The sequence below is a fragment of the Roseiflexus sp. RS-1 genome (assembly GCF_000016665.1).
Lineage (GTDB): Bacteria > Chloroflexota > Chloroflexia > Chloroflexales > Roseiflexaceae > Roseiflexus.
This window is the reverse complement of sequence record NC_009523.1, coordinates 4,270,242-4,327,912: the sequence shown is the minus strand read 5'-3', so window position 1 is coordinate 4,327,912 and position 57,671 is coordinate 4,270,242. Positions and strand designations below refer to the sequence as shown.

The following is a 57,671-nucleotide window of genomic DNA, read 5'->3' as shown; positions in this document are numbered from 1 at the left end:
ACCCCCGGAAATCGCGTGGGCAAAGATCGCCGGAATGCGCAACCGGTTCATCCACGGCTACGATACGATTCGTTGGGATCTGGTGTGGCGGACTGCAACGGAAGCCGTACCGCAATTGCTGGAGCAGATCGAACCACTGCTTCCGACGGAGGAACCGTAATGTTGCCCTGGTGATCCGCTACGCCCTTTGATGAGCTCCAAAAACGCTACGATAATGGAACGTGGAACAAACAAACATTTGCCCGCAAGCACATTCTGTTTCAGGAATCTCAAAGTCCGCAGTATGATTACGTGAGGATACTGTTCGCAAGCGCCGATGCCTGTGCTTGATATGGTCTTTGAGTAAATAATCCGCTCTAGCCCGCGCAGGCGGGCTTCGCCCTGGCTAGCCGAGGGCTTCAGCCCCACGGCTAGCGCGGTAGAGCGGAATAAATTCTCAATCTCCATATGTGGGTGAAGCGCAAACGGTAGGTGTATGCTGTGGATTCACTGGTTTCGCCGCGATCTGCGCCTGCGCGACAATCCGGCGCTCTCCGGCGCGGCTGCCCGCAGCGGCGGGCGGGTCATTCCGTTGTTCATTCTCGATGACGCCATCCTGCATGCGCCACGCACCGGCATGGCGCGGGTAGCGTTCATGATCGCGGCGCTGCGCGACCTCGACGCCAGCCTGCGCGCGCGGGGCAGTCGCCTGGTGGTGCGACGTGGACGACCATCCGACGTGCTGCGCGATCTGGTGGGTGCGACCGGCGCCGTCGGCGTCTCGTGGAACCGCGATTATACCCCGTTTGCGCGCCAGCGCGATCAGCATATCGAAGCAATGCTGCGCGATCTGAACGTCGCAACGTTCATTGCTGCCGACGCCGTCATTATGGAACCCGACGACGTGCGCACCGATGACGGACGACCATACACGGTCTACACGCCGTACCGGCGGCGCTGGCGCGCGCTGGTGGAACAGCGCCGCGACGATGTGTTGCGCGCATACGAGCCGCCGGTGTTGCAACCGGTTCCTGATGGCGTGGCGGATCTTCCCATCCCTGATAATCCTGATCTCGACGTGTCAGTCATACAGCGGATCCCCGCTGGCGGTGAAACGACTGGAGCTGCGCGCCTGGCGGCGTTCCTCGATCCGCGCGCCACCCATGGAATTGCGGGGTACGCCGATGGACGCAACCTGCTGGCTGAACCGGCGACCTCGCGCTTATCCCCCTATCTGCGATTTGGGTGCGTCGCGCCGCGCGCTGCCCTGCGCGCCGCGCTGAACCTCCTCGACCGGGCGGGTGAAGAACAGGACGCCGAATGCGCCGCGACGCTCACCAGGTCAATCGAAACCTGGATCGGCGAGCTTGCCTGGCGCGACTTCTACTACCAGATTCTCTGGCATCATCCCCATGTGCTGCGCAGCGCGTTCAAACCGCAGTACGACGCGCTCGAATGGGAAAACGATCCCGCGCTGTTCGATGCCTGGAAAGAAGGACGCACCGGCTACCCGGTTGTCGATGCTGCGATGCGTCAGTTGAACCGGGAAGCCTGGATGCACAACCGGGCGCGTATGATTGTCGCTTCCTTTCTGACGAAAGACCTGCTGATCGACTGGCGCTGGGGCGAACGCTATTTCATGCAACAACTGGTCGATGGCGATCACGCGGCCAACAACGGCGGGTGGCAGTGGAGCGCGGGAACCGGCACCGATGCGCAACCCTACTTCCGCATCTTCAACCCTGTCAGTCAGGGGCAAACGTTCGATCCAAAGGGTGCGTATGTGCGGCGTTATCTACCAGAACTGGAAGCGGTTCCAGACCGCTACATTCATGCGCCCTGGACGATGCCGTATGCTGAACAGCAGCGTTGCGGCGTTATCATCGGGCGGGACTATCCGGCGCCGGTTGTGGACCATGCCGAACGGCGGGCGCGCGCGCTTGCGCTCTATCGCGCCGTCTCTTCGCGTTGATTGCGACGCACCTGCCACCAAAGGCGACATGCATACACATGCGCCCTCATCGCGCGGCGCTGCCTGTTGCGCTTTAGTTGCGGCAATGCTATAGTTAGAATATAACGGAGCGTCAGGTGTTGGAAACCAATGCCTGTGCCTGTCTCGAATCTGGTTATCTGTTTGCACGTTGACAAGTGATCGGCTCCTCGAGCGACGCAATGATTTCAAAGTGACTGCGGCAGTTCTTTCTTTTGGTTGGAACGAGCAGTTGTTCAGCGACGACTGCTCAGTCTGGCGGACTATCGATGCCGCAGATCGTTGCCGTGCGTTCGCAGGCTCTGGTTCTCCAACAGCAGATGATGCGCGATGGCGCTGCGAGCGGAAGCGGGACGCTCCGTAGACAGGCGCTTCGCTGGTTGATGTTGTCGCGCGTCTGCGCCTGATGCTATGAAGCGTTTTGGCGCCCTGCTGTGGAAGATGCCTGGCCTGCGGCTGTTTCCCGGAGTTGACGCTTGCCGACCTCACGAATCAGGAGAAGATTAAACGACCCATGGCTACCGACAATCCGCGTCTCGATGTCGCTGTGTTTATCGACTTCGAGAATGTCTACGTCAGCGTTCGCGACAAGCTCGACGTTAATCCGAACTTTGAAATTATCATGGATCGCGTCGCGGACCTGGGCCGGGTGGTGATCGCGCGCGCCTATGCCGACTGGTACCGGTATCCGCGTGTCACCAGCGCGTTGTACGCCAACGGCATCGAGCCGATGTATGTGCCGACGTACTACTACGATCGCGACCTGGGCCGCACGGGACGCGCCATTAAGAACAGCGTCGATATGAACCTCTGTATCGACGCGATGAAGACACTGTATACCAATCCGAATATCGCCAAATTCGTGCTCGCCACTGGTGATCGCGACTTCATTCCGCTGGTGAATGCGATCCGCCAGCACGGGAAGGAAGTCATCATCATCGGCGTAGGCGGCGCCGCTTCCGGGCATCTGGCGCAGAGTGCCGATGAGTTCATCTTCTACGAGCAGTTGCTGGGCAAAAAGCCGCAACCGCTGCAAGCCGACGTTCCGCGCATCCGCACGGTGGAGCGGGGGCGCGATATGTTTGAGGTGGAAGAACCGGCGCCTGCGCCACGCCAGCGTGCTGAACCTCAACCGGCAGAGCGTGCACAATCGCCAGCGCAACCGCCAGCACCCGAACCTGCGCGCGAGGAACCCGATATCTACGATATGCTGGTGCAGGCGGTGCATCTCGCACGCGAACGTGGGTATGTCTGCTCCTTTGGATCGCTCAAACTGGTGATGAAAGAGTTGATGGGCGGCGAGTTCAAAGAGAGCAAGTACCGCGACTCGAACGGCAAACCGTTTGCAAAGTTCAAAGATTTCGCACTCGAAGCGGAACGGCGCGGCAAAGTGCAGGTCTTCACCAGCGGCGCAATCGTCGAAGTGTTCCTGCCAGGTGAAGATCCGTACAAACTCTCGCAATTCGCGCAGGATCTCAAAGAGGAACCGCCAGTCAGCACACCCGAAACGCCGATCAATGTCGATGCGCACATCGACGGTCGTCCGGTCTCGACAAGTCGCCGTCGCCGTCGTCGTCGCGGCAGCGCCACGCGCCCCTCGGCTGCCGAAACGTCTGCTGTCCTGTCGCAGAGTGTCGAGTTGACCGGGGATGTGGAGGACGAACTGATCACCGAAGCGCTGCACGAAGCGGCGAATGGTCAGAATGCGTCATCCGATGAGGTCTTCGAGGAATTGCTCGACCGCCTGGAAGCCGAGCGTGAACGACAGGAGGCGCTCGCTTCGTTCGATATGCTGGCGCCCGATACGTCGCCAACGTTCGATGAACTGCCCGATCTGGAAGAAGAGCCAGAACGCGACCTGCGGTTGGAAGCGCCTGATCTTGCGGATCAGATGATTATCGTTGATACGCCGGTCGAACCGCCAGAGCCGTTCGAGTCAGTCGAGCCGCCGGTTGGCGATACGGTTGCGCGCAGTGCGGAAGTGCGCCCATTTACCGAGGCTGAATGGCAGATGCTGCGCAGTGTGGTGGCAGCAGCCGGTCGTCCGCTGACATTTGCGCAGATCCATGATCTGCTGCGTGAGGCGCGCAACAATGCTGGTATCTTCCGCACCAACGAGGAACTGCGGTCGCTGATCAAGCAGGCGATCAACAGCGGCATGCTCCGCCGTAGCGGGAAAGGCGCCCGTATCGTGTATCACCTCGCGCCCCAGGAACCGCCTGAACATACGGAACAACCATCCGATGCCGCCGCCGCAACCGATCCGCTTTCTGAGGTCTCGGTCGTTGCGTATGCCGTTGAAACCGGGTTCGTTTTTGTGCCGGAAGGAGAGGCGTCCGGGTTCGCGGCAGCGCCAGCAGAGGCGATGGCGGCAACCGGCGCTGAGGAGGAGCGCGCCAGCACGTCGGAAGGAGTGCCGGGCGAGGCGATGGTCGATGCGTCCGGGTTCGCGGCAGCGCCAGCAGAGGCAATGGCGGCAACGGGCGCTGAGGAGGAGCATGCCAGCACGTCGGAAGGAGTGCCGGGCGAGGCGATGGTCGATGCGTCCGGGTTCGCGGCAGCGCCAGCAGAGGCAATGGCGGCAACGGGCGCTGAGGAGGAGGCGCACGCGACAGGTAGTGCTGAAGCGCCGGTGACAACGATAGCAGAGAGTGCAGTAACGGCGCAGGAGACCGAAACCGGTGAAAGCGCTCCGATAGTTGCAACTGTCGAGGAACAACCCAAACCGCGTCGCCGGCGTGCGCCACGTGTGAAGGCGGAAACCGACGAGGTATCAGCGAATGTCCAGACGGATGTGAGTGCAGCAGATGTTGCAACGGAGTCGTCACCCAGGCGTTCGCGGCGGAAAACCGCTACCGAAGCGGCAGATGCAACACCGCGTGCTCCACGCCGTCGAAAAGCGGTCGAGAAACAGGATCGTGAGGTGACCGAAGACACATCAGTGACATGATTCATGCTTTGGGTATGCGATGATCAACGTCAAAATTTGCGGTGTGCGCACACGCGACCATGCACTGACGGCAGTCGATGCTGGCGCTGATATGATCGGACTGGTCTTCGCGCCGTCGCGTCGTCGGATCAACCCTGATGACGCTGCCGTGATTGCAGCAGCGGTGCGCACTGCCGCTGATGATCGTCGCCGTCAGGTTTCCCTGATCGGTGTGTTCGTCAACGACGATGTGACGCGCATTCGTAAGATCGCAACGTTGTGTGGTCTTGATGGCATTCAACTGAGCGGTGATGAGCCGGTTGCATACGCCGCAGATCTCGCGCCATTTCTGGTTATTAAAGCAATTCGCTTCGACAACTCCGCGCACGAGCGCGACTGGTTGAGTGAAGACCAGGCGCATGTGCGCTTGCTGGTCGATGCGCATGTGCCTGGCAGTTACGGCGGCGCTGGCGTGGTTGCCGATTGGGATCGCGCCGCAGACCTGGCGCGGCGGCGACCGCTGTTACTGGCTGGTGGTCTGACGCCTGCGAATGTTGCCGAAGCTATCCGGTACGTTCGTCCGTGGGGAGTCGATGTCAGCAGTGGTGTCGAGAGCAATGGCGTGAAAGACCATCAGAAGATACGTGCATTCGTCGCAGCCGCGCGCGCCGCTGCCCAATAAACGCTATGGTGCAAACCCTTCGCCTGCTGCCGCTGGCGCTTGCCAGCATGATTCTTTTACCGGTTCTACGGCGGCGCCTGCACCCGGTGCGTCTGCACCCAACCACAGAAACGACGCCGCCAATCGAAGTGAACGACATCCAGGTCGGGATGCGCCGACTGGTGCTGAGCGATCTGCACCTCGGCGCGGGCGACCGCCTCGATGATTTCACCGCCGATGCCGAACTTGCGGCGTTGCTGCATCATTACGCCGCCGATCCGGAACCAACCGAGTTGATCCTGGCAGGCGACACTTTCGAGTTCTTGCAGGTCTGTCTGCCGGATGTCCCCGGTCTCGAATGGTCGTCACGGGCAGCGGCGCGTCGTCTCGAAACGATCCTGCGGGCGCATGCGGCGCCAGTCGCTGCACTGCGCACTTTTCTTGCGCGGCGCGACAATCAGGTGACCGTGCTTATCGGCAACCACGATTTCGAGTTACACTACGCCAGCGCCAAACAGGTGCTGCGTCAGGCGCTCGGACTGGCGCCCGATGATCCGCGCCTGAGGTTTGGCGTGCGCTACGAGGGTGACGGTATCTTCCTGGTGCACGGCAATCAGTTCGACCGATGGAATCGATTTGTCCACTTCGACGGCATTTGTGAGCCGTTCGAGGTTGTGTTTGGCACGCGCCTGATCCGCGAGGCGATCAACCTGCTGGAGGATGAACCGGTTGATATTGCCACCCTGATCGACAATATCAAGCCGCTGTCAGCAATTTTCTGGTATGCTCTCTCGCTGCCGACATTGCGCAACCATGCCACACGTCGCCTGGTCACGCGCGGATTGGTATTGCTGATCAACGTTCTGATCCGCAACACCACATATGTTGTCGATCATGGTGACAACGGGCGCGTTTCACCGGGTCTGTCGTGGAAACCAGCATACCATCAGGTGACGCTGGCAGCGACACTTCTGGCGCGTGCGGCAGGCGTTCGTCAGCAATCCGGCGTCTTTTCCGAAGCAGCGTTTCAGCGCGCCGCCGAACAACAGATGCGTCAGTCTGTTCGCGCATTTCGGGACGCCTCGATCCGCGGCATGGCACGTGTCGCGCACGATCCACGCCGTCGATCAGTCAGCCTCTTTATCTGCGGGCATACGCACCTGGCGCAGATTGTACCGTTGAATGAGCGTCAGACGTATATCAACACCGGCGCCTGGACTGATGTGATTGTCGATGTTGCTACGTCACGGCGTCAGCAGCAGCGCTTCCCTTATCTCGAAATAACATACCCGGCGAAGGGAGCGCCGCCTGAATGGCGCTTGCTGGTGTGGCAGGAGGCAGGCAGGCGCCCACATCTCTGGCGCGATGAGCACGCACCGCTGTTGGAAAAGGTCGAAGACCCGGTATAATGGAACGTGGTTCTGAACATTGGAAGCCGGGTGTTCTTGGTGTCAGGAACCAGGCATCTGGAACTGAGGAGGTTATCACCATGAAACTTGTCCTTCGTCTCCTTGGCGTAGCGGCACTGATCGCGTTGGGAGTGATTATCTACCGCGCCGTTCGCCAGTATCGTGAAGACAGCGTGTTCGATCTGGGATCCAGTCCGCAATCACAGCCATCGTCATCATCAAGCAGCGAGCCGCGCAGCATCAGCCCGGAATTGCTGGCGATTCTCGCCGATCCGGGCGATAAGGGACCGGTCGAGTTGATGAAAGACAGTGAAGGAAAGGAGTGGCTGGTCAATCGTCGCAACGGGTATCGCTACCCGATCGAGGATGGCATTCCGATCATGCTGCTCGAAGAGGGAGAAAAGAACCGCGACGAAAGCCTGATTATCAGGCAAGAGTAACACTGCCCAAACGGTTCGGCATTTGTCTGCCAGACGCCGAGAGCGCCGGGAATAGCAGTCTCTCTTCCCGGCGTCTCTACTTTTGTTCTCGGTTCTCAGTTCTCGGTTCTCAGTTCTCAGTTCTCGGTTCTCAGTTCTTAGTTCTCAGCAATGACAACGTTTTTCACCGGCGCTTCGTACCCGCTGCGTGCTCTGGGTGTGCTCAGCCGTCACCCGGCGCTGTGGAAATACATCATCGTTCCGGTTCTGCTGAATGTGCTGATCGGCGCAACCCTGTACGCCGGTTTGCTCTTTGCCGGACTTCGCAGCATCGACGCATTGATCGCCGGTCTGCCCGAATGGGTGACGGTGATCGCCTGGCTGTTGCGCGCGTTGCTGGTCGTCGCGCTCCTGATCGCAACCGGATACCTGCTGGTGCGTTTTGGCGTCGTCATTGGGTCGCCGTTCTACAGCCGTCTATCAGAACGGCTCGAAGAGTACCGCAGCGGTGTCGCTTTCGATGCTCCGCCGCCAACGGTGGGCAATGTGACGCGCGATATTGCCCGCGCGATCCTGTTCGAGCTCAAGAAGTTGATACTGGCGCTGCTCATCGGTGCACCAACCCTGCTCCTGAACCTGATACCGGTCGTTGGGACGGTACTGGCAACGGCAGGCGGCATTGCGCTTGGTGCAACCATTTCGTGCCTCGACTTCTTTGACCCGCCGCTCGAACGGCGGCGGTTGCGGTTTCGCGAGAAACTGGGATTCATCCGGCGGGGCTTGCCTGCCACTGCCGGGTTTGGCTTGATCTGCCTGGGGCTGGTCAGTATTCCTTTCCTCAATCTGTTCGCCGTCCCGCTCTGCATTACGGCTGGCACCCTCTTCTACTGCGACCAGAGCGCCGATCATCGCGGCGCCTGAATTGCGCTGGCGCTTCCTTCTGCAATCAGTGCCGTGGAGTGCAGTGCGATGATGAGAGTTGACACCTTCCTTACCCACAACGGTAAGGATCTCGCTACCATACATTAGGTTAACATACCCTTGACGGATAACCGGGTTGTGTGTAAACTCTTTTCATACTGCTCTCCGTCTCAAAGCTTCTGTTTCAAAGGAGCCAGCGGTGACCTGCTTCGAGGCGCATTTCGGCGCTCGTTGAGCATAGACTGTTATCCTGGACTGCCAGGCTGAAATATACCTTCAGTGGATACTTTCTTACGCCGGTACGCTCATCATTGAGCGCCTCGATGGAAGGGGGACTGATCGTTGTGCGCTCACAGGCGGCTTATGCGTATCTGGCGCCTGATCCATGCTGGCGTTGGTTCACGTTTGTGTATCCGGTTGCAGAAAAAGGAGTACGTGTATGCTCAAACGAACGCTGGTCATCCTCTGGTCGATCATGGCACTGGCGCTGGCGGCATGTGGACAGACGACGCCCGCAGCGCCCACAGCAGCGCCAGGTGCACCTACAGCAGCGCCTGCGCCCACGCCCGCACCAACTGGCGAGAAACTTCGACTGATTATTGGCACCGGCGGTACTGGCGGTGTGTTCTTCCCCTACGGCGGCGGTCTGGCGCGGATTCTTACCGAAAAGATGCCCAATACTGAAGCAACGGCTCAGGAAACCGGCGGCTCAGTCGATAACATGAAACTGCTTCAGAGCAATGAAGCACAGATCGGCTTTACCACCGCCGACTCAGCGTATGACGGGATCAACGGACTGGCGGCATACCAGGCGACAGGTCCGGTTCCAGCAGCGACGATTGCCGTCCTCTACCAGAGTTTCATTCACGTGGTCGCGCGCGCCGACTCGGGCATTACCAGCATTGCCGATATGAAGGGGCGCCCCGTATCGATCGGTTCAGCCGGTAGCAGCACCGAGACAGCCGCCATTCGTCTACTGGAGGCAGCCGGTCTCAAGCCCGAAGATGTCATCCGCGAGAACCTCGGCGTCGCCGACTCGGTGGCAGCCATGAAGGATAAGAAGATCGACGCCTTCTTCTGGATTGGCGGTCTGCCAACCGCAGCAGTCACCGATCTGGTAACGACCGAGTCCGTCGTGTTTATTGATACAAGCGCTCTATTGAAACCGATGGTCGATAAGTATGGTCCCATCTATTCGGCAACTGTGCTGCCGGGCGGGACGTACAAAGGAACCGATCAGGATGTGCCCGGTATTGGCGTGGCAAACCTGCTCGTTGTACGCGAGGATATGCCCGCCGATCAGGTGAAGGGCATCCTGACGACCATCTTCGACAACCTGGAGGAAGTGCATCAGATCCATCCGGCAGCGCGCACGCTGTCGCTGGAGTCGGCGGTTGAGGGCTCGTCGATCCCGTTCCATTCGGCAGCAATCGAGTTCTACAAAGAGCGCGGCGTCTGGAAAGAGTGATGTGATGCTGGAGCAGGTGTGCGGGGCGACGGTTGTATCGTCGCCCCGCGTCTCACAGGCGGAAATCTGTATTGATGACGATTGCCCGTTCAGCGAGCCTGTTAGCCGATAGATGCACCGGTTGAGAATCCCGGTATCACTCACAGAACAAGCGCACAAGGGGGAGCAGCATGAGCATTGCCGCCAACGCTCAGAACAATGAGACGCCTGACACGAACGAGGTTATCAGCCAGGAGAAGGTCGAGCAACTTATCGAGGAGTTCGAGAACGAAGCGGCGACACGTAAACTGAGCGGCGCATGGGCGTGGATTGCCGGAATTGTTGCGGCAGCGCTCTCGATCTACGCGCTGTACTGGACGCAGGCGATCATTACCACGCAGGTCTATCGCGCCACATTTCTGATGCTCGTTCTGGCGTTGACCTTCTTCTACTTTCCGTTGCGCAAAGCGGCGCGCGCGAAGGTTCCCTGGTATGATGTCGTGCTGGCAGCGCTGGGCGCTGCCAGTATGATTTATCTGAGCCTCAATTTTCGTGAGGCATTGCAACGTGTGACGCAACCCACCCCGACCGAACTGGTCATGGGCGCCATTATGTTGCTGCTGGTGCTGGAAGCCACCCGGCGCACAACTGGGATGGCGCTGACGCTGGTGGCGATCTTCTCGATCCTCTATGCCTTGTTCGGGTATGTCTTTCCTGAACCGTTCGACCATCGCGGCATCTCACTGCAACGTCTGATCGGCACCAACTATCTGACGTTGCAGGGCGTGTTTGGCGTTCCGCTCGATGTCGCCGCTACCTTTATCGTGTTGTTTACCATCTATGGCGCAGTGCTGGAGTACAGCGGCGCAGGGAAGTTCTTCATCGACTGGTCGTTCGCAGCGCTGGGCAAATCGAAGAGCGGCGCCGGTCCGGGGCGAACCGTAGCGGCTGCCGGGTTCCTGCTGGGCACTGTGTCGGGCAGCGGTGTGGCGACGACCGTGACGCTGGGGTCGCTTTCGTGGCCTATGCTGCGCAAAGCAGGGTACGACAAAACCGTCGCAGCCGGGATGCTGGCGGCATCAGGGATCGGGGCCACGCTTTCGCCGCCGACGCTTGGTGCGGCAGCGTTCCTGATCGCCGAGTATCTCGATATTTCGTATCTCGATGTGTTGATCATGGCGATTGTGCCGACGCTGCTCTACTATCTATCGATCGTTCTGATGATCGAAGCTGATTCGCGCCGGATGAAGACGCAACCGGTGGAGTTCAAGACCGAGCCGCTCTGGGATCTGACACGCAAGTTTGGCTATCATTTCTCGTCGCTGTTTGCTGTTGCAATCCTGATGGCGTTTGGCTATACGCCGTTCATGGCGGTCTACTGGTCAATTGTCATCGCTTTCTGTCTCAGCTTCCTTCGCCCTGAGACGCGCCTCTCGTCACTGAAAGCGCTGGCTGCTGGCGTTGCGCTGGCGGTCGTGCTGATGGCGCTGGAGAGGATCGGCGTGCTGCAGCGTATGAATGAATCGGTGGCGGTCTTCTGGGGGTTGATGCTGACGGTTGTGATTGCGGCGGGTATGGCGCTCTATAAGCGGGTGCGCGCCATTCCAGGCGAAGACGAAAATATGCGCATTCTCCGCGCGCTTGAATATGGCGGGCGGAGTGTGGTGTCGATTGCTGCGACCACTGCCTGCGCCGGCATCATCGTCTCCGCAGTGACATTGACCGGTCTGGGGTTGAAGATTTCGGGCATGATTGTGAGCCTGGGCGGCGGTTATATCCTGACAACGGTCTTCTTTGCGGCAGTTGCAGTCTGGATTCTGGGGCTGGCAGTGCCGGTCACGGCATCGTACATTCTGGCGGCAGTGATGATTGTGCCGGCGTTGCGGCAGGTGGGGGTGCCGGAGCCTGCTGCGCATATGTTCATCTTCTACTACGCAGTGCTTGCCGATGTGTCGCCGCCGACGGCGCTGGCGCCGATGGCAGCCGCAGCAATTACCGGCGGTCGTCCGTGGCCCTCGATGTTCATGGCATGGAAGTACTGTCTGCCGGGTTTTCTAGTGCCGTTCATGTTTACGATGACGATCGATGGCACGAGTCTGCTCCTGTTGTTGCAGCAGGTCGGTCAGGATGCGGGCAAGGTGGCGCTGGCATTCGAACCTGCCTGGTATGAGGCGTTTGCCGCTGGCGGATGGGTGACAATTACGGTCACGTTTCTGACCAGTTGTGTGGCGGTCGGTGCGCTTGCAGTCACGTTTGGCGGCTGGTTGATCCGTCAGGCGAACCTTGTCGAGCGCATCATTATGGGCATTGGCGGTCTGGCGATGCTGTACGCCGACCTGGGTGCGGATGCTGTCGGGTTTGGGCTGTTTCTGGTCGGGTTGCTGATCCACGTGGTGCGGGTGCGTCAGATGCGTCAAACTGAGCCGGTCGCTGTCGCCGCAACGGAAGCGGAAACGCTGCGCGAACGGTCGGTCGGGTGACGCCTGATATCACATCTTGATCGATAGCACGCATTCCTGTCGGGGCAACCTGGCGTCGTTCTGGAATGGTCCTGGTACGCTGGAATACTGCGCGTCCCTGCACCGCCTGGGAGCGCGGGCGTCTCGCCCGCGAGCCGCACCCCGGCTGGAAGCGCAGGCGTCTCGGCGGTCGATCTCCCGTCCCCCTGTCTCGCCCGCGTGCCGCACCCCGGCTGGAAGCGCAGGCGTCTCGGCGGTCGATCTCCCGTCCCCCTGTCTCGCCCGCGAGCCGCGCACCGCCTGGGGGCGCGGGCGTCTCGGCGGTCGATCTCCCGTCCCCCTGTCTCGCCCGCGTGCCGCGCACCGCCTGGGAGCGCGGGTGGCTCGCCCGCGTGCCGCGCACCGCCTGGGGGCGCGGGCGGCTCGCCGGTCGCTCTCCCCGACCCCTGTCTCGCCCGCGAGCCGCACACTGCCTGGGAGCGCGGGCGTCTCGGCGGTCGCTCTCCCCGACCCCTGTCTCGCCCGCGAGCCGCACACTGCCTGGGAGCGCGGGCGTCTCGCCCGCGAGCCGCACCCCGGCTGGGAGCGCAGGCGTCTCGGCGGTCGATCTCCCGTCCCCCTGTCTCGCCCGCGAGCCGCACACCGCCTGGAAGCGTGGGCGTTTCGCCCGCATGCCGCGATGCGCCCCATCACAGGAGCGAGGGCATCGTGCCCTCGGCTGCCCCGCGAATAAATCGGCATTCGCCCGCTTGCCGTGGGGCTAATCCGGTATGCGCCTTGTGCCGTCGGGCTAGTGGGAGATTAAGAATATAAACAGGTATTCACCCTTTGCCGTCGGGCTGAAGCCCTCGGCTATACGGGGCAAAGCCCGCCTGCGCGGGCGAGAGCGGATTATGTATTCAAAGACCATTATTTCGGCATAGAGGAGTTCTTATAGAGATCGAACACTTTGCTCGAAGCGGCCCCCCCCCACGCGGAAACGAGCGTCCCGTGCGACACGACAGACCTGGATGAGGGTCAATGTATCTGGGAACTGCTGTAATTCTTGGAAAAATATTCACTCAAGCACGCCCCTGGCAACGATGTTGTGGTGGTGCAGGATCTCGCGCAGGAATCGACCGGTGTGCGACTCCTCGATCAGCGCCACTTCTTCGGGTGTGCCGGTCGCCACGACTCTGCCACCCCCGTCGCCGCCTTCCGGTCCCATGTCGATGATCCAGTCTGCGGTTTTGATAACGTCCAGGTTGTGCTCGATGACGAGCACGGTGTTGCCTGCATCGACCAGGCGGTGCAGCACTGTCAACAGGCGTTGTACATCGGCGAAGTGCAGCCCGGTCGTTGGTTCATCCAGAATATACATGGTGCGACCGGTAGCAGTGCGCGCCAGTTCTTTCGCCAGTTTCACCCGCTGCGCCTCGCCGCCGGAAAGGGTCGTCGCCGACTGACCGAGTTTGATGTAGTCCAGACCGACGTCGTGGAGCGTTTGCAGGATGCGCCTGATGCGCGGCACATTGTCGAAGAACTCCAGCGCCGTCTGCACGTCCATGTCGAGCACGTCAGCAATGGACTTGCCCTTGTACCTGACCTGCAATGTTTCACGGTTGTACCGTTTCCCCTTACAGACATCGCAGCGCACCCAGACATCCGCCAGGAACTGCATGTCGATGCGCTTTTCGCCATTCCCCTCGCAGGCTTCGCAACGCCCGCCCTTCAGGTTGAACGAAAAGCGCCCGGCGTTGTAGCCGCGCAGTTTCGCCTCATTGGTCGAAGCGAACAGTTCGCGGATCAGGTCGAACAGTTTGACGTATGTTGCCGGGTTGGAGCGCGGGGTTCGCCCAATCGGTTGCTGGTCGATATCGATCACCTTATCGAGATGTTCCAGCCCACGCAATGTACGGAACGGTCCCGGCTTCAACTGCGCGCGGTTCAGGCGGTTTGCCAGCGCAGGGTAGAGCGTTTCGGTGATCAGCGATGATTTTCCCGACCCGGAGACGCCGGTCACGCAGATGAAGACGCCGAGCGGAAAACGAACGGTCACGTCGCGCAGATTATTCATGGTTGCGCCTTCGAGTTCGAGCCACGGACCATCCGCCTGGTCGGTTGCGTGATCAGTCCGGCGACGACGGCGCGGCGCGTCCTGCGCCGTATCGGCAACCGGGCGCACCCGCGCAGTGCGGCGCTGCTGCGGGATCGGAATGTCCAATCGCCCGGACAGGTATGCGCCGGTCAGGGAGCCAGGGTTTGCGGCGATCAGGTCAGGAGGACCGGCTGCGACCACCTCGCCCCCCTTGACGCCTGCCCCAGGACCGAAGTCGATGATCCAGTCAGCCGCCTGCATGGTTTCCAGGTCGTGCTCGACGACGACGACGGTATTGCCCAGATCGCGCAGTTTCAGCAGCGTATCGAGCAGTTTGCGATTGTCGCGCTGGTGCAGCCCGATGCTCGGTTCATCGAGGATATAGGTGACGCCGACGAGACCGGAGCCGATCTGTGATGCCAGGCGAATACGCTGCGCCTCGCCGCCGGAGAGGGTTGGCGCGGGGCGTTCGAGGGTGAGGTAATGCAGACCGACATTGAGCAGGAACCCCAGGCGCTCGCGGATCTCCTTGAGCACATCGCTGACAATCGCCATCTGGTAGTCGCTCAGTGGTGTCACACTGAGGTGGGGTATGGCGCCATTGCCTGCGACATGCCCGTTCAATGCCGCCAGATGCGACGGGTCTACCGGCATGCCGCTCAGGGCGTGCACCCATGCCATCGCACCGGTAATCGTCAGGCGCGTCACATCGCGCAGCGACCACCCGCCGACCCTGACCGCCAGGCTTTCGGGGCGCAGACGCGCACCGTCGCATGCCGGGCAGGGTTGTTCGCTCATAAAACTCTGGTAATACTCGCGGGTGTAATCACTGCCGGTCTGTTGATAGCGGCGACGAATTTCACTTGCCAGTCCCTCCCAGGGACGCATGAACTCACCACGACTATCACTGGTTTCGTCGCCCCAGCGAAAGCGAATTCGTTCCTTTCCGCTGCCATAGATAATGACGTGGCGTGCCTGCTCGCTGAGTTGTTCCCATGGCGTATCGAGATCGAAGCCGTAGTGATGCGCAATTGCCAGCAACGCCCGGTACCCCCACGAATCGCGTTTCTTGCGCAGTTCGCCCCAGTAGGTCACCGCACCCTCGTGCAGGGTCAATGATGGGTTGGGCACGAGCAGCAGCGGGTCCACCTCCATCCGAACGCCGAGACCGGTGCATTCGGGGCAGGCGCCCTGCGGACTGTTGAACGAAAACATCTGCGGCGACAGTTCAGGAAACGAAATGCCACAGTGGACGCAGGTGTTGGCTTCGCTCATCAACCATTCTTCTGTGCCACCGGATGGATTCTGGATGCTGATAACCAGTTGCCCCTCGCCAACACGCAGCGCCTGTTCGACACTATCGGTCAGGCGAGAGACGAATGCATCCCAATCGCTCTGCGCCCCTGCCTGCGCTTTTCCGATCGGGGCGCTCGGAACATGCGACTGATCGGTTGCACCTTCGCGTGCCAGTATGGTCAAACGATCAACCACAATCTCGATAGTATGCTTGACCTTCTTGTTGAGTTTGATTTCGCTTGCCAGGTCGCGTATTTCGCCATCGACGCGCACCCGCGCGAATCCCTCGGCGCGCGCTTCGGCGAACACGTCCTTGTACTCGCCTTTGCGTTGCGACACGAGCGGCGCCAGCACCATGAAGCGTGTGCCAGCCGGCAACGTCAGCACGCGGTTGACGATCTGCTCGGCGCTTTGCGAACTGACCGGTCGCCCGCACATGTGGCAGTGCTGCGTTCCAACGCGAGCGTACAGCAGGCGCAGATAGTCGTAGATCTCGGTGACGGTGCCGACGGTCGAGCGCGGATTCTTCGACGCGCTCTTCTGCTCGATGGCAATCGCCGGCGAGAGACCGCCGATGTAATCGACTTTCGGCTTCTCCATCTGCCCGAGAAACTGACGGGCGTATGCCGAGAGCGACTCGACGTACCGGCGCTGTCCTTCGGCATACAGCGTATCGAACGCCAGCGACGACTTTCCCGAACCTGAGACGCCGGTCAGCACAACCAGTTTGTCGCGTGGGATTTCGAGGTCGATGCCCTTCAGATTGTGCTCACGCGCACCCTTGATAACGATGGCGTCTTTTGCCATACTCCGGCGACCTTTCGCAAGACACGCAGCGTATCCGACCGAATCGGCGCAAATTCTGCTCAGGAAGATGATACGCTGACAGGTGATATGAACAGACGTGCGACAGTATAGCACTGCCCTGCGCCCGAGTCAATCCGGCGCAGAGCGTCCTGTCAATGAACTACGTTCCCGGATGCGTCCAGGGATGTTCGAGTATGGCGAGATCTGAACTGCCTGCCCGGATGGGGTGCTTATGGTCTTTGAAGAAATAATCCGGTATAGCCCGCGCAGGCGGGCTTTGCCTTGCCTGTCCGAGGGCTTTAGCCCCACGGCTAGTGCGGGATAGCGGATTTATTTCTCAATCTCCATCAGCTACCACTGCCGCAGGCGCTGCTTACGCTGGCGGTTGATGTCGTCTGTTTCTTGCGACTGGTGGTCGTCGAAATCTTCGTAGTATTTCCAATGCGCCTGACAGCGTTCTTGAGAGCCTGTTGCTGGTAATCCCAAAGGATTTTCTTGCAGGAAACAGAGGTCAGGTCAAAGTCCGCCCACGATGCCGGAAGGAGGTATACCTTCTACCAGGCATGCGCCGGAGACGGATTCTCATGGCAGGATATAACCCCCTTGCTGTAGTTTTTTGCGGATGAAATCCCTTATCCGCTCCGCCAGATTCACAGCACGCTGCGTTTCTTCCACGCTGGGGAAGACAACTGTATCGTAGCGAACTTCGACTGCATAGGAGGTCAGGTACGGAGCGCTCCATTCAATGAGCTGCCGGAACTCGGGATCTATCTGGACACAGAGACTGATTAAGAACGCGATATCGTGGGTTCGTGGGATTTCTTTTCCGTGAAAGATGAGAAACGCCTTCAGGTATTTTTCAGCGCACTGCTGCATATGGAAACAAATGGCATCTGTGGCGGGATCCTCAGTCACCAACTCGTCCCTGCCGATTTTGAGATCGCTTTCAGCCCTGCGTATTCAGAGAATGACCGCCTCTTCGTTCATACTGGCACTCCTTCTTTCAGCACATAGTAGGTGAGAAAACCGGTATTGCCTTTACGGGCCTGAACGAGCGCCTCTGACTGGAAGAGAACATCCGCGTAAAAGCCAAGTTCTGCAAATCGGCAGCTGAGCCTCGATGCAATCTCTGCCTTTTCTTGCCGAGAGGGTTCCCGGTCGGTGATGACAAAGAAGTCCCAGTCGCTGTCGGGGCGGGCGTCGCCGCGGGCCCGGCTACCGAAGAGCAGGATGCGAAGCACTCGATACCCTTCCTGCTCCACTTCCCCGGTGATGATTGCCCTGACTTGCGCTAACACATCTTGCATCGCTTCACCACAGAATGATATAGCCGTACTTTACCATGTCTTATTGTAGCACCATCTGCTTCTGGTGCAGCAGCTCGAAGTCGCGCCAGCGTGCGCAGACGACCTTCTCCTCTCCGGCGAAGTGCAGAACGGTTGACTGCGGGATCGCATGCATACGGACGGGATACCCGCGCATCCGGCATGTACCTGGTTCAATACGTCTGCGATCGCCAGTCAAGTCTGCGCCCTACCCGGAAGGCGACTTCGTGCGCGGGCATGCAGCGGCGTTGGGTGTCTTCCCTGACCAAGAGCGCACAGCAGTCAGGCGTATGCTGCGCACATCTCCATACACTCCACAGGAAAATTCCAGCTCAGCAACAGATGCTCATCAAGAAACACGATGGTCGAAGAATCGCCACGTCACCAGAACCGAAAGTGCGTACAGCGCCGCTGTCGCAACGAACAGCGGTCTGAAACCGTACCGTTCCTGAACGAACGTGCTGATCAGGGGTGCAATGAGAAACCCGGCGCTATATGCCGCCCCCAGCAGTCCAATCATGAACGGTCGCGCGCGCTCTTCGGTTTGTTCCATCGCATAGGCATCGTAGAGCGGCGCTGCCATATTGAAGGCAACGACGCGCGCCAGTGCGGCGATGATTGCCAGCCACAGGTCGGAGGCGGCGCCCAACAGAAGCAGGAGCGGAATCCCAACAGCGCGGGTCACGACCACGGTATGGATCTTCCCCAGGCGCGCCGCCAGTGCCGGACCGGTCAATGCCGCCAGTCCGGTCGCCACATCGAACCCGGCGAAAAGCGCACCGAGCGCGCGGTTGTCAAGACCAAACTGCTCGCGGAAGTAGAGGTTGAGATAGGGAATGAGCAGCGCTGCCCCCCATGAGATCAGGAAGGGCGGCAGCAAAAGTTTGACCACCAGCGCCGGTTTGCGCATCAGTGCCTGCAGCGGCGTGGGTAGACGCCTGAACCATGGTCGGGCACGAGCCAGCCAGGGAGGTGCGCTGCTGGAGTGCGCATCTGTTTCCGTCGGAGCGGCGACGCTTTCCGACGACGGTGACGCCAATGGATGCTCTGGTTCACGAAGCAGCAACAACGGCGGGAGCGATGCCAGTGCGCCGATCCCGGCAATGGCAAATACCGCGCGATAGGTCACGCCGCTGTCGGGCGGAACATTGAGCAGATACGCGACTGCATCGGCAAGGAACCCGGCGCCGAGGTTGCCAATGCCATTCAAGCCGATAGCGATCGCAGCGCTGGCGCTGAACAGATAATCGCGGGTTGCATCATTGCTGAGGCGCATCATGAGGGGCGCTGCCGTCACCTGCGCCAGCACCGCAGCCATTCCCATGAATGCGGCAGATACGATCAGCGACGCTGCCTGCGGCAGCGCGGCGAACAGCAGCAGCCCAACAGCGTACAGCACTACCGATGCCGCAAGCGCGCGGCGCAACCCCAGGCGCTGCACGCTTAACCAGAGCGGCAGGCTCAACAGCGCTGCCACACCCTGCGTCACCGTCTGCAAAATGCCAAGAAAACCGCGCGAATACCCCAGCGCCACAACTGCCAGGTTGTAGTACAGCACCACCACCGACAGGCTGAGCGTGAGGATCGCCAGGTGCAGGAGATAGCGACGCGCGCCAGTTTCTAGCGCGCGCCAGCGATGGATACCTGGTGCATTCAATGTCTCTACGTTGCCTGTCTCGCGCCTCTTGCCCGCGCCATGGCCCCGATGCCAGTCCGGGCGCTGCGGCGCTGCGCCTTTACGATGCCACCGGGCGCTGCGGCGCTGCGCCCCTACGATGCCACCGGGCGCTGCGGCGCTGCGCCCCTGCTTACTTACGTGAACCGATGCTCTTCCGGGTCGTTCGTATCGAACCCCACTGCATCGAGGCGCTGCCAGAGTTCGTCGGGGATGGGGATGCGCGCCAGTTCCAGGGTAGCTGCAATTCGCTCCGGCTTGCTGACGCCCACAACGGTTGATGTAATGCGTGGATCGCGCAGTGAGAACTGGAGCGCGGCAGCCGCCAACGGCACGCCGTACTCCTGGCAGATCGCTGCCAGGGCGCGCGTTCGTTCAACCAGCGCCGGCGGCGCATCCTGGTACGCATAGCGCGCATAGGCGTCCGGTCCCTTCGCCAGGATGCCGCTGCCATACGGCGCTGCATTGACCACGGCCACTCCGCGCCTGGATGCAACATCGAGCAGTGGTTCCGCCGACCGGTTCAGCAACGTGTAGCGATTGTGCGTCTCAACCGCCATAAATGCACCGGTTTCGACGTAACGGATGAGCATAGGAATCGGACCACCGGAAATGCCGATGTGTTCGATCACCCCTTCTGCCTGGAAACGCTGCAAGACCTCAAGTGGACCGCCTTTCCCCATCACATTCTCGAACGTCGTGTGCTCCGGGTCGTGGATGTACACGAATTGCAGGCGGTCGAGTCCCAGTAATGCCAGGCTGCGCTCGACCGAGCGCCGGATCTGGTCGCCGCTGAAATCGCCAGTCGTCAGATCGCGGTCGGCTTTGGTCGCCAGCACGAATCCAGGCGGAAGACCACCCAGGTTGCGCAATACGACCCCGATCCGGCGTTCGCTTTCACCATCGCCGTATGCCGCAGCGGTGTCCAGGAAATTGATCGGACTGCGGAACGCTTCGGTCAGGGTTGCAATCGCCTGATCTTCGGCAACACTGTAGGCAAAGGTTTCGGGCATATTTCCGAGTGGTGCGCACCCGATGCAGATCGGCGTTACCTGGAAACCAGTTTGACCGAGCGGGCGGAGCGGCAGGGAGTGTGATGCGTGTGTCATTGCAGAGAACCTGTGGCTGATGAAGGCGAAACCTGCCGACGATTATCGCAAGGGATCGGGCAGGTGTCAAACGGACGGGATGTTGAGCGTTGAACGTTGCAGGGTGCGAATGTTCTGGTAGAGACGATGCAATGCAACGTCGCCACGCCGAACGGTAAAGACGTTGCACTGCACCGTCGCCACACCGCAGCGCAACATCTTCTCACAGGCGTTCATTGTTGGAGCATTCCCCAAAGAAACGCCAGACCAACCAGTATCATCAACACGATCCAGACAGTGCCGAGCGCGATGCCCGACCACGCCAGCAGTTTTCCCTTCTCAGCGCCCTCTTTCCGCCTGATCTCCCTGAGCGCAAGGATGCCTGTCACCACTGCTGCAATCATACAGAAATTGCGCAGCGGTATAATCACCCGGTCAATCAGCGTTATGATCAGATCATGTGCAGTCAATCCGAAGCGGAGCAACCCAAACATCCCGGCCATGCTAAGAAGGGACAGAAATCCGCTCACAAAACTGACAATTGCCAGCCGGTTGGTGGGGGTAGGAGTGTTCATGACAGTTGTCTTTCGCCTTCAAATGGGCAACGGGCAACAGTCAAACGTTCGCCGCCCAACTTCAAATGGGCGCCCTGCAACGTTCACCCTGCAACGTTCAACCACTCCACTACCCCTGCGCTTCTCCCGCGAGCGCCACGAGTTCGCGCGCTGACGGCGCCGCTTCCTGGCGGAAACGTGCTGCGCTGATCCGCGGCAGCAGCATCAGTGATATGACCATGGCGACCGCCTGCAACGAGAAGACCACCACGTATCCGAGCATGCGACTGTCGAGCAGGTTGGTCAATGCGTCACGGGTGACGCCGCTCAGCACCGTACCCAGCAACCGCGCCATTGAGTTGGCGACTCCCCATGCTCCCACGAATGCGCCAATCTGACCGGGGATCGTCATGTCGAGCATCAGTGACAGGTTGGCAGCCGTCGAAACGCCGCTGCCAAACCCAAACATGATCAGGCTGGGAATGAAGATTGCCGGTATGTTCAGAAAGCCGCTGGCAGCAATCAATGCCAGTCCAAGCGCCACCAGCGACCCGCCGATGGCGGCTGCGAATGGTTTCCCTCGCCGCCGCGCTATTGGACTTGTGACCAGCAATCCGATCAGCAATGCCATGCCCCAGATCGACGTGTAGCGCGTCGTTACCTCAACCGGTGCGCCGAATACGTCGGCAGCGAATGGTTCGAGCAGCACGTCCTGCCCCAGAATGGCAATCAGCAGCAGCACCAGATAGACGAAGAACAGGCGCGCCTGCGGCGTTCCGGCGACAGTTGCGATCATCTGGGCAAAACTGCGTCGCTCGGGGGTGCGCGGCGCTCTGTCGCGCTCCTCCAGTCGCCACAGGGCAGCGATGCCGATCAGCAGCGCCACGCCACACACAACGTAAAACGCCGTAAACAGCGCATCCGGCGTATAGTCGCGCAGCATGCGCGAGAGGCTGACGCCTGCAATAATGACCCCGACAATCAGCATGAACCACATCACGCCAACGGTGCGCGCACGATATTCTTCGCCTGAGAGTTCCGTCGCCAGCGCCAGGTACGAGACCGTCGCAAAGTTGAACCCCATGCCCCACGCACCGAATGCCAGGATGCCGAGCGGCAGCCCCAACCAGAAGTTTTCCGCCATGGCAAATGCCGCAGTTGGCGACAGCGCCGACCCGCCAGCGCACAGAAGCAGCCCGATGATGGTGTACGGCGTGCGGCGGAGTCCAAGCAATGGATGTCGATCAGAGAATGAGCCGATCCAAATCTGGATGGGCGAGAAAGCATACGGGAGTGCGATCAGCAATGCCACCAGCGATGCTGGCAGGCGCAGTTCACTGATCATAATCCGGTTCAGTGTGCTTTCGATGGGAACCGCAGTCAGTGCGACCGCAACATTGATCAGCCCCAGGCGAAAGATGGTTGTCCAGCGCATAGCATGTCCTGAAAAACATCAAAGCAAGGTTGATTGCAGTCCAGCAATCAAGTTGTTACCACCTTGATCATGGCGACTGTATCTTCTGCATGCTATTATACCTGTGAACAAGAGAACATAAACGACGGCAATCGCGCCGTCTTCTCGTTAACGGGCTGGAGCGATATTCCTCGCGCTCCCGACACAGGAAACAGGTGATCGTCATGGAACCTCACGACCCGCAGAGCAGTGAAACGAACGAAGCCCCTGTTTACCTCTCAATCATCGGTCTCGCAGCGTTGCTGTGTTTCGCCTTCATGCTCACCGGTAGTTTCTGGTTGACAACCGTTGTGCTGGTACTGGGATGCCTGCATCTGGCGCAGTATTTTCCCGCAGCCGATGAGATCGTGCAGAATGACATTGCGCTCCGCTGGTTGCGCCGCCTGACCCCCCTGATTATCTTTGGCATCTTTGCGTTCCAGGTGATGGTGCAGCGATCAACGTAGGATCGCTGGCGCAGGTGGATCGATTCAGTTTTCACGTGCGCCGGGCGCTGGATGATCCGCTCTGCTGACCGTCCCTGGAAATACAGGCGTCACACCTTCGTCGCCGCGCAGGCGCTGCAAGCCCTGACGCCTGTGCGACTATCGGATGGTCAGGTGGTCTGCCGATCCTTTCCTGGAACCATCCCCGCCTCGCGTTCCAGCGCCAGTTGCATCTTGCGCACCCGATCCGCCAGTTTTTCAGAACTGAGACTTTCCCGCAACCGGTCGACGAGCAGCGGAAATGCGAACGGCGTCGGACGGGGAACATCGACGACGATGATCCGTCCTGCAGCAATGCGCCTCAGCGCCATCGCCAGGCGACTGTGCTCTAACTGGCGTTCCAGCACTTCGCGTCGCGCCTGTTCCAGCAGTCGGTTCTCTGGATCATACTGCGCGAACACATCATACATCAGGCTGCTTGATGCCTGAATTTGCCGTGCGCTCTTCTCGCCGGGGTATCCTTCGTACACCAGTCCGGCAATCCTCGCAATCTCGCGGAACTGGCGCTTTGCCATTTCGGTTGCGTTCATGCTGGCGATGATGTCGTCCGCCAGATGATCGATGCCGAAGAGTGGCATGTGCGCACCGCTTATCTCCCATCGCCGTGCGCTGTGGGTGGTGTCGAGCATGATACCAGGCGCTTCTGACAGCGGCGCCGGTTCCGGCGCGAGCAACTCGAAGCCGTAATCGTTCATCGCCAGGGTGAACGTGATGGGACGCAGGCGACTGAGACGATATGCGATCAGCGCAGCCATGCCTTCATGCACCAGGCGCCCCTCGAACGGGTAGACAAAGAGATGATGCCCCTCGCGGGTCTGCGTCCGCTCGATCAGCAGTTCGTCGGCGGCTGGAAGCAGCGACCACTGCGCCTGCACGTCCAGCAGCGGTCGCACCGCCTCCATCTCGGCATCACGAAAGACGCCGCTGCGCGCCGCTTCGATCCGCGCACGGATCGCGTGAGACAGTTCCGTCGAGAGCGGCATACGTCCCCCCATCCAGCGCGGCGTGACCCCATCACGCCGTTCCGTCTTGCGCACGAATACGGTCATATCGCGCAACTGCACGAACTCCAGCGCCTTGCCGCCGAAGAAAAAGATGTCTCCCGGCTTCAAGCGAGCTGCAAATGACTCTTCGACCACGCCGAGCGTTCCACCCCGAACATACTGCACCTTGAGCGCCGAATCGCTCACGATTGTGCCAATGCTGACCCGATGCCGTCGCGCGACGGCGTCATTGGTGACAACATAGCGCCCATCGCGTTCGATGACACGATGAAATTCTGGATAGGCGCGCAGTGATGCGCCGCCCTGCACCACAAAATCGAGCGCCCACTGCCATTCGGCGTCGCTCAGGTTGCGGAAGGCGCGGGTAGTGCGCACTTCGGCAAGCAGTTCACTGCCGACAAAACCACCGCCCAACGCACAGGTCACCAGGTGTTGCACGAGCACATCGAGCGGCGCTTCGAGTGGATGGCGAGTTTCGATCCAATCGTGTGCGATGGCATCGCGCGCTGCTGCGATTTCGATCAGTTCCAGCGCACTGGCGGGAGCGAACGTGACGATGCTGACAGCGCCAGGTCGATGACCGCTCCGCCCGGCGCGTTGCATCAGACGTGCAATTCCCTTGGGACTGCCAATCTGAATGACCTGATCGACGGGTGAGAAATCGACGCCGAGATCGAGCGTAGAGGTGCATACCACACAGCGCAGGCGCCGGGCGCGCAGCGCCGCTTCGACCCACTCACGCACCTCGCGGTCCAGAGAGCCGTGGTGGAGCGCCAGCGTACCAGCCCAATCCGGGCGCGCATCCAGCAATGCCTGGTACCAGATCTCCGCCTGTGCGCGCGTGTTGGTAAAGACCAGCGTTGTCGCGCTCTGCTCAATCTTCGCCACGACCTGCGGCAGCAATTGCAAGCCCAGGTGTCCCGCCCACGGGAAGCGTTCGATAGTCTCAGGCAGCAAGGTCTCGATCACAATCGGCTTGGGGATCAGACCGCGCACGATCCTGCCGCGCGACGGTTGTTCGGTCGCCGCAGGAAGAAGCGCATCCAGCGCCTGGTCCAGGTTGCCCATTGTCGCCGAAAGTCCCCAGATGCGCACGGAAGGACGCAATCCACGGAGTCGCGCCAGCGCCAGTTCGACCTGAACGCCGCGTTTGGTCGAGAGGAGTTCGTGCCATTCATCAACGACGATCATCCGCAGGTCGGCGAACAGATCGCGCCACTCGGGTTGGGTGAGCAGCAGCGAGAGACTTTCGGGAGTTGTCACCAGCGCAGTCGGCAGGCGCCGACGCTGACGGGCGCGCGTGGCGGCGGGGGTGTCGCCGGTGCGCGCTTCGACCTGCCAGGGAACGCCGAGGTCATCGAGCGGCGCACGGAGCGCCTCGACCGTATCGGCAGCCAGCGCGCGCAGCGGCGTGATCCACAGAACCTGCAGCGACGGCGCGGCGCGGTCAGACGGTGTGGATGCCAGCCACTCTGCGATCGGACCCATCCAGGCAGCGTATGTTTTGCCTGCGCCGGTGGTGGCGTGGATCAGGCCACTTTCGCCTGCCAGATACGCCTGCCAGACCTCACGCTGGAAGGGAAATGGTTCCCACCCCCGACGCGCAAACCATTGTTCGATGGTCATCAATGCACGGTTCATGATTTCGCCAGCATGCCCTTGCCCAGGGGGATCGTCGCACACGTCGCAACGGTATGGCAACCCTTCAGTTTGATGCAGCAAGATGGTATCATATTCCCGATGATGCGCCAGATGACCGACATCACTATTCGCTCCGCAGCAACGTCCGACGAACTGGACGCTTTTTTCCTGCTTGCGGCGCAAACATTCGCACCAGACTCATATCCCCCGGTTGCCGCATCACGCTGGCGGCAGCGTGTCGAGGGAACGCCTGGTTATGTACCCGGACAGGTGCGTTGTGCGTTGGTTGGAACGACGCTGATCGGCGGCTATATTCTGTACGAACGGATGATGCGTCTTGGATCGGTCGTGGTTCCGACCGGTTGTTTCGCCAGTCTGGTTGTTCATCCCGACTGGCGCGGTCACGGGATTGCCACAGCGTTGATGCACGATGTCACGATGCGCGCACATGAGCGACATCTTGGGTTGATTCTGCTTGATGGCATTGCTGGCTTCTATAGTCGATTCGGGTATGTTGATGTTTTTGACACCACTCGCCATACAGTCAGTCGGGCGAGTCTTGCGGCTTGGTCCCGCAGTCCGTATCAGGTGCGCCCGGCAACGCTGGACGATGCACCGGTTCTGTTGGAGTTGTACGAGCGCCACTACGCCGGGTACAGTGGGAGTTTTGTGCGCAGCCTTGCCTGGCAACGACACGATCTCGCATGGCGTCTGGCAGACCATCCGCCGCTGCTTGCCTGTGATGAAACCGGTCAGGTGCGCGGGTATCTGTTGCTGCCGTTGTATGCACCCAGACACCATGCTGTCGAAGCAGCCGCCGATGACTGGAACGCGGCGCTTGCCCTGCTCCAGTATCACGCCAGCGCCGTGGCGGATGCAACGGATATCGACTGGTCCCTGCCCCCTGACTCGCCCACGTTCTACGCCCTTGCCGACCGTCTGAACCTCACCAGTCGCACCTATCGTCATCCAGACGAGGGGTGGATGGCGCTTCCGGCGCACCTGCCGACCCTGTTTGCCGCTCTTGCGCCATTGTTTGAGGAGCGATGGCGGGTGGTTGGAGGTGAAGCATTTCGGCTTCAGATCGGCGATGCGGCGCTGATGCTGGCAGTGGGGCAGGGATCAGGCGCACCGGAGCGACTGACGGTTGTGCTGACGCCGCAGGGATTCGTGCAACTGCTGTTCGGTTTTCGACCCGCCCACTGGATCGCCCATCAACCGGGGGTCTCCATCCCTGCTGCGATCCTGCCAACACTCGATGCGCTCTTTCCGACGGGGCATGCCTGGATCGCCGGATCCGACGCATTCTAGCGAGACATACGTGTTCACATTTCTCCTGGGAGCGAGGGCATCTTGCCCTCGTAGGCGCGACGAGGGCGGGACGCCCTCGCTCCCAGGCGCGTGTGTTATCCCATGGGTGAACAGTTCCACATGCCCCTATTCAGCTTACACCGGCAGTTTCTTGAACGCTTCGGCAGCGGCAAAACCGTGATCTTTGCCAGCCTCCGCCATCCGCTGGCGCACCCGCTCTTCCCAACCCTGCACCTCGTCCAGTTGCGTGTGATGCTCACGCAGCGCCGCAATCTTCAGGTCTACATAATCTGAGACATCTTCGAAGTGATCCGGCTGTTCCGCTCCCCACAGATAGAGCGCCTCCGGTCGCCAGACCCCGATTCCAATCTGACCTAACCCCGGCAGAAACAGATGGTCGCGCGCGCTGACCACCGCCTCGATCACGGCGAAACCGACGGCGCGATGGTCGGGGTGGAGCATATAATGCTTCCATGGATCGTGGGTAAAGATGGCGTGCGGTTTGAAATGGCGGATGTAGAGCGCAAATTCCGCACGCAGCGCAGGCGAGGGTTCAAGTTCGCCGTCATTGTTGCGCAGAAAGATGACACGGCGCACTCCGAGCACTTCGGCGGCGGCTCGTTGCTCCTGTTCACGAATTTCGGACAGGCGAAACGACGACATGGATGGGTCATGGCTGCCCTTGTTGCCGTTGGTGGCAATGATGAAGGTGATGTCCCATCCCTGATCGGCAAGTTTGGCGATGGTTCCGCCAGCGCCGAACTCATTGTCGTCGGGATGGGCGCCGATCACAAGCGCGCGTTTTGGTTCGTCGGTCATGGTGGGTTCTCTTCAGCAACAGGTGTCGAATTGCCGTATATTATACCAATCGCCTGGAGTGAAGATGACGGCTGTCAATGTGCAGCGGATGGGTGTGCGACTCGACGAAGACACCCGCACCTCAACCGTTCTGACAGGAGCTCCTGACGCCGGCGATCGCCTTATGAAAACCGGGCAAACGAGGCATCCAGTGAACCGGCATCCACGTTTGAAGACGGTGACCCGTGCGCTCATCGCTCTCGGTCGCGGGATTGCGACAGTGCTGACGAGCGCTCTCCTGCTGCTGGGGCTGACGGCAGCAATGGTTGTCGTGCAGAGCGGACGTGATGAAGCGCGCCCGGCTGGCGCTGCGGTCGTGCCAGGCGAGGCGGTTGACGGCGCGCTCACATCTGAACAAAAAGCGCAGTGTGATCATGCCGCCAATCTCTACCGTCGTGGGATGGTCAGTCGCATTATTCTGACCGGCGTCACGGTCGCGCCGCGTGCGCGCCAGTATCTGATCGATCAAGGGGCGCCGCCGCAGGTGTTGCTCATCGAAGAAGAGAGCGCGTCGCTGGTCGAGGGCTTGCGCGCTGCGGCGAATATGGCGCGTGCGCAAGGGATCTCATCGGTTGTCATCGTCGTCGATCCTCCAGCGATGCTCACCGCCCTCAAGGTCGCGCGCGACGAAGGATTGACTGCGTATGGATCACCGGCTGGCGATGCTTCACGCGCTGATGACCCCAATGCCGTGGTGGGCGAGACCTGGCGCTATTTGAGGTACGTATTTGCAGGAAGGTAAGCGGGTGCTGGAGATCTGTCCGGGTTGCGGCGTCGCATCGCCGCAGATCGAGGGACTATCTCGTCGATAGACACCCCAATCGTTGATCAGCTTGATTGCCATAGGAGAATGCGAACGATGAAACGCTCGTTCGTTGTGTTCTTGCTGGTCAACCTGATGTTGAGATTAGAGCCTATCGGAACAACTGGAACCTTTTCGCCTACGGCGTGATCGCCGTGCGCGCCGCCGGATTCTTCGGATAGGCTCTAAGACGTGGAAGTCCGACGGGCTTGTCTACGGGCGAGCGGGATGCGCTCCCTCACGCCCGCGCAGGCGGGCTTCCCGCCTGCCAGCCGCGACTTCAGTCGCCAGGCGGCGAGCGGAACCACCCTGTCGCACAAGGTTCGTCGTTCCGCCACGCGAAACCGTCATGCGACCTGGTGTGCTAAGCGCCTATCCGAACAACTGGAACCTTTTCGCCTGTGGCGTGATCGCCGTGCGTGCCGCCGGGTTCTTCGGATAGGCTCTTATGCCACTTTGAGGAGCGCTTCCCGGACCTCTTTTGGTAAATCAACCAGCACAAAATAGGCCGCTGGGTACAGGTAATCCTCGCCCGATTCATCAATAATCCGGAGATACTGATGCTGGGCAGCATCGGCATCCGGCAGGACTTGATAGATTTTCCGCACTTCCAAGGCGGCGGGATAGTCCGTATTCGCGATGCAGATCGCAAAGCGCGGCTCAGTTGCAGTTAGCGGTATCATAGGCTAGTCCAGGAATCGCTCAATCTTGTACTCCTTCGGTCCAATTCCAGCAGCTTCGTACCAGTGGAGTTCAGCCGTGCGCGTTGTTCCATCGGCAAGCAGCACTGTGGCGACCCCTTTGCGCTTCCGCCACCGTCCACGTCCATACTGTTTCCGCAAACGCGCGACCTCGCGAATGCCACGATTGAGCGCAATCGTCTCGACCTCAGTGATGTCGCTGAGAATAGTAAAGCGCATATGCCCGCAACGTTCCAGCGCATCATCGGGCGGGAGATTGGCCCAGTGTCACGACATTCATTGTACCACTTCTGCGGCAGAGGAAGTGAATAAGCGTTGGGCTGCGGGACGAGGGTTGACCGTGGTCAGGAACTGGACATCAAATGGAGACGAGCGATGATGGTGCTGCCCAACGATCTGCGGCTGAGCCGCGCTACCAAAGGCGGACGTCGGCTGGAGCGAGTGGTTGGGCAAACCTATGCCGTCAAAGTCAAGCGCCGCCCTCATGACTCGGATTGCAGTCTCGCGGTCGTAGCGCCCCATCTCCATGCTTGATGAATAGAGCGACGCCAGGATGTATTCTCGCATATTGCCTTGCTGACAGGGCCACAAGCATACGTTGTGGGATCACCTTCATAAACGAGATCGCCATCCAGGTTTGTACACGTTCCCACGCGAGCTCTGGGTGCTGAAAGCCGTCTCTGCCAGGACAAGTCTGGCTACTCGCTCGGGGCGAGAAGCGGCCAATTGCTGTGCAACCATCCCGCCAAGGGAGTGCCCGCACACATGGGTTCGTTCGACCTTCAAGAAATCAAGCAGGTCAATGATCGCGTTGGCAAGACACGCTGTAGTGTACGGTCCGATGGCTTCGGGTGAGTCGCCGTGCGCTGGGAGATCGGGGGCAACTACCTGATAGGTCTTGCTGAATTCGGCGATCTGAATCACGCCACATTCTCCTGCTGACAAGGGCGCCGTGTATCAGCAGGAGCGGGTGTCCTGTTCCGGCCGTCTCGTAGGATAACAAGGCATTCCTCGTCCTGTTTGGATACAGCCGCCCAACGCTATGCTTCACATGCTGCGACAGCCCAGGCGAGTCAGATGCACGCGATGCTGGGCGGCGGGGCTTGCCATCTCTCGCTTACAGCGAATGCTCAGTAGGGTTTGATGGCCTGGCAAGTATATCGAGATGCATAGCATCTCTGCTGTCAAACTGCAGGTTTAGATTGCGCCAATGGGTCATAATCTCAGATGGATCGATAAAGTCGATTACCTTGCCGGTCGGTTCCACCACCGAAAGGCTATACCCCATGCTAACAAGTGCTTCCAGGTAGTCTTGAGGTTCCTGCCTGGAATACTCCCTTATAGCTTTGGGATGAAACTCAGAGACGATAATCGGCCTATATCTGGCGATCGTTCGTCTCATACCCTGAAGCGCTACAGGTTCATGGCCTTCAATATCCATTTTGATAACGTCCAGTCTGCTCTCATCACGCACTAATTCATCGATCGCAATGCCTTGTACATATGTAAAACCAGCATCCTTGAAGATGGAATGGACATATGCGTAAGGGCCATATCCGCTCATTTGAAGTATCCTTGACCTGTCAGTCGCTGCATATGGGTAGATGACCATGTTATCAAACTGGTTCTCGATCATGCTTCGGTAAAGGAGTTGAAGATTGTTTTGATTGGGCTCAACTCCAATCACTTTGCCTTTTTTTAGAATCGAAGCCGCGATCAAAGAAAACCAGCCAACGTTGCATCCAATATCTAAGAATACATGCTCAGGCTTTAGTAAGCTTTGGAGAAGGTCTGTAATGTGTGGTTCGTAAACTTTACTTTGGGAGATTGACTCTGCATAGGCGCCATCATTCATATCAACGAACAACACAAACCTTTCAGTTTCCACTCGCTCTATGGCTGCTAGTCTATTTTTACTTTGATACTCTGGTGAACCTAAGAACATCCTGAGAAGCTGATGTCTGGTCATCCCGGAAGCGACCTGACGTGACCAATTATGCCATCCTTCGGCATCCGGCATTCGGCCCAGAATAAGTCGATAACAAAAATAGACATCACTCATATCTGCTTTCTCGCTTTGGGATTGAAACAAAATACTGATAGCAATCTTGAGACGCTGGAAGGTATCGCCGAAGTTAAGTGGTGATTTCATACTTTGCCCCATGACATGTGAGCAGGTTAACTATGACTCCGCAGACCCCGTCTTCGCAACCTGCAGGCGTATCTTTCTACATATGGATTATCAGCTCAGTTCGACTTATTTCGATATACTCGTTTGTCTCTAATGCTTGTTCAATGTCAGCGATGGATCGAGTAAATAAAAATGAGGTCATCATTTGAGTGGAAGATGGGCATCAACGAGGAAATTCATGCAGCTATCGCCTGAATACGCTTAATCTGGCTGAGAGCGTGATCACAAACTAACACCTCGGATAAAGCCTATTCAGGAGCATTGCAATAGAACCGAGATAAAGAAAGGCTTCGCTTGATTCTGGGTTGCGGTTGTTGCGGCGAATAATTATTCGCCGCAACAACCGATTGCGTCCCGCCCACGCAATCGAGCGTTCTACCACCCATCGCTTCGGGATGACCGCACATCCCTTTTGTCCAGGCGGTTTTTCGATGACATTCAGGCGTATCGTCGTGTTCTGTTGCATCCATTCATTTAACCCTTGTTTGTAGCCTTCATCCACCCGAATTTCTTGCATCCGAGGAAACGATTGATGATGCGCGGCCAAAAGCCACTCCGCGCCTTCGGTATCAGAAATGTCTGCCGGATGGACGAGCACGCGCAGCAAGAACCCATTTGTATCAACCCAGCATTGCCGTTTGCGCCCGTTGACCTTTTTTTCCCCCATCGTAGCCGCGTTCTCCGCCTGCTTCGGTCGTTTTGACGGATTGGGAGTCCAGGACGCTGATGGACGGCTCCGGGTCGCGATTCAACGCTTGTCGCGCCAGTTTGCGCAAGGTATCATTGATTTTGATGAATGTTCCATCACGATTCCATTTGTCGAAATAGTACCGAACAGAGCTCATTGGCGGAACATCTTTTGGACGCATGCGCCATTGGCAGCCCGTGCGATGTTTGTACAGCAGGGCGTTGACAATCGCGCGGCGATCGATTTCGGTCGGGCGGCCGCCGTTGGGCGACGGGGTGGCGACGAGTGGCGCGATAGCAGCCCATTGCTCATCGGTCAGATCGGTCGCATAATTCGTTGGATAGGATCGAAGTGCACGTCGTGGCATACCAGATTGCTCCTTATCAGAACGGCATGGTCACTATCATGATACCACAAATCCGGTTTTCTGATCGCCCTCTGAGACGCATTGCGTACGCGAGTACTGTCGGCAAGTGCGCCATCCGCATCTCCTTCAAGCATACGGCTATAGGCTCGTCACGCATAGTATACACTATCATCGTGCGTGGGATTGCGCCAGGGCAGGTGTTGCGGGTCCGGCAGCGCACGTTGCACGGTATGGTGCGGGTGCGATTCTTCTGGTTGACACCGCCAGTATTCAATGGCATGCGCACTATCGTCGATATTGCACGTCAGGCTACCCGGTTCCCGGTTCTCAGTTCCTGGTTCTCAGTTCTCGGTTCTCAGTTCCTGGTTCTCAGTTCCTGGTTCTCAGTTCCTGGTTCTCGGTTCCTGGTTCTCGGTTCCTGGTTCTCAGTTCTCACTCTCCAACAACCGCAATTGCTGCGCCTTCAACACTGCCTGTGTTCGGTCGCGCACATCGAGTTTTGCCAGGATGTTCGAGATATGCGTCTTGACCGTCCCCTCGGTGATCACCAGTGCAGCGGCGATCTCTTTGTTCGACATGCCGCGGGCAAGCGCTTTGAGCACGTCCAGTTCACGTTCGGTCAGGGCAGCGGGCAGCTTCAGTGGGCTTCGCTCCGGCGCCGGCGGCGAACCGGCTGCCAGGCGTGAGAACTCAGCCACGACTTTGCGCGCGATACTCGGCTGGATCAGCGCTTCGCCGCGCGCAACCGTTCGCACCGCTTCCGCCATTTCTTCGCTGCTGATGTCTTTCAGCAGATACCCGCGCGCCCCTGCCTTCAACCCCTCGAAAATATACTCGTCGTCATCGAAGGTCGTCAGAATGATCACGCCGACGTCAGGGAAACGGCGGTGCAACTCGCGTGTCGCCGTCACTCCGTCCATTTCCGGCATGCGCACATCCATCAGCACCACATCGGGACGCAGGCGCTCGACCGCCTCAATCGCGGCGCGTCCGTCGCCGACCGCGCCGACGACTTCCAGGTCTGGTTCGAGTTCCAGCAGCATGGCGATCCCCTGACGGATCAGGGTCTGATCATCGACCAGTAACACCCGGATCATACCCCACCTCATTTCTGGCATCTGCGGGTGCGACGATGTCGAGGAGAAAACCGCCGTCGGGATGCGGACCGGCGTGCAGTGAACCACCCAGCCGCTCGATCCGTTCGCGCAACCCGGTCAACCCGAAGCCGCCGCTCTGTCCGACGCCATTTACCGGTTGACCATTGTCGCGGATCGCCAGATGCACCGTTTCCGGCAGGCAGGTCAGGTTGACGACGATCCGTGTGGCGTTGCTGTGTTTGCGCGCATTGGTCAGCCCTTCCTGCACCGCGCGATACAGGGTCATTGCCAGCGTCTGCGGCAACACTGGCAGATCACCCGACTGTTCGAAGTGGATATCGAGCGCAGTCGAGGTTCTGAACTCGTTGATGAGATGTTCAATCGCCGCATCGAGCGATTGACCGTCGAGAGGCGATGGTTGCATCGCAGCGACACTGCGGCGCACCTCTTCGAGCGCCGTCTGCGCCACTTCGCGGCAGGTGGCGATGACAGCCGCCGCGCGCTGCGGGTCGCGTTGCAACAGCCGCGCCGCCGCCTGCAACTGCACATTCAGAATCGTGAGATAGTGACCGAGTCCGTCGTGAATATCGCGCGCCAGGCGCACCCGTTCTTCGATTGCCGCCATCTTCAGTTCGCGTTCGCGCGCGGCGCGCAGTTCAGCGTGACTCGCCTGCAACTGCGCGAGCAGTTCCTCCGCGCGCGCGCGTTGCGCCTCGGCATGCTCCGTCTGCTGTTCGTACCGCTGCGAGAGTTGAATGAACATCATAACAAACACAATGCCAAACCCAAGACTCGCAGCGATTTGCAGCGCCGCCTCCAGGCTCACCTGGAATGCAATAATGGCGCTTACACCGATCATCATGGCAACGGCATAGATGAGCGCCGCTGCCAGCGGCAGCGCCCATGTCGCCTGTCCGACCAGCAGGAAAAGGAGCATCACAATCACGGAACTGGCAGGTCCGCTGCTCATCCCGAACGCAACGAGATAGAGCGGACTGGCGACGGTCAGATAGAGCGCCACGCGCCACAGCGACTCCGGGCGCGAACGGGTATTGGTGAACGGCGGGATCAGGTTCAGCGCCAGCAGCAGGCTCAACGCTCCAACGACGATGCCGCGTCGCCACAACAGCGTTTCCGGTTGTGCGGTCACGGCGGCGATCAGGGCGCCCACGATCATCACCAGGGCGATGATCGTCACACGTCCGGGGAGGATCTCCTGCCGCCATGCACGCGTGACGCGGGTGACCATGCTGCGGATGCCAGACCGGTGCGTTTCGTTGGAAGTATGCAGAGACATTGCGTTTGTATGGTTCACCTGTCATTCATCATCCATCATATGCCAGCGCATCGCGCACCGTCAAGCCGCTCGCTGCGTGCGCCGGCAAGAGGCTTGCGACCATTCCAATCGCGACCGACGCGACCATCCAGAGCGCGGCGCTATCGAGGGCAAAGTGATAATTCAACGGTATGTTCAGAAATGCCAGCCCTACCGCATTGCTGAGCAGGCAACCGAGCGGCATAGCAAGCAGCGTGCCGATCATAGCGCTTGCCACACTGATCGCCACCCCCTCGCTGATGACGATACGGTGCAGCGCCGTATTCGATGCCCCAATTGCGCGCATAACTCCGATCTCACGGGTGCGTTCGATAATGTTCAGGCTCAACGTGCCTGCAAGTCCCAATCCGCCGACGGTTGCCAGCAGGATTGCCATGGTGAGCAGGAACGAAATGATGATATTGACCAGGGTTGCCGCCTGTTCGCGTTCTTCAGTGCGTGTTTGTGCAACTGCAACGCTGACTCCTGCCTGTTCCAGCGCGTCGCGCAGTGTCGTTGCAACGCATTGCTGCGTGGCTGGATCGGAAGCGACGGTAACCACCCGGATCTCGCGTGTCTGACCGACTGTGCTGGTGATCTGCGCCAGATATGGTTGACCGGTGTACATGATTGGAATGCCGGGCAGACTGCGCACGACGCCGACGATCTGCCACTCTGTGGTGCGGTTGCCGATTTTCAGCGCCACGTTTTGTCCGACGCGCAGATCTGGTTCAAAGCGCAGTACGTCGAGGTTGATGATCAGGGCGTGATCCTCGCCGGGGATCAACCAGCGCCCTTCGACAACTTCTGGTGTAAACAGCAGGCTATCGGCTGGCGGCGCTGCAATAATGATTGCCGGTCCTTCACTGCCATCAGGGCGTAAACGATATGCCAGATCGCTGCCCCAACTCTCTACCGCTGCGACGCCGGGCGTCTGTTGCGCAATGCGTTCGACCTGTGCAACCCGATGAGGACGAACGAGCGTCACCTGAATGTCGTGCTGTGATGCTGCCAGGATGACTTCAAGGGTCTCGAAGAGTGAGCGCCGCACACTCAGCACCGAAATGACAATCGCCGTCGCCAGCATGAGGGTTGTGATCGTGAGCGCAAGCCGTGCACGTCGTCGGAGTGAATTGCGCAGTGCAAGGATAATCGGTGAGGGGAGAAGCGCCATGAAGCGGGAAGCTCCAGGTGGCGCAGATGGCTTGCTCTCGTTTGATGAAGCACGGTCTCCCCTGCGACGTCGTTCCGCGCTCCACCCGGCAATCGCCTCACGGACGGTCAACCGTGCTGCGTGGATCACCGGCGCCAGCGCCGCCAGCACCGGCGTCAGCAGCGCCATTCCAATCTGCAGACCGATAACAGCGGCAGGTGTCGTGAAGGTTCCCGTCTTGAAATTGAGGAAGTAGGCGAGGAAATCGACGAATGCCTTCGTTACGGCGCGCGATGCCGGTAGCGCCAGTGGCAACGCCAGCACACCAAAAACCAGCGCATACATGGCGTAGATGACGACGATCTGCCTGGGACGTGCGCCAATCGCTTTCATAACACCAATCTGGCGGGTTTGCTGGATCAGCAGTGCGGCAATCGTATTGGTCACGAGCAATACGCTGAGAAACAATGCCAGGACGCCCAGTGATCCGAGCACGACGGTGATCGCCTGGAAATAGTTCTGAAGCGGCAGTTCTCCCGGTCGTGCTACATCGACACGCGCAACCCGCACGCCAGCGCGTTCCATATGGGAGCGGACCTGGTCGGCAACCTGTCGGACCGAGGCGGCATCAGTGCGGTTGTCGGCGAGGAGATAGAGTTGATTGTAACCGGGCGCACCGCCAAGCCACTCCAGCGTCTCACGATCAACATAGCCATACGCGCGTCCGGTAAAGGTCGCCAGCATCCGGGCAAAATCGTATGCCAGCCCCGACAGGCGCACCTGGCGCAGGCGTCCATCGGCGGTCTCGACGGTGATCTCGTCACCCAGGCGCGCCTGACTCAACCCCAGGTAACCGACCAGGAGCGAGGTGCGTTCGAGGACGATGGTGCGGCGTGGCGGGGGCCAGTCGCCTGGGGGCCAGGATTTCGGATCGGGTTCGAACACCTCTTCAGGGCGCACCTTGCTGATGCGTGTTTCACCATCATCGGGCAGGACGAAGAGTTCGATCACCTGCCACGGGCGGTCAGACCTTGTGCGGAAACGCAGCAGTATGCTGCGACGCCCCTCGGCATCGGCGACTGCGGGGAGCCGGCGTACTGCGCGCACCATCTCATCATCGAAGGAATCGTCGGTATACAACGTTGCGCTTGCCGGGAGCACCGCAGCATAACTCTGTTCGAGGTCGTGCGACATAAGTGTGTACATGTGCGCGACAGTTCCGACGCCGCTCACCCCGGCAGCGATCGAGATCACAACAATGATGGTGCGCACCTTGTAGCGCCACAGGTCGCGGAAGATCTTTCGCCAGCGCGATCCGATCATGGCCTTCCTCATTTCATCTGTGCTGCCATGCCCGCCGGTAGCCACATCGTTAGCGCCGCGCGATCCGAATCCCTGCCAGTCCGCACGCCAGCATAATAACTCCATCGACCACGAATGAGATTGTCTGTTCGCCGCTGAGAGGCGCGTTGAAGAGCAATAGTGCCGTTCCAATCAGTCCGATCAGCGCCAGGATCGCTGCACTCACGACCGGCAGCGTGGCGGATGCGCTGCTATGCGCCAGGCGCATGCCACGCCAGAATGCCACTGCCGCCAGAAGTATCTTCGGCAGCGCCTGATACCAGACTGCGCCGGAGAGACTCATCACGGCGGCATTGATTGCCTCCGGATCGCCACGCGTCTGAAACCCGACGACGACTCCATATCCGACGCTGATGGCAATCGCAGCGCCCAACGGAATGATGATCATTAAGACGCTCGACCAGATTACCGCGCCCCAGGGAAAGGGTTGCTTGTGTTGCGCTATCATGGGAGTGCTCTCCTCGCCTGGTTGCATCGTCAGAAATACAGTAGCGCGCTCTGACCGATTGCAACAGCCCCGAACGACGGAATTGCAGGATGATCCTTGCCGGGTGCGTCCGCCGCACGATGTACGACATTTGGAAGAGGTTCTCCGCCCGTCTTACCTGGCAATCTTCCCCCGATCGGCGTTCAGGTCGGGTTGTTCCGGCAGTTCTTCTGGAAAGAGATCGGAAGCGGGCAGAGTTGTATCTCGCCGCAGAATGGGTTAGAATACCTGTGTTACTCATCCACACAACGGTAAAGAGGGCATCTCGTGTCCAACAAGCGTCCGCTGCTGCTGATCGATGGCAATGCGCTGGCGTACCGCGCGTTCCACGCCCTGGCGGAGGAAGGCGAACCGCGCTGAAACTCCTGCCGCCGCCGCTTTCGGCAACGCCGTTGGCAGACTGCTCAGGTCGCAGGTTTATGGAGGAGATTATGACGACGGTAGCTCAGATGACAAAAGACGAACTGCGGGAAATGATCGAAACAACAGTTGAACAAAAGTTACTGGAGTTGCTCGGAGATCCCGATGAGGGTCTACCTGTTCGAAAGGCAGTTCGCGATCGGCTCTTACGCCAGAAGCAGGCAGTGGCTGGCGGCGAACGCGGTGAGCAGTTTGAGGATGTAGTCCGGCGTCTTGGGTTGGAGTAATGGCAGAGTACCACATTCGCATCTTGGGAATCGCATCTCAAGAGCTGGAGCGATTAGACAGGTCATTGGGACATCGTGTCGTTCAGCGCATCAACTGGCTGGCTACGAACCTGGATGCGATCCGTCTTGAGGCACTAACCGGTGACCTTGCGGGACTCTACAAACTCCGCATAGGTGATTACCGCGTTATTTATGAGGTGCTCTGGGATGAAAAGATCATCGTGATCCACGCGATTGGTCATCGTCGAGAGATTTATCGAAGACGGTGAGCGCGTACAGACATTATTTATTCACCCTGAACAGTAAAGAGAGCGTCTCGTGTCCAACAACCGTCCGCTGCTGCTGCTGATCGATGGCCATGCGCTGGCGTACCGCGCGTTCCACGCCCTGGCGGAGGCTGGTTTACGCTCTTCGACCGGCGAGCCGACGTATGCGGTCTTCGGTTTTACGTCGGCGATGCTCAATGCCATCGAGGAGTATCATCCCGACTATGCAGCAGTGGCATTCGATGTCGGGAAGACCTTCCGCGACGACCTGTACGCCGAATACAAGGCGAACCGCGCTGAAACTCCTGCCGAGTTCGAGCAGCAACTCGAGCGCATTAAGCAAGTGCTGGCGGCGTTCGACATCCCGATCTATACCGCCGATGGGTATGAAGCCGACGACGTGATCGGCACGCTGGCGCGTCAGGCGACGGAGCGCGGCGTTGATGTGCTGATCCTGACCGGCGATACCGATACGCTTCAACTGGTCGATGAGCATGTGACAGTGCTGCTCAATAATCCCTATGTGCGCGGTTCCAAAAACACAACGCGCTATGGGGTCGCCGATGTGTGCGCGCGTTACAAAGGGTTGCGCCCCGATCAACTCGCCGATCTGCGTGGGTTGAAGGGCGATCCGTCCGATAATATCCCCGGCGTCAAAGGGATCGGGGAAGCGGGCGCAATTGCGTTGCTCAATCAGTTTGGCTCAATTGAGAACCTGTACGATCATCTGGACGAAGCGCCGAAACGCTACCAGAAGCACCTGGAAGGTCAGCGTGACGCGGCGTTGTTCAGCAAGAAACTGGCGACAATTGTACGTGATGCGCCGGTGACGCTCGACCTTCCTGCCGCAACTCTTGCCGACTATGATCGCAGTCGGGTGATTGCTGTCTTCCAGGAACTTGAATTCGGTGCGTCACTGGTCAGGCGCCTCCCCCCGTCGCAGACCATCGCAGCGCCGCAGGCGCTGCCGCCGGTCGAGCCGCCTGCGCCGCTTCAGGTCGATATGTTTGCCCCTGCAACACCTGGACCGGATGACGGACCGCAGCAGCTGACCCTGTTCAACGATATGCCGACGCCTGTTGCGCCGGTGGTTGAGCCGCCAGCGCACGATGCGCCTGGTGAGTATCGCGCCGCGTGCAACGATGCTGATCTGGAAGCAATTGTCACAGAACTCAAGCATGCGTCGCTATTTGCATTCGATACCGAGACGCGCGGCACCAATCCCCTGCGCGACGATCTGGTGGGCATCGCCCTGGCGACGATCCCCGGCAGTGGATGGTATGTTCCGCTGGGGCATACCACCGGCGAGGCGCAACTGCCGCGTGAGCGAGTCATTGCTGCGCTGCGTCCGTTTTTCGCCGATCCGGCGCGCTCCAGAATAGCGCACAATGCGAAGTTCGACATCGAGGTGCTGGAACGCGCTGGCATCCCGGTTGCCGGTGTGGCGTTCGACACGATGCTGGCAGCGGCGCTGCTCGACAAACGGCGCAACCTGAAAGACCTGGCGTTCTATGAACTGAACCTCGCCGCTCCGCTCGAATCGATTGAAGCGTTGATCGGGAAGGGCAAAAACCAGGTGACCTTCGCCGATGTGCCGATTGCGCGCGCCACGCCGTATGCCGCTGCCGACGCCGATATGACGCTGCGCCTGAAGCCAGCGCTTGAAGCGAAACTGCGCGCAGCCGGCAGTGTCGCAGATGTGTTCTACCGCCTGGAGATGCCGCTTGTTCCGGTGCTGGTGCGCATGGAACAGGCAGGCATTCTGCTTGATGTTCCGTATATGCGCGCTCTTGGTGAGCGCATGGGGCGGGAACTCGAACAGATTGAGCAGCAAATCTACGCAATTGCCGGGCAGACATTCAACATCAACTCCGGTGATCAGCTGAGCGAGGTGTTGTTCGGTCCCAAGATCAACCTGCCAACTACCGGTCTTGATCGCACCCGAACGGGGCGCTACTCGCTGACCGCGCAGGCGCTCGAAGAACTGCAAGCCAGCGACACCACCGGCATCATCGAGTTGATCCTGCGTCACCGTCGCCTGAGCAAACTCAAATCGACCTACGTCGATGAACTGCCGGCGCTGGTTAACCCGGAGACCGGCAGGGTTCATACCGATTACAACCAGCTTGGCGCCGCGACCGGTCGGTTGAGCAGCAACTCGCCCAACCTGCAAAATATTCCCACGCGCACCGAAGAGGGGCGCGAGGTGCGGCGCGGTTTCATCGCTGCGCCGGGTCACCTGCTGATCGCCGCCGACTATTCGCAGATCGAGTTGCGTGTGCTGGCGCATATGACCGGCGATCCGAACCTGATCCAGACCTTTATCGAGGGGCGGGACATCCACGCGGCAACTGCCGCCCGGCTGTTTGGCGTCGGCTTCAGTGCGGTGGACAAGAATCAGCGACGGATCGCAAAAACTGTGGTTTTTGGCGTCATCTATGGCATCAGCCCGTTTGGGCTGGCGCAGCGGTTGGGTATCTCGCGCGAACAGGCGCGTGGTCTGATCGATAGTCTGTTCGATCAGTTCCCGCGTATCCGCGACTATATCGACCGCACCCTCGACATCGGGCGGAGCGAAGGGTATGTGCAGTCACTCTTCGGTCGTCGCCGCCCCATGTTCGACCTGCGCGTATCCGGTCCACGCCGCCAGGCAGCCGAACGTGAAGCGATCAACCACCCGATCCAGTCCACGGCTGCGGACATTATGAAACTGGCAATGATCGCGGTCGATGCTGAACTCCAGCGTCGACAGATGCGCACCCGGATGCTGCTTCAGGTTCACGACGAACTGATCTTCGAAGCGCCGGAAGCGGAGGTGGACGATGTGGTGGCGCTGGTGCGCGAGCGGATGGAAGGCGTGTTGCACGGGATGGAACCGCCGTTCGCTGTGCCGTTGCGCGTCGAGATCGAAACAGGACCGAACTGGGAAGAATTGACCCCGGCGGGATGACGAACGTCACATCCTGACCATCATCATGTCTCATCCTCACGTCACACCAGTATGCCACAATCGCCACAGGCATATGCTACAATAGTGGAGGCGCGACGATGGGCACAAGCGTATGGAGCACCCGTTCAGGAGAACTTCCACGTATGACAGTCGTTGAACCTGTGACGCAGACGCGTCCGCGCGAACAGCGGATCATCGATGCGGAGCGTCCGACCTTCTCGATTGTGGCGCCGGTGTACAACGAAGAGGCGCTGTTGCCAGAGTTCTACCGTCGCGTCGTGGCTGCCATCGAGCCACTGGGTGAGCCATTCGAGATCATTCTGGTCAACGACGGTTCACGTGACCGGTCGCTCCAGATTATGCTGGAACTCCACGAGCGCGATCCGCGCGTCAAAGTGATCAACTTTTCACGCAACTTCGGTCACCAGATAGCTATTACCGCCGGCACTGACTACGCGCGCGGCAGAGCGGTTGCGGTGATCGACTCGGACCTGCAAGATCCGCCCGAAGTTATCGTGGACATGATCGCTCGCTGGCGCGAAGGGTACCAGCTCATCTATGGCGTGCGCTCCGAACGCGAAGGCGAAACAGCGTTCAAACTCGCAACCGCCTCGCTCTTCTACCGTCTCATCCGCAAAATTACCAGCGTCGATATTCCTGCCGATACGGGCGACTTCCGCCTGATGGATCGCAAGGTTGTCGATGCGCTCAAGTCGATGCGCGAGCATCACCGCTTTATGCGCGGCTTGTCGGTATGGGTCGGTTTCAAGCAGACGGGTGTGACCTACAAGCGCGATGCGCGGAAAGCGGGTGTCACCAAGTACCCTCTGCGCAAGATGCTGAAATTTGCAATGGATGGGATCACTGCATTTTCGTACCTGCCGTTGCAACTGGCAACCTATGTCGGGTTTGGCGTTGCTGCGCTTGGCTTGCTCGGCATTATTGCGGTGATCATTCTGCGGTTGCTCGGCAATGAACTGCTCGGTCAGGCGACAACGCTGGTGGCAGTGCTGTTCATGGGTGGCGTCCAACTGGTGTTTCTCGGCATCCTTGGCGAATATCTGGGACGCATTTACGATGAGGTGAAGCAACGCCCGTTGTACATCGTCGCTGATGCGCTCGGTTTTGATGAATGAACAGGAGAACCGCTGCTGCGGTTCTCCTCTCCTGCAACGTTGCTGCTCCACATCATGGTATGGCACGCAACCACGCCTCTGTGCCGAATTTTGTTTCGACCAGTCGTTCTGCCGCTTCCCATTCGTCTGGTGTGATCGCCGATTCGGTCAGCCCATGCTGAGCGCGGAAGGTCTCGATCATCCGCGCGATGATCGCCTCGCGCGGCAATCCGGTCTGGCGGCGGAGCGGATCGACCCGTTTGGCGGCGCTGGCGATCCCCTTGTCGCTGAGTTTCTCACGCCCGATCCGCAGGATCTCCAGCATCCTGGCGCTGTCGATATCGTATGCCATCGTCACGTGGTGCAGCACCGCGCCATTGCGCCGCGTTTGCGCCGCCCCGCCGATCTTGCCAGCTGCCGAGGTGATGTCGTTGATCGGCTGGTACCACGCCTCCACGCCGAGTGATGCCAGCGCGTCGAGCACCCACCGATCGCAGAAGGCGTATGAGTCGACCATGCTCATACCTGCCACCAGTTCGACCGGGGCGTAGATCGAATAGGTGATCGTATTGCCCGGTTCGATGAACATCGCTCCGCCGCCGGTGATGCGGCGGACAACCTGCACCTGGTAGCGTCGTGCGCTTTCGAGATCGACCTCGTTGCGCAGTGACTGGAAACGCCCGATGACCACGGCGCTTGCCGCCCATTCCCAGATACGCAGCGTCGGCTTGCGCCGCCCGGCAGCCACTTCCTCCAACAACGCCTCGTCGAGCGCCATGTGCATGACCGGATGGATCGGCGCGCTCTGGATCAACTGCCAGTCATATGCGCGCCAGGGCGATGATGATGGAATGCTCATGGTGTTCCTTCCTGAATGGCGCGGCGCACCGCTTCAGCGACGCCTTCCGGCGTAATGCCGATCAATTCGGCATGCGCCGCTGCCGTGCGTACCCGTGTGGCAATGGTTTCGACCGGCGTATTCGCCGGGAGACCTTCAAGCGCCGCAGCCATCCACTCCAACGCTTCCGCCGGTTCGAGAAAAAAGTCGCCGCTCAACACCACATCGCGCAGCGCGCCGTCGATAACATCAAGATCGACGACAATCAGTTTTCCGCCAGGGATTTTGTATTCGCCATGCATTGCGCTTCACTTTCACCCCGATCTGCGCCCTGGTTGCAGAACGCAGCCAGAAGCACAGATACGGTTGTCGACCAGATATGATCAACATACACAAAAATTCGCGGGTGCGCAAGCAAGAAATGCTGCGGCACTGGCGGTCGCACCAAGGGCAGGCGAAGATAGCGCCTGCGCCAACCCGCCATGATTGTGTGTGCTGCCTGCCTGGACTGCTCCTTATGCGCTGTCCTCCATACCGGGCAGCGCCATGTGAACCAGTCCGAATATGTTGCCCGAACCACGCGTCTGGGGCGCGGCGACGCTCGCTGTTCCCGATCTCGTCAGATGCGCAACTTTCTGATATAATTGACATATATCGTGTATCAGCCCTTAATGTGGCGCCGCTCAGAGGCGAGCGGCGCTTTCTGTGGAGATCAGGCAGTATGGCAACAACATCAGATTTGCGCACCAATATGATCATCCGCTACAATGGTCAGTTGCACCGCGTTGTTGAGTTCTACCACCATGCCCCTGGCAACTGGCGCGCGATGGTGATCATGAAACTGAAGAACCTGGAGACCGGCAAAACGATTGAAGAGCGGGTACGCGCCGGTTCCGAAATCGAGATCGTGCGTGTCGAGAAGCGCCCGATGCAGTTCCTCTACCGCGACGGCGACGTCTATCATTTTATGGACACCGAAACATTCGAGCAGATCGAGGTGCCGGAAGAAATGATCGGCGAGCCAGCGAAGTTTCTCAAAGAGAACGAAATGGCGGATATCCTGTTCTACGATGACAATAAGATTCTGGGGGTCGAACCGCCATTGTTTGTGACCTTGCAGGTCACGGAGGCCAGCGTTGCGGTGCGTGGCGATACGGCGACCAATGTGAACAAGCAGGTGACGCTCGAAACCGGCGCGGTTATTTCGGTGCCGGCATTCGTCAATCAGGGCGATTATGTGCGGGTCGACACCCGCACTGGCGAGTATATCGAACGCATCAAGTAGGGACGGGTCGCGCTCGATCGGGTGCGCCCGTGCTCACAGGAGTAGATTTTTGGAAAGCCTCTGCGTACCATCTCCCGTTTCAGGCATCAGAACGCCCAAACTCCCCCTTCTCCCCTTGAAGGGGGTTGGGGGGATGAGGGGCAAAGGCGCATGGGAATACAGAGAATCACCATTTCTCCCAAGAACTCTGCCCTTGAGAGGCGCACCGGTGTTGTTCCACAACGATGAGCAAGATCGTCACTGCTGAACAAATGCGCGCCATCGAAGAAGCGGCGGTCGCCCGTGGCGCTACATGGTCAGGATTGATGGAACAGGCTGGCGCCGGTGTGGCGCGTGTCGCCCTCGAAGTCTCCGGCGATCCTGTGGGTCGTCGCGCGCTGGTGCTGGTCGGTCCGGGCAACAACGGCGGGGATGGGTTGGTGGCAGCGCGTCTGCTGCACGATGCTGGCATGCAGGTAACGCTGTTCGTCTGGCGACGACGTGAGACTGTCGAGGACATCAACTGGCGGTTGTGTCGCGAACGCGCTATCACCGAACTGGCTGCCGCCGATGATCCGCAGGGTGCTGCGCTGCGGGCATCGCTTGCCAGGGTGGATCTGGTGATCGATGCGTTGCTGGGGTATGGCGCCAATCGCCCGGTGGAAGGCGAACTGGCGATGATTATCGCCACGCTGAATGCGGCGAGGGCAACCGATGCGCGCCGGACGAAACCATACGTTCTGGCGATCGATGTGCCTACCGGTGTTCACGCCGATAGCGGCGCCGTGCTCGGCAATGCAGTGCGCGCCGACCTGACCGTTTCGACCGGTCCTGTCAAGCGTGGGTTGTTGTTCTACCCGGCGCGCGCATACGCTGGCGTGCTGCGCAGCGTCGATATCGGGCTTTCGCCCGCCGATCTGGAGAGTGTGATGACCGACATGATCGATATAGAACTGGCGCGCTCGCTCCTTCCACCCCGTCCGCCCGACTCGCACAAGGGTACGTTCGGCAAGGTGCTGGTCGTTGCCGGATCGATAAACTACCCCGGTGCAGCGACGCTTGCGACCGCCGGAGCGGCGCGTGTCGGCGCCGGTCTGGTGACGCTTGCGGTTGGGCGGAGTCAGGTGTACAGTCCAGGGCGCCTCCCCGAAATCACGTTGCACATCCTTCCCGAAGCCGAACCGGGGGTGGTCGGCGATGCCGCTGCCGACGAGGTGCTCTCCATCCTCGAAGGGTATCAGGCGCTGCTTGTCGGTCCTGGTTTGGGGCGCGAGAAGGCGACACGTGCGTTTCTTGAGCGGTTGCTGGGATTGCAATCACCGCGTCATCGTGGACAGATCGGGTTTCGGATCGCCGCAGCTGGCAGCGAAAAACCGGTGGTCAAGCAGCGACCAGAATTGCCGTTTACTGTGATCGACGCCGATGGGTTGAATATTCTGGCAGACCTGATCCATCACCCTGAAGCGACCGATGCCGCGTCTGGCACGATCTGGAACCGTCTGCCGCGCGGCAGGTGCGTGTTGACGCCGCATCCAGGCGAGATGCGGCGTCTGCTTGGCGTCGAGGAATTGACCGGTCATCCGGTCGATGTGGCGAAGGAAGCGGCGATGCACTGGCAGCAGGTAGTCGTGCTCAAAGGCGCCACGACGGTCATTGCCGATCCGGAGGGTCGAGTGCGCGTCAACGATGGAGGAAACCCGGCGCTGGCAACCGCCGGAACCGGCGACGTGCTGGCGGGCGCCATCGCCGGGTTGCTGGCGCAGGGGCTGGCGCCGTTCGATGCAGCGACACTTGGCGTCTATCTCCACAGCGCAGCCGGTCGCCTGGTGCGCGACGAACTCGGCGATATGGGCGCACTTGCGGGTGATCTGCTCCCGCGTCTACCGCTGGCGATCCGCGCACTAAAACAGCCATGAAGGAGGGTGCAGTTATGACGACGCTAGAACGACCCGCGCGCGCCCGGCGCGTCCACTACCCGGAGAGCGACGGCAAGCCGATGGGCGAAACCGACCTGCACCGCGACCTGATGACCGACCTGATCTTTGCGCTGAAGTGGTTTCTGCGTTCGACGCAGGCGTATGTGGCGGGGAACCTGTTCATCTACTATGAGGAAGGCAATCCGCGCGCGGCAGTAGCGCCGGACGTGTTTGTGGTGTTGGGGGTGGAGCAGCGGCGGCGGCGCATCTTTCAGACGTGGCGCGAGGGGGGGCGCGCGCCGGACGTGGTGATCGAGATCACGTCGAAGAAGACGCGCAAAGACGACCGCGAGCGGAAGCCAGCGATCTATGCGGCGCTGGGGGTGCGGGAGTATTTCATCTTCGACCCGCACGGGGAGTATCTTGAGCCGCCGTTGCAGGGGTATCGCCTGGTGCAGGGGGTGTATGAACCGATAGCGACCGACCCGCTGCGGAGCGAGGTGTTGAACCTGGAGTTGCGGCAGGAGGACGGGATGCTGCGGTTGTACCATCCGCAGACCGGCGAGCGCCTGCCGACGTCCGACGAGGAAGCGCAGGCGCGACGTGCTGCGGAGGCGCGCGCAGCGCAACTGGAGGCGGAAGTGGCGCGCCTGCGCGCCGAACTCGCGCGGCTTGCCGGTGCGCAGGCGGCATTAGAATCATCGTCATCGGAGGAAGCGTAGCCGCGTGACCCGCGCCCTGAAACCGACGTGAAGGAGGGTGCAGTTATGACGACGCTGGAACGACCCGCGCGCGCCCGGCGCGTCCACTACCCGGAGAGCGACGGCAAGCCGATGGGCGAAACCGACCTGCACCGCGACCTGATAACCGACCTGATCTTTGCGCTGAAGTGGTTTCTGCGTTCGACGCAGGCGTATGTGGCGGGGAACCTGTTCATCTACTATGAGGAAGGCAATCCGCGCGCGGCAGTAGCGCCGGACGTGTTTGTGGTGTTGGGGGTGGAGCAGCGGCGGCGGCGCATCTTTCAGACGTGGCGCGAGGGGGGGCGCGCGCCGGACGTGGTGATCGAGATCACGTCGAAGAAGACGCGCAAAGACGACCGCGAGCGGAAGCCAGCGATCTATGCGGCGCTGGGGGTGCGGGAGTATTTCATCTTCGACCCGCACGGGGAGTATCTTGAGCCGCCGTTGCAGGGGTATCGCCTGGTGCGGGGGGTGTATGAACCGATAGCGACCGACCCGCTGCGGAGCGAGGTGTTGAACCTGGAGTTGCGGCAGGAGGACGGGATGCTGCGGTTGTACCATCCGCAGACCGGCGAGCGCCTGCCGACGTCCGACGAGGAAGCGCAGGCGCGCCGTGCAGCAGAGGCGGCGCGTCTGGCAGAGGAGGCGGCGCGACGAGCAGCGGAGGCGCGCGCGGCGCAACTGGAGGCGGAGGTTGCGCGTTTGCGCGCGGAACTCGCGCGGCTTGCCGGTGCGCAGGCGGCATTAGAATCATCGTCATCGGAGGAAGCGTAGCCATGCCAATCTACGAATATCTCTGCCCGCAGTGCAACGGGCGCTTCCAGAAACTGGTCTATGGGTTCCGCGATCCGGAGGGGCTGGCGTGCCCGCGTTGCGGTTCGACCGATGTGCGGCGCGCAATCTCGCGGGTGGCAGTGCTCAAATCGGAGGAGTCGCGCATCGAGGCGCTTGCCGATCCCTCAATGCTCGCCGGTCTTGATGAGAACGATCCGCGCTCCATCGCGCGCTGGGCGAAGAAACTGGGGAAGGAACTCGGCGAAGAAGCGGGCGACGATTGGGACGAGATGGTGGACGAGATGCTGGAAGAGGAGTTGCGGCGCGGTGCTGGCAAACAGGAAGGCGAAGATGGTGAGGGCGATGAGACGGAAACTGACGCTTCTACGTCTGCAAAACCCAAACCCGCCGACGATCTCGGATGGGCGTAAGCGGTATGCGGTTTCGTTCCCATCTGCTGGCAGCAGCGGCAGTCGGACTGGCGCTCTACCCACGTGCGCCATGGCGCGCTGCGCTCACAATCCTGAGCGGCGTGGCGCTCGACACCGATCATTTTCTGCTCTACGCGCTCCGCAGCGGCGACTGGAACCCGGTCGGCGCATTGCGCTACGACCGCTGGCGTCACCACCCGCCCCGGCGCGGCGATACCCGCCCCCGTTATGGATCGCTCCGCTCGGTGGCGCATGAACCGCAGATCACATTGCCGCTGGTATGGCTCGCGGCGCTCCTCTGGTCTCCTTTGCGCCCGGTTGCCGTCGGGTTGACGGTGCATCTGGCGCTCGATCTGCACCTGCCGCACTACGACTGGCGCATCCGTCGTCGGGCGCGTGGCAGGTGCGAGCGGTGCGGTATCGCTGGCGTGCCGCTCGAAGTTCACGCGCTCGTCCATCCGCGATACGGCGGCAGACGCTGGTCGGCGCACAACTATGCTCTCTGGTGCACTGCATGCGCCCGTGCAGTGCGCGAAGCGCGGACGTCTGCGCACCTGCCAGATGTACCTTCGCCGGAATGCCGGTCGGCTGAGGAAGAGACCGCCTCTAAGGAGAACGTATGGAACCGCCGCCAGGTCTGACCTGTCGTGATGCCATCCGCGGCATGCCGCTGGCGTTCAACGCGCATGCCGCTGCTGGATTGCGCGCGGTCATTCAGTTCCGTATCACCGGCGCCGAACCGGGAGATTACTACCTGCGCATCGCCGGGGGTGAATGTTTCTTCCACGAAGGCGTCTTCGACAAACCAGACGTCAGCATTCATGCCCGTTCAGAGGTATGGCTTGCGATTGCCCACGGCGAACTGGACGGCACACTGGCGTACCTGACAGGGCGTTATCGGGTTGAAGGCAACGTCTGGCTGTTGATCCGCTTGAAATCGCTCTTTTCGGCGACCGGAAAAGCGTGAATCACACCTCGCGAATGTCAAAGACGCTTTTGACAACCGGCGCGATGACTTCCCGCACCCGGTCGAGGCTCAACCCGCTGACCTTGAAGGTGATCAACCGCGCGCCGTCTTCTTTGTCGAACTGACCGAACGAGATAAAGTTCCCGCTGGCTTCGAAGATCGCCGTGCTCAATCGTGCAAGCATACCAGGGCGATCATCGAGCAACGCCGTCACCCGCACGCCATGCTCGCGCACGCTCATCAATTCCAGCAAGATTTTGAAGAGGTCGGTTTCGGTAATAATGCCGACGACCTCGTGCCCACGCATCACCGGCAAACCGCCAATGCGCTTATCCGCCATAATGCGCGCCGCTTCCTCGATCGGCGTGTCTTCGGTCACGGTCACCACCTGGCGTGTCATCACCTCATCGACCGTCAGTTTACTCAACAGGTAGTTCATTTCCCACACGCTCAATGAAGTGACCGGCGAAGGCGAGGCGTACAGCAGATCGCGCTCCGACACAATGCCGACCAGTCGATGATGCGCAATGACTGGCGCGCGTCGGATGCGCTTCTGCCGGAAGAGCATCAGCGCGTCGGAAATGGGGGTTTTGGGTTCCACCGTGATGACCGGAGCAGACATACGTTCACCGACAAGCATGAGCGTCCTCCTGTTGTGCGTAGGGGCGTCAGCAGTGCATCCAGCAATGTTGTTGTCCGCGCTGACGCAAGCGAATCATCCTTCCAGCAATTCTCAATATGCGCGAAACCTTTTGCCGACTCGCGACTTCCCTGAGATTGACGACGACACTGCCTTCGCTGACTTTTTGCTGTCATTCTCCGCGTTGATATGCGGCTGGACGGATGGCGGGCAGTGCTCATTGCGCTTACGATCCATCCTGATGCTCACGCACCAGACGCATCACGCGGAAAGACTCGGCGTATGCCAGACCGGCGGTCTTGCCGGTTTCCGCTGCCCAATTGCGCACCCACTCCCCGTCGCCGACCTGCACCTGACTGGCGTGGCGGCGCAAGGCTTCGATCTTGCGTTCAATCGTGGAGGAAATATCCACGAAGACCGTATACGGTCCGCCGTGATCGGCAGTAATGTACAACTCTTTGACCTGGTGCGGCTCCAGACCTTCAGCAAGCAACTCCGGGAAAATCGGGCGCGTCGGGGCGCTGGGGAAGACGGCGGCGACCGCCGCTTCGGCGGCTGCACGGTGATCGGCGTGGTTGATATACTCATCGCCGTAGAAGAAAGCCGTCGGATCGCCGCATACCACGCGATCCGGCTTGAGATGCCGGATCAGGCGCGTCAATTCGCGGCGCAACGCGAGGGTCGGTTCGAGGACGCCATCTGGGTACCCCAGAAAAAAGACCTCTCTGACGCCGAGCACCCTGGCAGCGGCGCGTTGTTCTTCTTCACGAATACGAACCAGTTCGCGCAAATCCTGGTTCGGGTCGTTGCTGCCAGCAGAACCATCGGTCACAATGCAGTAGTAGACCTCGTGCCCTTGATCGGCCCAGAGTGCGGCGCTGCCGCCCATGCTGAACTCTGGATCGTCGGGGTGGGCAAAGATGCCCAGAATGCGCAGGGTAGAAGAAGATAATGCGTTGCTCATAGCCCTTTCTCTATCTGAACCGTGTGATGGGAGTGCCATGCAGTGTACCGCGATTCGGGGAGGTTGTCGAGCACGATGGTGCAGGATTTGCATTTGCGGATCACGTTGCGCTTCGGCTCACTCTGTGCTATAATCGCCGTCTGCAACTGAAGAATGCTTCTGCTCTCTTGCGCCCGCGCCACCGCGCATGGTGCGGGGTCTGACAAAGAGGGCCTGTGACCAGAGGAGGATCAATGCGCGAGCGTCGTCGTGACTACGAATTGTTATTCATCATTCCCCCAATACGAATGAGCGACGAGGAGATACGCAACGCCATCGAGCGCGTCTCCCAGACGATCACCAATCTCGGCGGGGTTATTACCTCAACCAATCATGCACCACCCTGGGGCCGTCGAAAATTTGCCTATCCGATCCGCGCCTACGTCGAAGGTGAGGCGAGTCGTCGCGTGTTCACCGAAGGGTACTACGTTTTGATGCACTTTCAGATGGCTGCGGATCGCGTTGCCGAACTCGAACGCCTGCTCAAACTCAACGACTCGGTGCTGCGTTATCTGCTGACACTGGTGGAAATGCGCGGCGCGGCGCCAGCGGTTGTCGCAACGGTCGGCGCTCTTGATGGCGAAGAACCCGAAGACGAGGAGGATCTTGAGGAGGATGAGGAGGTTGACGACGTCGAGGAAATCGAAGAGGACGTGGACGTCGACGAAGACTAATGGGCGCTGTTCGTTATAAAGGGGAGAGGAACGAACAATGGCGAAGGATCTCAACAAGGTGATGATCATCGGGCGTCTCGGTAAAGACCCTGAGATGCGCTATACGCCTGGTGGAAGCCCTGTAACGACGTTCAGCGTCGCGACAGGACGGCAGTGGAAAGACGGCAGCGGCGAATTGCACGAGGAGACGGAATGGTTCAATGTAGTGACCTGGAATAAACTGGCCGAGATCTGCCACGAGCACCTGCGCAAATCCAGTCGCGTCTATATCGAAGGGCGCCTCCAGACTCGCCATTGGGAGGATCAGAACGGGGTGACGCATTACCGCACTGAGGTTGTGGCGAGCGATATGATCATGCTCGACAGTCGCGGTCCTCGTGAGTCGTCGCAGTATGGCGATGAGCCGCCGTATCATCACCCCGATCATCGCCCTCAGCGCGGGCAGCAGTCGAAGGACGATTTTGCCATTGGTGATGAGGATATTCCGTTTTAGTACAACAGACGAGGTTTATCGTGACTGAGGATCAGGCTCGTCGCAGTGGCGGCGTGGGGCGCCGTCGCTTTGGCGCTCGACGCAAGGTCTGCATGTTCTGCGCAGATCAGATTCGCGTCGTAGACTATAAAGATGTCAAGCGTTTGCAACGCTGCATGTCTGAGCGTGGCAAAATCCTGCCGCGCCGCCGCACTGGTGTCTGCGCGCGCCATCAGCGTTCGCTGACGGTGGCGATCAAGCGTGCGCGCCACATGGCGTTGCTGCCGTTCGTTGCAGCGCATATCCGCTCGTAGATGGCTGTGGTGTTCCCCGAAGGACCGCCCGGTTTGCCCGCGTCTGCTGTACGATGCAGCAATGTGAGCGAATCGTGGCGGCTCTTATGTGTGGGGTCTGTCTGTTATGACGTTTAATCAACGTAAACCGCAACCGCCGCGCCCGCAGGAAACGCGCTCTGCAACGCCTGCTCGTCGCCATTTGCGTCGGAGTGAGATCGAGCGTCGCCGTCAGCGCGCAATTATCATCGGCACGGCAGTGGTGGTGGCGATCGCGGTGCTGGCGCTGGCTGCCGGTCTGGTCTATGAGCAGGTCTGGTTGCCGGGACGACCGGTGGCGCAGGTCGGGAGCGTCGTGCTGACGCGCGGCGACTATGTCGCGGAACGACGTGGGGAGGCAGCGCGCCTGATTGCCCAGAGTCTCTATCTGGCGACCTTTGGTCCGCAATTTGCCCAGCAGTTTCTCGATCAGATTCCACAGATCGACGCTCAGGCGGCAGCGGCGCGCAATGAGCCGGTCGATGATGCACTGGTGAATCAATGGGTCGAACTGCAACTGATCCGGCAGGGAGCACAGTCCAGGTTCGGCATCCAGGTGACCGATGGTGAGATCGCGCAGGAGTTTATCGATCTGTTCGGTCCCAATTTTGCCCCGCCTGCCGATGCAGTGACGCCAACTGCGGTGCTGCTGCCAACGTCGCCGCCAACCGCGCCGCCTGAGCCGACGGTGGGTCCGGGAACGCCGTCGCCAACCCCCTCCGGTCCAACCGCAACGCCAACGCCGTCACCAACGCCAGAGCCGACGGTGACGCCGTCGCCAACGCCGCTGGCGGATGAGGCGCTTGCCAGGCAACAGACGGCGCTGCAACGGCTCTACGATGAGTATGTCAATGAGATGCGGCGGGTCGATCCCCAACGGCGCATCCATCTGACGCTTGATGACTTCCGCCGCGGGTTGTCCAACCAGTTTTTGCGTCAGGCGTTGACGCGCCGGGTACAGGAGCAATTGGTTCCGGATTCGACCTTTACGCCCAGCGCCGACCCGTCCGCTATCGAGACGCGCCACATTCTGCTGAAGGTGACCGTTCCGATCACTGCGACAGAAGAGGAACGTGAGCAGGCGTTTGCTGCGCGTCGTGCGGAAGCGGAGGCGCTGCTCGCCGAGGCGCGCGCCGCTGCCGATTTCGGCGAACTGGCACGTGAACGTTCCGAGGATTACAATACAAGAGCGGCGGGCGGGGCGCTGCCATCGTTTGATAAGGACGGAAAGACGCCGGATGGTACACAGATCGATCCGGCGCTGGTCGCGGCTATCGCGAATGCGTCTGAGAATGAGATCGTCGGTCCGGTACGCACGTCATTTGGCTGGCATATCGTGCAGTTGGTGCGGCGCACGGTCGATTCGCGCGAGACGCAACTCAACCGGGCGCGTGCTGAGGCGTTTGAGCGCTGGCTTGAGGAGCAGCGCGCCGCTGTCAGTGTGCAGCGCTTCCCAACCCTCGTGCCAACCCCTTCGCCGTTACCGACCGGTACGCCTCCACCGTTGCCGACGGTGGATTTGGGCGGCGAACCGACGCCGACGCCACTGCCGACCGAAACCGGAGTGCCGGTTGGGGGAACGCCGGTCACAACGCCAACGCCGACCGGAACAGCCGTTCCAGTCGAGAGAACGCCTGCCCCGACGCCGTAAGGAGTGTGTCGCGTCCTGCGCCGGTGTGCAGGGCGCCGACGCTGTGCCGCAGGCGTGGCATAGACAACCATGAGACGTTGGAAACCACAGTCCACTCAGGGGCGATGGGTTGCGCTCGGTCTGTTGATCCTCGCCCTTGGCGGCGTCACTCTGGCTGTTGTCGGGCTGATTCGTCGTCTCTCCGGCGCTCCTGATCAGTGGCAGATCGATATTGGCGCTTTTGGCTTGCTGCTGCTGCTGATCATCAGCCTGTTGGCGGCAGCGTGGTTCGCCTACCGCCTCATCGCCGCGCTGACGCTGACCTACGCCATCGACCGCAATGGGCTGTACATCCGCTGGGCGGGCAATCAGGCGATCGTTCCGCTCGATCAGGTGGTGACGATCGATGTGGGCGCCGGTCCGGTCTTTTTGCCGTTTGGCATCTTCCAGCGGGTTGGAACTTACTGGGGAAGTGCATTCGCGGGTGACAAGCCGCTGCATCTGTATGCGACACAACCGCCCGATGCATGCCTGATTATCTATACCGCCGATGCCGCCTATGCCGTGTCGCCTGAAGATCCAGAGGCGTTTGTCCAGGACCTTGAGCAGCGCCGGAGTCTGGGGGCAACCAAAGCGCTCCAACCGGCGATCGAGTACAGTCGGGTGTTCCACTACGCATTCTGGCGCGACGGAACAGTGTTGGGACTGATTGTGGCAGCGCTGGTGATCAACCTGCTGGCGCTGGCGATGATCGCTGCCGCCTACCCATCACTCGCTCCTGCCGTCGAGATGCGCTTCGATGCAACCGGCGAGGTCGCTGAGTTGCGTCCGCGTCATCAGGTGCTGTTTCTGCCGCTGGCGGCGCTCGGTCTCAGCCTGTTCAACACTGCGGTTGGGATGAGATTGTATCGGAATCTGCCGCCGGGCGCCCGCCTGCTCCAGGGCGCCTCGGTGATTGTGCAACTCCTGTTCCTGGTCGCAATCGCGCAGATCCTGTGGTGAGCGCGACGGCGCCCCCTCATCCCTCCAGCAACAATCGCTCCGGGTCTTCCACCAGTTCCTTGACCCGCACCAGGAACGATACCGCCTCACGTCCGTCGATGATGCGATGATCGTAGGAGAGGGCGACATACATCATTGGACGGATGACGACCTGCCCGTTGAGCGCCACCGGACGTTCCTGAATCTTGTGCATGCCGAGAATGCCAACCTGCGGCGCGTTGAGAATCGGTGTGGACATCAGTGAGCCGAAGATGCCGCCATTGGTGATGGTGAACGTGCCGCCTTGCAGGTCGGCAATCGTGAGTTTCGACTCGCGGGCGCGGTGCGCCAGTTCTTCGATGCTGCGCTCGATTTCTGCGAAACTGAGGCGGTCTGCGTTGCGCAGCACCGGCACAACCAGCCCTTCGTCGGTGCTGACGGCGATGCCGATGTCGTAGTAATGCTTGACGATAATCTCGTCACCGCGAATCTCGGCGTTGAGAAGCGGGAAGGCTTTCAACGCGCCGATCACCGCTTTCGTGAAGAACGACATGAAACCGAGACCGACGCCGTGGCGCTCACGGAACGATTCGCGATGCCGTTTGCGCAGATCGATCACGGCGCTCATATCGATCTCGTTGAACGTTGTGAGCATCGCCGCGGTGCGCTGCGCCTCGACGAGTCGGGCGGCAATCGTCTGGCGGCGGCGGGTCATGCGGATGCGCTCTTCGCGTCGTCCGTCGTCGGGAACCGGCGCCGGTTGCGTAGCGGGCGTGAGCGCGGGCGTGTGGGGTGTGACCGCCGGAACTGCCTCCGTCGGAAGCGGCGCTGGCGAGCCAGCGCCGTGGCGGATCACATCATCTTTCGTCACCCGACCGCCGGGACCACTGCCGGGAATTGCGGCAATATCGACGCCGTGCGTTTCGGCGAGGCGACGGGCGACCGGCGTCGCCGTCACTCTGGCGCCAGCACCGTCGTGGAGCGGCATAGCCGGTTCTTCCACCTTCTCCGCGATCACCCCCAACAGTTCGCCGATGGTCACCGTGGCGCCATCCGGCTTGAGGATACGACTCAGAATACCAGAGCCGGATGCGGTCACTTCGACCGTCACCTTGTCGGTTTCAAGTTCGACCAGCACCTCACCCGCAGTAACTGGATCGCCCTCGTGTTTGTGCCATGCCCCGACCGTCGCCTCGACAATCGACTCGCCCAGGGTCGGGACCTTGATTTCGACAGCCATAGACTCCTCGTGTTATCGATACTTTTCGACAGCTGGCGCGCGCAGCGCTTCGGCGATTAACCGTTGCTGTTCGATCAGGTGCAATGCCAGCGACCCTTCCGATGGGCTCGCCGACTCAGCACGCCCGACATAACTGAGAGTCATATCGGGACCGATCAGTTCGCGCAGGCGTGGCGCGACGTAGCGCCACGCTCCCATGTTTTCCGGTTCCTCCTGCAACCAGACGACTTCCTGAAGGTGAGGATAGCCTTGCAGCACTGCACGCAATTCGTCCACGGGGAAGGAGTACAACTCTTCGAGACGCACCACGGCGACGCCGTTTGTCAGCGGCGTATCGTTGGCGCTGAGCAGATCGACGTAGATTTTGCCGGAGCAGAGCACCAGGCGCGCCACATCGGCAGGACGTTCGCGCGCCTGCGGATCGTCGATCACACGCTGGAAACGCCCCTCACTGAGGTCGTGCAGCGACGAGCCAGCACGCGGGTGGCGCAGCAGACTCTTGGGCGTCATGATGATCAGCGGGCGCGGGTCAGTATTCAGCAGCAGCGCCTGACGTCGCAGCAGGTGGAAATACTGCGCTGCCGTCGTACAGTTCGCCACGCGAATGTTGTCTTCGGCAGCGAGTTGCAAAAAGCGTTCGAGACGCGCGCTGGAATGTTCCGGGCCCTGCCCTTCGTAGCCGTGGGGCAACAGCATAACCAGCGCTGGCGTTTGTCCCCACTTCTTGCGCGCCGACACGATAAACTGGTCGATAATAACCTGCGCCCCATTGGCAAAGTCGCCAAACTGCGCCTCCCAGATGACGAGCGCACGCGG

Annotated in this window: 54 protein-coding genes and 1 pseudogene (2 of these 55 cut by a window edge); 29 read left to right on the top strand and 26 right to left on the bottom strand. The window is 60.1% G+C overall.

Annotated features, from left to right (window positions below):
* From ROSERS_RS17775 to ROSERS_RS17735, 9 genes are all read left to right on the top strand, one after another.
* A protein-coding gene (locus ROSERS_RS17775; protein WP_041334034.1) for a HepT-like ribonuclease domain-containing protein crosses the window boundary here: on the top strand, positions 1-160 show its 3' portion. It extends 89 nt beyond the left edge of the window; the window shows 160 of its 249 coding nt (coding positions 90-249); the start codon falls outside the window, past its left edge; its stop codon occupies positions 158-160.
* A 315-nt stretch (positions 161-475) separates the two neighbouring features.
* Positions 476-1,951, top strand: coding sequence for a cryptochrome/photolyase family protein (locus tag ROSERS_RS17770; protein WP_011958146.1), 1,476 nt, complete (start codon positions 476-478; stop codon positions 1,949-1,951).
* A gap of 532 nt (positions 1,952-2,483) precedes the next feature.
* Positions 2,484-4,919, top strand: coding sequence for an NYN domain-containing protein (locus ROSERS_RS17765; RefSeq protein WP_157041142.1), 2,436 nt, complete (start codon positions 2,484-2,486; stop codon positions 4,917-4,919).
* Between the two features lie 19 nt (positions 4,920-4,938).
* Positions 4,939-5,580 (top strand): phosphoribosylanthranilate isomerase, encoded by a 642-nt coding sequence (locus ROSERS_RS17760; RefSeq protein WP_011958144.1) that lies wholly within the window; start codon positions 4,939-4,941, stop codon positions 5,578-5,580.
* A 5-nt stretch (positions 5,581-5,585) separates the two neighbouring features.
* Entirely contained in the window at positions 5,586-6,968 is a 1,383-nt protein-coding gene (locus tag ROSERS_RS17755; protein WP_011958143.1) for a metallophosphoesterase, read from the top strand.
* Positions 6,969-7,048: 80 nt separating this feature from the next.
* Positions 7,049-7,408 (top strand): Trm112 family protein, encoded by a 360-nt coding sequence (locus ROSERS_RS17750; RefSeq protein ID WP_011958142.1) that lies wholly within the window; start codon positions 7,049-7,051, stop codon positions 7,406-7,408.
* Positions 7,409-7,558: 150 nt separating this feature from the next.
* Entirely contained in the window at positions 7,559-8,308 is a 750-nt protein-coding gene (locus ROSERS_RS17745; RefSeq protein ID WP_011958141.1) for an EI24 domain-containing protein, read from the top strand.
* A gap of 439 nt (positions 8,309-8,747) precedes the next feature.
* Complete coding sequence (locus ROSERS_RS17740) at positions 8,748-9,776, top strand: TAXI family TRAP transporter solute-binding subunit (RefSeq protein ID WP_011958140.1); 1,029 nt, start codon at positions 8,748-8,750, stop codon at positions 9,774-9,776.
* A gap of 170 nt (positions 9,777-9,946) precedes the next feature.
* Complete coding sequence (locus ROSERS_RS17735) at positions 9,947-12,235, top strand: TRAP transporter permease (protein WP_011958139.1); 2,289 nt, start codon at positions 9,947-9,949, stop codon at positions 12,233-12,235.
* 1,036 nt (positions 12,236-13,271) lie between these two features.
* Here ROSERS_RS17735 and uvrA read toward each other — a convergent pair.
* The 8 genes from uvrA to ROSERS_RS17700 all read right to left on the bottom strand — a co-directional run bounded on the left by uvrA (position 13,272) and on the right by ROSERS_RS17700 (position 22,471).
* Positions 13,272-16,394, bottom strand: coding sequence for an excinuclease ABC subunit UvrA (gene uvrA / locus ROSERS_RS17730; RefSeq protein WP_011958138.1), 3,123 nt, complete (start codon positions 16,392-16,394; stop codon positions 13,272-13,274).
* Between the two features lie 582 nt (positions 16,395-16,976).
* Positions 16,977-17,354: a HEPN domain-containing protein gene (locus ROSERS_RS17725; RefSeq protein WP_041334031.1), complete on the bottom strand. Its 378-nt coding sequence runs from the start codon at positions 17,352-17,354 to the stop codon at positions 16,977-16,979.
* Positions 17,355-17,377: 23 nt separating this feature from the next.
* Positions 17,378-17,701 carry a nucleotidyltransferase domain-containing protein gene (locus ROSERS_RS17720; RefSeq protein ID WP_011958136.1) on the bottom strand — a complete coding sequence of 108 codons (324 nt, stop codon included), beginning with the start codon at positions 17,699-17,701 and terminating at the stop codon, positions 17,378-17,380.
* Between the two features lie 367 nt (positions 17,702-18,068).
* Positions 18,069-19,376: an MFS transporter gene (locus tag ROSERS_RS17715; protein WP_011958135.1), complete on the bottom strand. Its 1,308-nt coding sequence runs from the start codon at positions 19,374-19,376 to the stop codon at positions 18,069-18,071.
* 155 nt (positions 19,377-19,531) lie between these two features.
* Positions 19,532-20,503: an aldo/keto reductase gene (locus ROSERS_RS17710; RefSeq protein WP_011958134.1), complete on the bottom strand. Its 972-nt coding sequence runs from the start codon at positions 20,501-20,503 to the stop codon at positions 19,532-19,534.
* Positions 20,504-20,569: 66 nt separating this feature from the next.
* Complete coding sequence (locus ROSERS_RS26185; RefSeq protein ID WP_157041141.1) at positions 20,570-20,719, bottom strand: hypothetical protein; 150 nt, start codon at positions 20,717-20,719, stop codon at positions 20,570-20,572.
* Positions 20,716-21,057 (bottom strand): DUF4190 domain-containing protein, encoded by a 342-nt coding sequence (locus ROSERS_RS17705; RefSeq protein WP_011958133.1) that lies wholly within the window; start codon positions 21,055-21,057, stop codon positions 20,716-20,718. Before ROSERS_RS17705 ends, ROSERS_RS26185 begins: the two co-directional genes overlap by 4 nt.
* 109 nt (positions 21,058-21,166) lie before the next feature.
* On the bottom strand, positions 21,167-22,471 hold the full coding sequence (locus ROSERS_RS17700; RefSeq protein WP_011958132.1) for a BCD family MFS transporter: 1,305 nt from the start codon (positions 22,469-22,471) through the stop codon (positions 21,167-21,169).
* Positions 22,472-22,674: 203 nt separating this feature from the next.
* On the opposite strand from ROSERS_RS17700, the gene ROSERS_RS17695 reads away from it, so the two are divergent.
* Positions 22,675-22,956, top strand: coding sequence for a hypothetical protein (locus ROSERS_RS17695; protein ID WP_011958131.1), 282 nt, complete (start codon positions 22,675-22,677; stop codon positions 22,954-22,956).
* Between the two features lie 149 nt (positions 22,957-23,105).
* Here the strand turns inward: ROSERS_RS17695 and ROSERS_RS17690 are convergent, their stop codons facing one another.
* Entirely contained in the window at positions 23,106-25,640 is a 2,535-nt protein-coding gene (locus ROSERS_RS17690) for a ligase-associated DNA damage response DEXH box helicase (RefSeq protein WP_011958130.1), read from the bottom strand.
* 111 nt (positions 25,641-25,751) lie between these two features.
* Between ROSERS_RS17690 and ROSERS_RS17685 the strand changes: the two genes are divergently transcribed.
* The gene (locus ROSERS_RS17685; RefSeq protein ID WP_232282655.1) at positions 25,752-26,951 is read left to right on the top strand and encodes a GNAT family N-acetyltransferase; all 1,200 of its coding nucleotides are present in this window, start codon (positions 25,752-25,754) and stop codon (positions 26,949-26,951) included.
* Between the two features lie 135 nt (positions 26,952-27,086).
* Here ROSERS_RS17685 and ROSERS_RS17680 read toward each other — a convergent pair whose 3' ends face one another.
* Entirely contained in the window at positions 27,087-27,770 is a 684-nt protein-coding gene (locus ROSERS_RS17680; protein ID WP_011958128.1) for a PIG-L deacetylase family protein, read from the bottom strand.
* Between the two features lie 64 nt (positions 27,771-27,834).
* Here ROSERS_RS17680 and ROSERS_RS17675 point away from each other — a divergent pair, with 64 nt between their 5' ends.
* Positions 27,835-28,551, top strand: a complete 717-nt coding sequence (locus tag ROSERS_RS17675) for a YdcF family protein (RefSeq protein WP_232282654.1) — start codon at positions 27,835-27,837, stop codon at positions 28,549-28,551.
* Between the two features lie 273 nt (positions 28,552-28,824).
* On the opposite strand, the gene ROSERS_RS26180 is transcribed toward ROSERS_RS17675, so the two are convergent.
* The 3 genes from ROSERS_RS26180 to ROSERS_RS17665 all read right to left on the bottom strand — a co-directional run bounded on the left by ROSERS_RS26180 (position 28,825) and on the right by ROSERS_RS17665 (position 29,531).
* Entirely contained in the window at positions 28,825-28,962 is a 138-nt protein-coding gene (locus tag ROSERS_RS26180) for a hypothetical protein (protein ID WP_157041140.1), read from the bottom strand.
* Positions 28,963-29,057: 95 nt separating this feature from the next.
* Positions 29,058-29,294 carry a hypothetical protein gene (locus tag ROSERS_RS17670; protein ID WP_011958126.1) on the bottom strand — a complete coding sequence of 79 codons (237 nt, stop codon included), beginning with the start codon at positions 29,292-29,294 and terminating at the stop codon, positions 29,058-29,060.
* A gap of 3 nt (positions 29,295-29,297) precedes the next feature.
* On the bottom strand, positions 29,298-29,531 hold the full coding sequence (locus tag ROSERS_RS17665; protein ID WP_011958125.1) for a hypothetical protein: 234 nt from the start codon (positions 29,529-29,531) through the stop codon (positions 29,298-29,300).
* 156 nt (positions 29,532-29,687) lie between these two features.
* Here ROSERS_RS17665 and ROSERS_RS26175 point away from each other — a divergent pair, with 156 nt between their 5' ends.
* Entirely contained in the window at positions 29,688-29,846 is a 159-nt protein-coding gene (locus ROSERS_RS26175) for a hypothetical protein (protein WP_157041139.1), read from the top strand.
* Positions 29,847-29,924: 78 nt separating this feature from the next.
* Here the strand turns inward: ROSERS_RS26175 and ROSERS_RS27430 are convergent, their stop codons facing one another.
* The 7 genes and pseudogenes from ROSERS_RS27430 to ROSERS_RS17625 all read right to left on the bottom strand — a co-directional run bounded on the left by ROSERS_RS27430 (position 29,925) and on the right by ROSERS_RS17625 (position 37,933).
* Complete coding sequence (locus ROSERS_RS27430; RefSeq protein WP_049767539.1) at positions 29,925-30,236, bottom strand: alpha/beta fold hydrolase; 312 nt, start codon at positions 30,234-30,236, stop codon at positions 29,925-29,927.
* 193 nt (positions 30,237-30,429) lie between these two features.
* The gene (locus ROSERS_RS17650; protein ID WP_198136320.1) at positions 30,430-31,464 is read right to left on the bottom strand and encodes an FkbM family methyltransferase; all 1,035 of its coding nucleotides are present in this window, start codon (positions 31,462-31,464) and stop codon (positions 30,430-30,432) included.
* A gap of 268 nt (positions 31,465-31,732) precedes the next feature.
* Positions 31,733-32,558, bottom strand: a pseudogene (locus ROSERS_RS27425) (IS5 family transposase).
* A 425-nt stretch (positions 32,559-32,983) separates the two neighbouring features.
* Complete coding sequence (locus ROSERS_RS17640; RefSeq protein ID WP_011958121.1) at positions 32,984-33,655, bottom strand: response regulator; 672 nt, start codon at positions 33,653-33,655, stop codon at positions 32,984-32,986.
* Positions 33,630-34,952 carry a sensor histidine kinase gene (locus ROSERS_RS17635; RefSeq protein WP_011958120.1) on the bottom strand — a complete coding sequence of 441 codons (1,323 nt, stop codon included), beginning with the start codon at positions 34,950-34,952 and terminating at the stop codon, positions 33,630-33,632. Before ROSERS_RS17635 ends, ROSERS_RS17640 begins: the two co-directional genes overlap by 26 nt.
* 28 nt (positions 34,953-34,980) lie before the next feature.
* Positions 34,981-37,446 (bottom strand): FtsX-like permease family protein, encoded by a 2,466-nt coding sequence (locus tag ROSERS_RS17630; RefSeq protein WP_011958119.1) that lies wholly within the window; start codon positions 37,444-37,446, stop codon positions 34,981-34,983.
* 49 nt (positions 37,447-37,495) lie between these two features.
* The gene (locus ROSERS_RS17625; protein ID WP_011958118.1) at positions 37,496-37,933 is read right to left on the bottom strand and encodes a hypothetical protein; all 438 of its coding nucleotides are present in this window, start codon (positions 37,931-37,933) and stop codon (positions 37,496-37,498) included.
* A 470-nt stretch (positions 37,934-38,403) separates the two neighbouring features.
* On the opposite strand from ROSERS_RS17625, the gene ROSERS_RS17620 reads away from it, so the two are divergent.
* The 4 genes from ROSERS_RS17620 to ROSERS_RS17605 all read left to right on the top strand — a co-directional run bounded on the left by ROSERS_RS17620 (position 38,404) and on the right by ROSERS_RS17605 (position 42,971).
* On the top strand, positions 38,404-38,619 hold the full coding sequence (locus tag ROSERS_RS17620; RefSeq protein ID WP_041334021.1) for a hypothetical protein: 216 nt from the start codon (positions 38,404-38,406) through the stop codon (positions 38,617-38,619).
* Complete coding sequence (locus ROSERS_RS17615; RefSeq protein ID WP_011958116.1) at positions 38,619-38,888, top strand: type II toxin-antitoxin system RelE family toxin; 270 nt, start codon at positions 38,619-38,621, stop codon at positions 38,886-38,888. Before ROSERS_RS17620 ends, ROSERS_RS17615 begins: the two co-directional genes overlap by 1 nt.
* Positions 38,889-38,937: 49 nt before the next feature.
* Positions 38,938-41,835, top strand: a complete 2,898-nt coding sequence (polA, locus tag ROSERS_RS17610; protein WP_011958115.1) for a DNA polymerase I — start codon at positions 38,938-38,940, stop codon at positions 41,833-41,835.
* 143 nt (positions 41,836-41,978) lie between these two features.
* On the top strand, positions 41,979-42,971 hold the full coding sequence (locus tag ROSERS_RS17605) for a glycosyltransferase family 2 protein (RefSeq protein ID WP_011958114.1): 993 nt from the start codon (positions 41,979-41,981) through the stop codon (positions 42,969-42,971).
* 52 nt (positions 42,972-43,023) lie between these two features.
* Here ROSERS_RS17605 and ROSERS_RS17600 read toward each other — a convergent pair whose 3' ends face one another.
* Positions 43,024-43,809 carry a lipoate--protein ligase family protein gene (locus ROSERS_RS17600; protein WP_011958113.1) on the bottom strand — a complete coding sequence of 262 codons (786 nt, stop codon included), beginning with the start codon at positions 43,807-43,809 and terminating at the stop codon, positions 43,024-43,026.
* On the bottom strand, positions 43,806-44,090 hold the full coding sequence (locus tag ROSERS_RS17595; protein WP_011958112.1) for a hypothetical protein: 285 nt from the start codon (positions 44,088-44,090) through the stop codon (positions 43,806-43,808). The genes ROSERS_RS17600 and ROSERS_RS17595 overlap by 4 nt, the downstream gene beginning before the upstream one ends.
* Before the next feature lie 419 nt (positions 44,091-44,509).
* Between ROSERS_RS17595 and efp the strand changes: the two genes are divergently transcribed.
* The 7 genes from efp to ROSERS_RS17560 all read left to right on the top strand — a co-directional run bounded on the left by efp (position 44,510) and on the right by ROSERS_RS17560 (position 49,883).
* Positions 44,510-45,073, top strand: coding sequence for an elongation factor P (gene efp, locus ROSERS_RS17590; RefSeq protein ID WP_011958111.1), 564 nt, complete (start codon positions 44,510-44,512; stop codon positions 45,071-45,073).
* A 224-nt stretch (positions 45,074-45,297) separates the two neighbouring features.
* Positions 45,298-46,968, top strand: a complete 1,671-nt coding sequence (locus ROSERS_RS17585; protein WP_011958110.1) for an NAD(P)H-hydrate epimerase — start codon at positions 45,298-45,300, stop codon at positions 46,966-46,968.
* Positions 46,969-46,982: 14 nt separating this feature from the next.
* Positions 46,983-47,690, top strand: coding sequence for a Uma2 family endonuclease (locus ROSERS_RS17580; protein WP_011958109.1), 708 nt, complete (start codon positions 46,983-46,985; stop codon positions 47,688-47,690).
* 45 nt (positions 47,691-47,735) lie between these two features.
* The gene (locus ROSERS_RS17575; RefSeq protein ID WP_011958108.1) at positions 47,736-48,485 is read left to right on the top strand and encodes a Uma2 family endonuclease; all 750 of its coding nucleotides are present in this window, start codon (positions 47,736-47,738) and stop codon (positions 48,483-48,485) included.
* A gap of 2 nt (positions 48,486-48,487) precedes the next feature.
* Complete coding sequence (locus ROSERS_RS17570; protein ID WP_011958107.1) at positions 48,488-48,916, top strand: FmdB family zinc ribbon protein; 429 nt, start codon at positions 48,488-48,490, stop codon at positions 48,914-48,916.
* Between the two features lie 5 nt (positions 48,917-48,921).
* Positions 48,922-49,557 carry a hypothetical protein gene (locus ROSERS_RS24345; protein WP_198136319.1) on the top strand — a complete coding sequence of 212 codons (636 nt, stop codon included), beginning with the start codon at positions 48,922-48,924 and terminating at the stop codon, positions 49,555-49,557.
* Entirely contained in the window at positions 49,536-49,883 is a 348-nt protein-coding gene (locus ROSERS_RS17560) for an SCP2 sterol-binding domain-containing protein (RefSeq protein ID WP_011958105.1), read from the top strand. The genes ROSERS_RS24345 and ROSERS_RS17560 overlap by 22 nt, the downstream gene beginning before the upstream one ends.
* Position 49,884: 1 nt before the next feature.
* Here the strand turns inward: ROSERS_RS17560 and ROSERS_RS17555 are convergent, their stop codons facing one another.
* A complete protein-coding gene (locus ROSERS_RS17555; RefSeq protein WP_011958104.1) occupies positions 49,885-50,523 on the bottom strand; it encodes a CBS domain-containing protein in 639 nt (212 codons plus the stop codon).
* 226 nt (positions 50,524-50,749) lie between these two features.
* Positions 50,750-51,487: a PIG-L deacetylase family protein gene (locus tag ROSERS_RS17550; protein ID WP_011958103.1), complete on the bottom strand. Its 738-nt coding sequence runs from the start codon at positions 51,485-51,487 to the stop codon at positions 50,750-50,752.
* A 233-nt stretch (positions 51,488-51,720) separates the two neighbouring features.
* On the opposite strand from ROSERS_RS17550, the gene rpsF reads away from it, so the two are divergent.
* The 5 genes from rpsF to ROSERS_RS17525 all read left to right on the top strand — a co-directional run bounded on the left by rpsF (position 51,721) and on the right by ROSERS_RS17525 (position 55,636).
* Positions 51,721-52,200: a 30S ribosomal protein S6 gene (rpsF, locus tag ROSERS_RS17545; protein ID WP_011958102.1), complete on the top strand. Its 480-nt coding sequence runs from the start codon at positions 51,721-51,723 to the stop codon at positions 52,198-52,200.
* A 37-nt stretch (positions 52,201-52,237) separates the two neighbouring features.
* The gene (locus ROSERS_RS17540; RefSeq protein ID WP_011958101.1) at positions 52,238-52,693 is read left to right on the top strand and encodes a single-stranded DNA-binding protein; all 456 of its coding nucleotides are present in this window, start codon (positions 52,238-52,240) and stop codon (positions 52,691-52,693) included.
* 20 nt (positions 52,694-52,713) lie between these two features.
* Positions 52,714-52,986, top strand: a complete 273-nt coding sequence (gene rpsR, locus ROSERS_RS25230) for a 30S ribosomal protein S18 (RefSeq protein ID WP_011958100.1) — start codon at positions 52,714-52,716, stop codon at positions 52,984-52,986.
* 106 nt (positions 52,987-53,092) lie between these two features.
* Entirely contained in the window at positions 53,093-54,655 is a 1,563-nt protein-coding gene (locus ROSERS_RS17530) for a peptidylprolyl isomerase (protein ID WP_011958099.1), read from the top strand.
* Between the two features lie 69 nt (positions 54,656-54,724).
* Positions 54,725-55,636, top strand: coding sequence for a PH domain-containing protein (locus ROSERS_RS17525; protein ID WP_011958098.1), 912 nt, complete (start codon positions 54,725-54,727; stop codon positions 55,634-55,636).
* 16 nt (positions 55,637-55,652) lie between these two features.
* On the opposite strand, the gene odhB is transcribed toward ROSERS_RS17525, so the two are convergent.
* Positions 55,653-56,855, bottom strand: a complete 1,203-nt coding sequence (gene odhB / locus ROSERS_RS17520) for a 2-oxoglutarate dehydrogenase complex dihydrolipoyllysine-residue succinyltransferase (protein ID WP_011958097.1) — start codon at positions 56,853-56,855, stop codon at positions 55,653-55,655.
* 12 nt (positions 56,856-56,867) lie between these two features.
* Positions 56,868-57,671: the end of a 2-oxoglutarate dehydrogenase E1 component gene (locus tag ROSERS_RS17515; protein WP_011958096.1), read on the bottom strand. Its footprint extends 2,052 nt past the window's final position; only the last 804 of its 2,856 coding nucleotides appear in the window; the start codon falls outside the window, past its right edge; its stop codon occupies positions 56,868-56,870.

Coding starts and splice junctions, on each gene's coding strand:
- ROSERS_RS17770 (WP_011958146.1), top strand. CDS start 476: ATGCTGTGGATTCACTGGTTTCGCCGCGATCTGCGCCTGCGCGACAAT.
- ROSERS_RS17765 (WP_157041142.1), top strand. CDS start 2,484: ATGGCTACCGACAATCCGCGTCTCGATGTCGCTGTGTTTATCGACTTC.
- ROSERS_RS17760 (WP_011958144.1), top strand. CDS start 4,939: ATGATCAACGTCAAAATTTGCGGTGTGCGCACACGCGACCATGCACTG.
- ROSERS_RS17755 (WP_011958143.1), top strand. CDS start 5,586: ATGGTGCAAACCCTTCGCCTGCTGCCGCTGGCGCTTGCCAGCATGATT.
- ROSERS_RS17750 (WP_011958142.1), top strand. CDS start 7,049: ATGAAACTTGTCCTTCGTCTCCTTGGCGTAGCGGCACTGATCGCGTTG.
- ROSERS_RS17745 (WP_011958141.1), top strand. CDS start 7,559: ATGACAACGTTTTTCACCGGCGCTTCGTACCCGCTGCGTGCTCTGGGT.
- ROSERS_RS17740 (WP_011958140.1), top strand. CDS start 8,748: ATGCTCAAACGAACGCTGGTCATCCTCTGGTCGATCATGGCACTGGCG.
- ROSERS_RS17735 (WP_011958139.1), top strand. CDS start 9,947: ATGAGCATTGCCGCCAACGCTCAGAACAATGAGACGCCTGACACGAAC.
- uvrA (WP_011958138.1), bottom strand. CDS start 16,394: ATGGCAAAAGACGCCATCGTTATCAAGGGTGCGCGTGAGCACAATCTG.
- ROSERS_RS17720 (WP_011958136.1), bottom strand. CDS start 17,701: ATGCAAGATGTGTTAGCGCAAGTCAGGGCAATCATCACCGGGGAAGTG.
- ROSERS_RS17710 (WP_011958134.1), bottom strand. CDS start 20,503: ATGACACACGCATCACACTCCCTGCCGCTCCGCCCGCTCGGTCAAACT.
- ROSERS_RS26185 (WP_157041141.1), bottom strand. CDS start 20,719: ATGAACGCCTGTGAGAAGATGTTGCGCTGCGGTGTGGCGACGGTGCAG.
- ROSERS_RS17705 (WP_011958133.1), bottom strand. CDS start 21,057: ATGAACACTCCTACCCCCACCAACCGGCTGGCAATTGTCAGTTTTGTG.
- ROSERS_RS17700 (WP_011958132.1), bottom strand. CDS start 22,471: ATGCGCTGGACAACCATCTTTCGCCTGGGGCTGATCAATGTTGCGGTC.
- ROSERS_RS17695 (WP_011958131.1), top strand. CDS start 22,675: ATGGAACCTCACGACCCGCAGAGCAGTGAAACGAACGAAGCCCCTGTT.
- ROSERS_RS17690 (WP_011958130.1), bottom strand. CDS start 25,640: ATGAACCGTGCATTGATGACCATCGAACAATGGTTTGCGCGTCGGGGG.
- ROSERS_RS17685 (WP_232282655.1), top strand. CDS start 25,752: ATGACCGACATCACTATTCGCTCCGCAGCAACGTCCGACGAACTGGAC.
- ROSERS_RS17680 (WP_011958128.1), bottom strand. CDS start 27,770: ATGACCGACGAACCAAAACGCGCGCTTGTGATCGGCGCCCATCCCGAC.
- ROSERS_RS17675 (WP_232282654.1), top strand. CDS start 27,835: ATGACGGCTGTCAATGTGCAGCGGATGGGTGTGCGACTCGACGAAGAC.
- ROSERS_RS26180 (WP_157041140.1), bottom strand. CDS start 28,962: ATGACGGTTTCGCGTGGCGGAACGACGAACCTTGTGCGACAGGGTGGT.
- ROSERS_RS17670 (WP_011958126.1), bottom strand. CDS start 29,294: ATGATACCGCTAACTGCAACTGAGCCGCGCTTTGCGATCTGCATCGCG.
- ROSERS_RS17665 (WP_011958125.1), bottom strand. CDS start 29,531: ATGCGCTTTACTATTCTCAGCGACATCACTGAGGTCGAGACGATTGCG.
- ROSERS_RS26175 (WP_157041139.1), top strand. CDS start 29,688: ATGATGGTGCTGCCCAACGATCTGCGGCTGAGCCGCGCTACCAAAGGC.
- ROSERS_RS17650 (WP_198136320.1), bottom strand. CDS start 31,464: ATGAAATCACCACTTAACTTCGGCGATACCTTCCAGCGTCTCAAGATT.
- ROSERS_RS17640 (WP_011958121.1), bottom strand. CDS start 33,655: ATGATCCGGGTGTTACTGGTCGATGATCAGACCCTGATCCGTCAGGGG.
- ROSERS_RS17635 (WP_011958120.1), bottom strand. CDS start 34,952: ATGTCTCTGCATACTTCCAACGAAACGCACCGGTCTGGCATCCGCAGC.
- ROSERS_RS17630 (WP_011958119.1), bottom strand. CDS start 37,446: ATGATCGGATCGCGCTGGCGAAAGATCTTCCGCGACCTGTGGCGCTAC.
- ROSERS_RS17625 (WP_011958118.1), bottom strand. CDS start 37,933: ATGATAGCGCAACACAAGCAACCCTTTCCCTGGGGCGCGGTAATCTGG.
- ROSERS_RS17620 (WP_041334021.1), top strand. CDS start 38,404: ATGACGACGGTAGCTCAGATGACAAAAGACGAACTGCGGGAAATGATC.
- ROSERS_RS17615 (WP_011958116.1), top strand. CDS start 38,619: ATGGCAGAGTACCACATTCGCATCTTGGGAATCGCATCTCAAGAGCTG.
- ROSERS_RS17605 (WP_011958114.1), top strand. CDS start 41,979: ATGACAGTCGTTGAACCTGTGACGCAGACGCGTCCGCGCGAACAGCGG.
- ROSERS_RS17600 (WP_011958113.1), bottom strand. CDS start 43,809: ATGAGCATTCCATCATCATCGCCCTGGCGCGCATATGACTGGCAGTTG.
- ROSERS_RS17595 (WP_011958112.1), bottom strand. CDS start 44,090: ATGCATGGCGAATACAAAATCCCTGGCGGAAAACTGATTGTCGTCGAT.
- efp (WP_011958111.1), top strand. CDS start 44,510: ATGGCAACAACATCAGATTTGCGCACCAATATGATCATCCGCTACAAT.
- ROSERS_RS17585 (WP_011958110.1), top strand. CDS start 45,298: ATGAGCAAGATCGTCACTGCTGAACAAATGCGCGCCATCGAAGAAGCG.
- ROSERS_RS17580 (WP_011958109.1), top strand. CDS start 46,983: ATGACGACGCTAGAACGACCCGCGCGCGCCCGGCGCGTCCACTACCCG.
- ROSERS_RS17575 (WP_011958108.1), top strand. CDS start 47,736: ATGACGACGCTGGAACGACCCGCGCGCGCCCGGCGCGTCCACTACCCG.
- ROSERS_RS17570 (WP_011958107.1), top strand. CDS start 48,488: ATGCCAATCTACGAATATCTCTGCCCGCAGTGCAACGGGCGCTTCCAG.
- ROSERS_RS24345 (WP_198136319.1), top strand. CDS start 48,922: ATGCGGTTTCGTTCCCATCTGCTGGCAGCAGCGGCAGTCGGACTGGCG.
- ROSERS_RS17560 (WP_011958105.1), top strand. CDS start 49,536: ATGGAACCGCCGCCAGGTCTGACCTGTCGTGATGCCATCCGCGGCATG.
- ROSERS_RS17555 (WP_011958104.1), bottom strand. CDS start 50,523: ATGCTTGTCGGTGAACGTATGTCTGCTCCGGTCATCACGGTGGAACCC.
- ROSERS_RS17550 (WP_011958103.1), bottom strand. CDS start 51,487: ATGAGCAACGCATTATCTTCTTCTACCCTGCGCATTCTGGGCATCTTT.
- rpsF (WP_011958102.1), top strand. CDS start 51,721: ATGCGCGAGCGTCGTCGTGACTACGAATTGTTATTCATCATTCCCCCA.
- ROSERS_RS17540 (WP_011958101.1), top strand. CDS start 52,238: ATGGCGAAGGATCTCAACAAGGTGATGATCATCGGGCGTCTCGGTAAA.
- ROSERS_RS17530 (WP_011958099.1), top strand. CDS start 53,093: ATGACGTTTAATCAACGTAAACCGCAACCGCCGCGCCCGCAGGAAACG.
- ROSERS_RS17525 (WP_011958098.1), top strand. CDS start 54,725: ATGAGACGTTGGAAACCACAGTCCACTCAGGGGCGATGGGTTGCGCTC.
- odhB (WP_011958097.1), bottom strand. CDS start 56,855: ATGGCTGTCGAAATCAAGGTCCCGACCCTGGGCGAGTCGATTGTCGAG.